The 57671-nt window shown below is 43.6% G+C and carries 53 protein-coding genes (2 of these 53 running past the window's edge); 24 read left to right on the forward strand and 29 right to left on the reverse strand.

Annotated features, from left to right (window positions below):
- The 4 genes from R7P72_RS14385 to R7P72_RS14400 form a co-directional block, all read right to left on the reverse strand.
- Window positions 1-576 carry the 5' end (the start) of an MATE family Na+-driven efflux transporter gene (locus R7P72_RS14385; protein ID WP_206953985.1) on the reverse strand. The gene continues 753 nt to the left of window position 1, outside the view, so 576 of the gene's 1329 nt are visible here — the first part of the coding sequence; its start codon is at window positions 574-576; its stop codon lies off the left edge, out of view.
- Between the two features lie 3 nt (window positions 577-579).
- Window positions 580-1866: a hypothetical protein gene (locus R7P72_RS14390; RefSeq protein ID WP_318110653.1), complete on the reverse strand. Its 1287-nt coding sequence runs from the start codon at window positions 1864-1866 to the stop codon at window positions 580-582.
- Window positions 1867-1922: 56 nt separating this feature from the next.
- The gene (gene hsdR, locus R7P72_RS14395; protein WP_318110655.1) at window positions 1923-4367 is read right to left on the reverse strand and encodes an EcoAI/FtnUII family type I restriction enzme subunit R; all 2445 of its coding nucleotides are present in this window, start codon (window positions 4365-4367) and stop codon (window positions 1923-1925) included.
- Window positions 4368-4558: 191 nt separating this feature from the next.
- Window positions 4559-4789: a helix-turn-helix domain-containing protein gene (locus R7P72_RS14400; protein ID WP_151514600.1), complete on the reverse strand. Its 231-nt coding sequence runs from the start codon at window positions 4787-4789 to the stop codon at window positions 4559-4561.
- A gap of 142 nt (window positions 4790-4931) precedes the next feature.
- On the opposite strand from R7P72_RS14400, the gene R7P72_RS14405 reads away from it, so the two are divergent.
- Window positions 4932-5456 carry a DNA repair protein gene (locus R7P72_RS14405; RefSeq protein ID WP_206953988.1) on the forward strand — a complete coding sequence of 175 codons (525 nt, stop codon included), beginning with the start codon at window positions 4932-4934 and terminating at the stop codon, window positions 5454-5456.
- Window positions 5457-5899: 443 nt separating this feature from the next.
- Here R7P72_RS14405 and R7P72_RS14410 read toward each other — a convergent pair whose 3' ends face one another.
- Window positions 5900-6697: a DNA repair protein gene (locus tag R7P72_RS14410; protein WP_206953989.1), complete on the reverse strand. Its 798-nt coding sequence runs from the start codon at window positions 6695-6697 to the stop codon at window positions 5900-5902.
- A 13-nt stretch (window positions 6698-6710) separates the two neighbouring features.
- Window positions 6711-6917, reverse strand: a complete 207-nt coding sequence (locus tag R7P72_RS14415; RefSeq protein WP_318110658.1) for a helix-turn-helix domain-containing protein — start codon at window positions 6915-6917, stop codon at window positions 6711-6713.
- Window positions 6918-7007: 90 nt separating this feature from the next.
- Between R7P72_RS14415 and R7P72_RS14420 the strand changes: the two genes are divergently transcribed.
- The 5 genes from R7P72_RS14420 (at window position 7008) to R7P72_RS14440 (ending at window position 11194) form a co-directional block, all read left to right on the forward strand.
- Window positions 7008-8192 carry a hypothetical protein gene (locus tag R7P72_RS14420; RefSeq protein ID WP_206953991.1) on the forward strand — a complete coding sequence of 395 codons (1185 nt, stop codon included), beginning with the start codon at window positions 7008-7010 and terminating at the stop codon, window positions 8190-8192.
- Window positions 8193-9211: 1019 nt separating this feature from the next.
- The gene (locus R7P72_RS14425) at window positions 9212-9796 is read left to right on the forward strand and encodes a hypothetical protein (protein WP_318110661.1); all 585 of its coding nucleotides are present in this window, start codon (window positions 9212-9214) and stop codon (window positions 9794-9796) included.
- The gene (locus tag R7P72_RS14430) at window positions 9771-9953 is read left to right on the forward strand and encodes a hypothetical protein (protein WP_318110663.1); all 183 of its coding nucleotides are present in this window, start codon (window positions 9771-9773) and stop codon (window positions 9951-9953) included. Before R7P72_RS14425 ends, R7P72_RS14430 begins: the two co-directional genes overlap by 26 nt.
- Window positions 9954-10115: 162 nt before the next feature.
- Complete coding sequence (locus tag R7P72_RS14435) at window positions 10116-10745, forward strand: hypothetical protein (protein ID WP_045589061.1); 630 nt, start codon at window positions 10116-10118, stop codon at window positions 10743-10745.
- 44 nt (window positions 10746-10789) lie between these two features.
- Window positions 10790-11194: a hypothetical protein gene (locus tag R7P72_RS14440; RefSeq protein ID WP_206953994.1), complete on the forward strand. Its 405-nt coding sequence runs from the start codon at window positions 10790-10792 to the stop codon at window positions 11192-11194.
- 1247 nt (window positions 11195-12441) lie between these two features.
- Here the strand turns inward: R7P72_RS14440 and R7P72_RS14445 are convergent.
- Window positions 12442-13755: a type II toxin-antitoxin system HipA family toxin gene (locus tag R7P72_RS14445; protein ID WP_206953995.1), complete on the reverse strand. Its 1314-nt coding sequence runs from the start codon at window positions 13753-13755 to the stop codon at window positions 12442-12444.
- Window positions 13755-14003: a type II toxin-antitoxin system antitoxin HipB gene (gene hipB, locus R7P72_RS14450; RefSeq protein ID WP_168936895.1), complete on the reverse strand. Its 249-nt coding sequence runs from the start codon at window positions 14001-14003 to the stop codon at window positions 13755-13757. Before hipB ends, R7P72_RS14445 begins: the two co-directional genes overlap by 1 nt.
- A 917-nt stretch (window positions 14004-14920) precedes the next feature.
- Between hipB and R7P72_RS14455 the strand changes: the two genes are divergently transcribed.
- Window positions 14921-15988, forward strand: a complete 1068-nt coding sequence (locus R7P72_RS14455; RefSeq protein ID WP_206953996.1) for a hypothetical protein — start codon at window positions 14921-14923, stop codon at window positions 15986-15988.
- A gap of 151 nt (window positions 15989-16139) precedes the next feature.
- Here the strand turns inward: R7P72_RS14455 and R7P72_RS14460 are convergent, their stop codons facing one another.
- The gene (locus R7P72_RS14460) at window positions 16140-17426 is read right to left on the reverse strand and encodes a tyrosine-type recombinase/integrase (protein WP_206953997.1); all 1287 of its coding nucleotides are present in this window, start codon (window positions 17424-17426) and stop codon (window positions 16140-16142) included.
- A gap of 397 nt (window positions 17427-17823) precedes the next feature.
- Here R7P72_RS14460 and R7P72_RS14465 point away from each other — a divergent pair, with 397 nt between their 5' ends.
- Complete coding sequence (locus R7P72_RS14465; protein WP_005382296.1) at window positions 17824-19515, forward strand: class I SAM-dependent methyltransferase; 1692 nt, start codon at window positions 17824-17826, stop codon at window positions 19513-19515.
- A gap of 94 nt (window positions 19516-19609) precedes the next feature.
- Here R7P72_RS14465 and R7P72_RS14470 read toward each other — a convergent pair whose 3' ends face one another.
- From R7P72_RS14470 to R7P72_RS14550, 17 genes are read right to left on the reverse strand one after another with little or no spacing between them, the layout of a single operon-like run.
- Window positions 19610-20833, reverse strand: a complete 1224-nt coding sequence (locus tag R7P72_RS14470; RefSeq protein WP_017819940.1) for a beta-ketoacyl-ACP synthase — start codon at window positions 20831-20833, stop codon at window positions 19610-19612.
- Window positions 20830-21555 (reverse strand): 3-oxoacyl-ACP reductase FabG, encoded by a 726-nt coding sequence (gene fabG / locus R7P72_RS14475; protein WP_005388326.1) that lies wholly within the window; start codon window positions 21553-21555, stop codon window positions 20830-20832. The genes R7P72_RS14470 and fabG overlap by 4 nt, the downstream gene beginning before the upstream one ends.
- A complete protein-coding gene (locus tag R7P72_RS14480) occupies window positions 21552-22016 on the reverse strand; it encodes a hotdog family protein (RefSeq protein WP_033906901.1) in 465 nt (154 codons plus the stop codon). The genes fabG and R7P72_RS14480 overlap by 4 nt, the downstream gene beginning before the upstream one ends.
- A complete protein-coding gene (locus R7P72_RS14485) occupies window positions 22009-23196 on the reverse strand; it encodes a beta-ketoacyl-[acyl-carrier-protein] synthase family protein (protein WP_053303284.1) in 1188 nt (395 codons plus the stop codon). The genes R7P72_RS14480 and R7P72_RS14485 overlap by 8 nt, the downstream gene beginning before the upstream one ends.
- A 20-nt stretch (window positions 23197-23216) precedes the next feature.
- Window positions 23217-23828: a DUF3261 domain-containing protein gene (locus R7P72_RS14490; protein ID WP_053303283.1), complete on the reverse strand. Its 612-nt coding sequence runs from the start codon at window positions 23826-23828 to the stop codon at window positions 23217-23219.
- Entirely contained in the window at window positions 23825-26167 is a 2343-nt protein-coding gene (locus R7P72_RS14495; protein WP_215810596.1) for an MMPL family transporter, read from the reverse strand. The genes R7P72_RS14490 and R7P72_RS14495 overlap by 4 nt, the downstream gene beginning before the upstream one ends.
- Entirely contained in the window at window positions 26139-26759 is a 621-nt protein-coding gene (locus R7P72_RS14500; protein ID WP_213907106.1) for a LolA family protein, read from the reverse strand. Before R7P72_RS14500 ends, R7P72_RS14495 begins: the two co-directional genes overlap by 29 nt.
- Complete coding sequence (locus R7P72_RS14505) at window positions 26759-27205, reverse strand: acyl-CoA thioesterase (RefSeq protein WP_005388315.1); 447 nt, start codon at window positions 27203-27205, stop codon at window positions 26759-26761. The genes R7P72_RS14500 and R7P72_RS14505 overlap by 1 nt, the downstream gene beginning before the upstream one ends.
- On the reverse strand, window positions 27205-28758 hold the full coding sequence (hutH, locus tag R7P72_RS14510; protein ID WP_170966928.1) for a histidine ammonia-lyase: 1554 nt from the start codon (window positions 28756-28758) through the stop codon (window positions 27205-27207). The genes R7P72_RS14505 and hutH overlap by 1 nt, the downstream gene beginning before the upstream one ends.
- Window positions 28742-30448 (reverse strand): glycosyltransferase family 2 protein, encoded by a 1707-nt coding sequence (locus R7P72_RS14515; protein ID WP_213907064.1) that lies wholly within the window; start codon window positions 30446-30448, stop codon window positions 28742-28744. Before R7P72_RS14515 ends, hutH begins: the two co-directional genes overlap by 17 nt.
- The gene (locus R7P72_RS14520) at window positions 30441-30809 is read right to left on the reverse strand and encodes a 3-hydroxyacyl-ACP dehydratase (RefSeq protein ID WP_017634794.1); all 369 of its coding nucleotides are present in this window, start codon (window positions 30807-30809) and stop codon (window positions 30441-30443) included. Before R7P72_RS14520 ends, R7P72_RS14515 begins: the two co-directional genes overlap by 8 nt.
- A 10-nt stretch (window positions 30810-30819) precedes the next feature.
- On the reverse strand, window positions 30820-32220 hold the full coding sequence (locus R7P72_RS14525; protein WP_053303278.1) for an AMP-binding protein: 1401 nt from the start codon (window positions 32218-32220) through the stop codon (window positions 30820-30822).
- Window positions 32221-32224: 4 nt separating this feature from the next.
- Window positions 32225-32785 carry a hypothetical protein gene (locus R7P72_RS14530; RefSeq protein ID WP_025766967.1) on the reverse strand — a complete coding sequence of 187 codons (561 nt, stop codon included), beginning with the start codon at window positions 32783-32785 and terminating at the stop codon, window positions 32225-32227.
- Window positions 32785-33042, reverse strand: a complete 258-nt coding sequence (locus R7P72_RS14535; RefSeq protein ID WP_053303277.1) for an acyl carrier protein — start codon at window positions 33040-33042, stop codon at window positions 32785-32787. The genes R7P72_RS14530 and R7P72_RS14535 overlap by 1 nt, the downstream gene beginning before the upstream one ends.
- A 15-nt stretch (window positions 33043-33057) precedes the next feature.
- On the reverse strand, window positions 33058-33318 hold the full coding sequence (locus R7P72_RS14540; protein WP_005382278.1) for a phosphopantetheine-binding protein: 261 nt from the start codon (window positions 33316-33318) through the stop codon (window positions 33058-33060).
- Between the two features lie 13 nt (window positions 33319-33331).
- Entirely contained in the window at window positions 33332-34099 is a 768-nt protein-coding gene (locus R7P72_RS14545) for a lysophospholipid acyltransferase family protein (RefSeq protein ID WP_213907107.1), read from the reverse strand.
- Entirely contained in the window at window positions 34096-34824 is a 729-nt protein-coding gene (locus tag R7P72_RS14550; RefSeq protein WP_053303275.1) for a beta-ketoacyl synthase chain length factor, read from the reverse strand. The genes R7P72_RS14545 and R7P72_RS14550 overlap by 4 nt, the downstream gene beginning before the upstream one ends.
- Before the next feature lie 76 nt (window positions 34825-34900).
- On the opposite strand from R7P72_RS14550, the gene R7P72_RS14555 reads away from it, so the two are divergent.
- The 13 genes from R7P72_RS14555 to R7P72_RS14615 all read left to right on the forward strand — a co-directional run bounded on the left by R7P72_RS14555 (window position 34901) and on the right by R7P72_RS14615 (window position 51479).
- A complete protein-coding gene (locus tag R7P72_RS14555; protein ID WP_005382272.1) occupies window positions 34901-35299 on the forward strand; it encodes a hypothetical protein in 399 nt (132 codons plus the stop codon).
- Between the two features lie 27 nt (window positions 35300-35326).
- Entirely contained in the window at window positions 35327-36394 is a 1068-nt protein-coding gene (locus R7P72_RS14560; RefSeq protein WP_053307501.1) for a class I SAM-dependent methyltransferase, read from the forward strand.
- Window positions 36395-36401: 7 nt separating this feature from the next.
- On the forward strand, window positions 36402-37646 hold the full coding sequence (locus tag R7P72_RS14565; RefSeq protein WP_065274276.1) for an NAD(P)/FAD-dependent oxidoreductase: 1245 nt from the start codon (window positions 36402-36404) through the stop codon (window positions 37644-37646).
- A 210-nt stretch (window positions 37647-37856) separates the two neighbouring features.
- Window positions 37857-38597 carry a transglycosylase SLT domain-containing protein gene (locus R7P72_RS14570; RefSeq protein ID WP_017634789.1) on the forward strand — a complete coding sequence of 247 codons (741 nt, stop codon included), beginning with the start codon at window positions 37857-37859 and terminating at the stop codon, window positions 38595-38597.
- Between the two features lie 99 nt (window positions 38598-38696).
- Entirely contained in the window at window positions 38697-39905 is a 1209-nt protein-coding gene (locus R7P72_RS14575) for a DEAD/DEAH box helicase (protein ID WP_005382264.1), read from the forward strand.
- A 250-nt stretch (window positions 39906-40155) separates the two neighbouring features.
- Complete coding sequence (locus R7P72_RS14580) at window positions 40156-40818, forward strand: potassium channel family protein (protein WP_005388291.1); 663 nt, start codon at window positions 40156-40158, stop codon at window positions 40816-40818.
- A complete protein-coding gene (locus R7P72_RS14585; RefSeq protein WP_005388288.1) occupies window positions 40815-42182 on the forward strand; it encodes a TrkH family potassium uptake protein in 1368 nt (455 codons plus the stop codon). The genes R7P72_RS14580 and R7P72_RS14585 overlap by 4 nt, the downstream gene beginning before the upstream one ends.
- Window positions 42183-42542: 360 nt before the next feature.
- The gene (locus R7P72_RS14590) at window positions 42543-45527 is read left to right on the forward strand and encodes a M6 family metalloprotease domain-containing protein (RefSeq protein WP_213907065.1); all 2985 of its coding nucleotides are present in this window, start codon (window positions 42543-42545) and stop codon (window positions 45525-45527) included.
- A gap of 172 nt (window positions 45528-45699) precedes the next feature.
- Window positions 45700-46512 (forward strand): hypothetical protein, encoded by an 813-nt coding sequence (locus tag R7P72_RS14595; protein ID WP_042524012.1) that lies wholly within the window; start codon window positions 45700-45702, stop codon window positions 46510-46512.
- Between the two features lie 176 nt (window positions 46513-46688).
- Complete coding sequence (locus R7P72_RS14600) at window positions 46689-48158, forward strand: protein adenylyltransferase SelO (protein ID WP_213907066.1); 1470 nt, start codon at window positions 46689-46691, stop codon at window positions 48156-48158.
- Between the two features lie 212 nt (window positions 48159-48370).
- Window positions 48371-49369 (forward strand): TRAP transporter substrate-binding protein, encoded by a 999-nt coding sequence (locus R7P72_RS14605; RefSeq protein WP_017634784.1) that lies wholly within the window; start codon window positions 48371-48373, stop codon window positions 49367-49369.
- A 70-nt stretch (window positions 49370-49439) separates the two neighbouring features.
- Window positions 49440-50114 carry a TRAP transporter small permease gene (locus R7P72_RS14610; protein WP_005382256.1) on the forward strand — a complete coding sequence of 225 codons (675 nt, stop codon included), beginning with the start codon at window positions 49440-49442 and terminating at the stop codon, window positions 50112-50114.
- A gap of 3 nt (window positions 50115-50117) precedes the next feature.
- Window positions 50118-51479 carry a TRAP transporter large permease gene (locus tag R7P72_RS14615; RefSeq protein WP_005382255.1) on the forward strand — a complete coding sequence of 454 codons (1362 nt, stop codon included), beginning with the start codon at window positions 50118-50120 and terminating at the stop codon, window positions 51477-51479.
- A gap of 33 nt (window positions 51480-51512) precedes the next feature.
- Here R7P72_RS14615 and R7P72_RS14620 read toward each other — a convergent pair whose 3' ends face one another.
- The 3 genes from R7P72_RS14620 to R7P72_RS14630 form a co-directional block, all read right to left on the reverse strand.
- Window positions 51513-51695 carry a hypothetical protein gene (locus tag R7P72_RS14620; protein ID WP_021034161.1) on the reverse strand — a complete coding sequence of 61 codons (183 nt, stop codon included), beginning with the start codon at window positions 51693-51695 and terminating at the stop codon, window positions 51513-51515.
- 78 nt (window positions 51696-51773) lie between these two features.
- A complete protein-coding gene (locus R7P72_RS14625) occupies window positions 51774-53111 on the reverse strand; it encodes a sigma-54-dependent transcriptional regulator (RefSeq protein WP_005382254.1) in 1338 nt (445 codons plus the stop codon).
- A 4-nt stretch (window positions 53112-53115) separates the two neighbouring features.
- On the reverse strand, window positions 53116-54921 hold the full coding sequence (locus R7P72_RS14630) for an ATP-binding protein (RefSeq protein ID WP_005382253.1): 1806 nt from the start codon (window positions 54919-54921) through the stop codon (window positions 53116-53118).
- A gap of 526 nt (window positions 54922-55447) precedes the next feature.
- Between R7P72_RS14630 and tig the strand changes: the two genes are divergently transcribed.
- The 3 genes from tig to clpX form a co-directional block, all read left to right on the forward strand.
- Entirely contained in the window at window positions 55448-56755 is a 1308-nt protein-coding gene (gene tig / locus R7P72_RS14635) for a trigger factor (protein ID WP_005382251.1), read from the forward strand.
- A 105-nt stretch (window positions 56756-56860) separates the two neighbouring features.
- Complete coding sequence (gene clpP, locus R7P72_RS14640; RefSeq protein ID WP_005382347.1) at window positions 56861-57487, forward strand: ATP-dependent Clp endopeptidase proteolytic subunit ClpP; 627 nt, start codon at window positions 56861-56863, stop codon at window positions 57485-57487.
- Window positions 57488-57557: 70 nt separating this feature from the next.
- On the forward strand, window positions 57558-57671 hold the 5' portion of the coding sequence (gene clpX / locus R7P72_RS14645; protein ID WP_005382345.1) for an ATP-dependent protease ATP-binding subunit ClpX. Its footprint extends 1167 nt past the window's final position; the window shows 114 of its 1281 coding nt (coding positions 1-114); the start codon lies at window positions 57558-57560; its stop codon lies off the right edge, out of view.

Consider the following 57671-nt stretch of genomic DNA (forward strand, 5'->3'; position numbering starts at 1 on the left):
AGCAATACCATTCACTCCTAACTGAAGGGAGTAAGGTAGTTGACTGACGAAGACGCTGTCACAAAGGACAGTCATGAGCATTTGTACTATTAGGAGACCATACAGCGCCTTTCGTTCATTTCTTAGGACTAGAACCAAAGACAAAAAAGCATAGAAGCTGGAAAGCAGAATAGCGGCAGATTCCAATCGAATGTATTGGATCGTTTGGGTCAATAATTCAGCCTGTTGCTGCATAGCATCTACAAAGTTCGGGGCTAGCCACAATACCATTAAGGTCACCACAAAGTAGCAAATTAAGGTAACCAAAAGAGATAAACTGGCTCGTTCGCGAAAAGCTTCATTACTATGAATAACTCTGCCTAGAATAAATGCTAGAGGGATAAGTAATGCTTCGCTGAGGACTTCATATCCTACATTTAGCCATGCAACTTGTGCTGCAATGCTAAAAGTCCATGGGCTAGGGATGCTGCCCAAGAAATGGATTCGTGTAGTTGAGTAGATTAATGGTATTAAGCTTGTCAGAATCAGCACCAGCCACAGTTGGTAGTTGATTGTTTTTATTTGATGATTTTTCAATTTTTAAGCCTTGTTATCTTCACTAGGGATCTCATGGAGAAAGCGATTCTCCACAGAGAAATAGCCATTACTTTTAATCAGTTGTTTCTTTCTAAGCCGTTCGAACAGTGTGATGAGGTACTGATAAAGTTCAGTATATTGCACTGTATTGATATGAGTTGCTGAGCAGTTAAATACTTGCCATGGGAAATCAATCAATGTTGTAGCAGCATGTTTGGGAAGGTAGTTGTGTTTAAACTCACTTAGCAATAAATGTTCTAGCTGAACACAATAGTGCTGGATGATAGAGCAGTGAAAGTGGTACTTGTAACTGTCGTTGTTAGCGATAAGGTTCGGTAAGGAGCAAAATAAAAAGTAAACCTGAGCAGCCAACTCTTTGGCTTGCTTTCGCTCGCTTGTATGTGTTTTGGTAACGGCGTCTAATTGTTCTGCAAGGCCAAGTTCACCCTTTAAAATAGTGAAGTGAACGTTGTAGATTTGTGACTCACGATAATAAAGAGAAATGTCAGACAGCGATTGGCCTACAACGATTTCTATAAGCAAACGGTCTTGTGTTCTAAGAGTGATTTTCGACCCCAAAATATCGGTATGAGCCAATTGTTCGCCGAACAATCTGAGGAGCCTTTCATACCAACCCTGAACCGAAATCGATGACTGAATAAATAAATCGAGATCAGAGCGCTTTGTTAACTGATTAGCCCCCAAGCTTCCGTAAAGTAGAGCTGTAGGTACGCTTGTATCTGTGTTTAATACTTTATTCAGCTTACTGACCCAAGTGTGTTGAGATAATGGGAAGGCCGCCCAGAAGGCATCAAAGTTATCAGAGAAGTCAAAACAGTAAGACTGCCAAATCTGTCTTTGCCAGTGAGCTTCTAGCTCTGTCGGTATGATTTTGTCTTTCAAAAATCTAATGGTTTCATCAACAGCTTGCAGTTTTTTGTTGGATGATGGGTAAGGGATTTCTGAGTATTTCTCGTCATCTATTGTATTGATGCTCTGCTCAATATCTCTAGTGCAACAGATTAATATGCCTGTTTTTCTATTTAATTGATTAGTAAGAAGGCTAGCCGTTTGACCGTATCCTGTAAATTCAACAATCGCATTTTCCTGTTGTTTAACCGCAGCAAGGAAATGCTCACAAGCAAGTTGCTCACCTTGCTCGGTTTCATCGCCAAAGCGAATTCGATACTCATCTAATGATAAATAAATGAACTCAGGCAAACGTCCTTGTATTTGTTTGCTTAACGTTGTTTTGCCTGAATTTAGATTACCAAAAATATAGATATGCATGATGACTTGAGGTCATTAACCAAGCTAAAGAAGCTCTAGCTTGGTTTAGATGGTGATTAGGCTGATTGATAAATCTCAGCTTCCAGTGCAGAAATCGCTTCTAAGTATTGCTCTTTTCCGCCAAAGCACTTTTTGACGATTTCAGCAGGGCGTCCCATCTCGTCAAAAGGCTTAACTTTGAGTACATGAATATTCTCAATCTCTTGAACGCCTTCGTCTGCGTACTTGTCCAGTAGGTTGTTCAACACCTGCTGAGCCGTTTCACCGTACTTAGTGAAGTAGTTGCGCTTTTTGACGTTGTCAGCGCGTTCTTTTCTGGTGAGTGCTGGTTGGTCATACACGACATGACAAATCATGTCGAATGGATCGAGATCTTTGCCTACTTCCAGCTCTAACGCTTCCCAGATGATGCCTTCCTCTGCCAGTTCATCAATGATTGCTTGCTTTTTATCGGCATCTTGCCAGCGCTTAACAAAGTCATCCATTGAGGTGAACTGTTTTGCCATCGTCTTGCGGGTATAGTCTTTGAACGATTCGGTTACGAGTTTACCGTCGGAATCGTAGTATTGAACACGTTCGGCAATGGCTTTCACCGTTACACCGTTGACATGGAACTTTCTAACTCGGTTTTCATCCTGCCAATCATCATCGGAATTGCTACCGTCAGAAGGAGATGAACCTGAGTCGTATGGAGCTTCTGATTCATGGATGCTTTCAGGGTCAATATCTTCCCCTTCAAATGGATTATCTTGTTCAAGTTCATCCTCACCATCGATGATCTCATCGAGTCCATCATCGGTTTCAAAGTCTTCTGGTTTTGTCTCTTTAACTCGCACAGGGTCACCATCAAAGCGCCCATCAGCGAACAGTTCAGTCGCCTTTTTGAAGTCGAGAATGGTAAACCATAGCTTTCCGTAACGATCATCAATACGAGTACCACGACCGATGATCTGCTTAAACTTGGTCATCGACTGAATGCCCTGGTCAAGAACTACCAGTTTGCAAGTTTTTGCATCGACACCTGTTGTCATGAGTTCTGAGGTGGTCGCGATAACAGGGTAATCCTTTTTGGGGTTGATGAAGTTATCAAGCTGAGCTTTACCGATTTCATCATCACCAGTAATTTTCATTACGTATTTTTCATTTTTAGCAACTTGCTCAGGGTTGCAGTTGATTAGTGCTCGGCGCATACGTTCTGCATGGTCAATGTCATTACAGAACACAATGGTTTTAGCCATCGGATCGGTGCGCTTTAGGTAGCTGGTGATGGTCTGTGCAACAAGTTCTGTGCGCTCATCAATGACCATAGTTCTGTCGAAGTCTTTCTGGTTATAGATCCTGTCTTCGATAACTTCACCATGTTTATCGATTTGCCCTTTGGTTGGTCGCCAACCTTGTAAATCTACATCGATATCGACACGCACAACTTTGTAAGGGGCTAAGAAACCGTCTTCAATACCTTGCTTTAGAGAGTAAGTATAAATGGCGTCGCCAAAGTACTCGATGTTAGACACGATATCGGTTTCTTTCGGTGTCGCGGTTAGCCCTATTTGAGTCGCAGAACCGAAATACTCAAGAATCTCGCGCCATGCGCTGTCTTCAGCGGCACTGCCACGATGGCACTCGTCAACGACAATAAGGTCAAAGAAATCAGGATCGACCTGTTTGTATGCTTTTTGATGCTCTTCTGGGCCAGTGAGAGCTTGATATAGAGCTAGGTGGATTTCGTAAGCGGGATCGACTGTTCGACCAGTGACTTTGGTCATAGCGGTGCCAAACGGCTGGAAGTCGTTGGTCTTAGTTTGATCGACCAGAATGTTTCTGTCCGCCAAAAACAGGATGCGTTTTTTGGCTCGGGACTTCCACAGTCGCCAAATAATCTGGAATGCAGTGTAAGTTTTGCCCGTACCCGTTGCCATAACCAACAGTACACGGTTTTGTCCTGCTGCGACCGCCTCCACAGTTTTGTTTATCGCCTGTAGCTGATAGTAGCGCGGAGACTTACCGCTACCATCATCATGGTAATCTTGAGTAATAACTGGAAGGTGCTCGGTTTTGTAGCCTTTCCAAACGCAGTACTTGTCCCATAGTTGCTGAGGTGTCGGGAAGTCTTCAAGTCGAATTTCAGTTTCGAGTTGAGCTGGGTTGGTTTTGTCGTGGAAGATAAAACCGTCGCCATTTGAGGCAAAGACAAAAGGGGCTTCAAGTAAGCTGGCGTAATCTAGACCTTGTTGCATACCTTTGCCGATTTCATGCTTATTCGCTTTTGCTTCGACAACGGCTAGAGGCATGCTCGGTTTATGGTAAAGGACGATGTCCGCAGACTTAACCTTTTTCCTCGCCGCTGCCTGACCACGAACAATGACCTTACCGTCACGCAGTTTAACTTCTTGACGGATTTGAGACATATCATCCCATCCTGCATCTTTGATAGCAGGAAGAATGAATTTCGTGATGATGTCGGTTTCAGATAGCTTTGATTTATTGATTGTCGATTCCATGCGATTAGCCAGCTCAGTACAAATGCATTTCATGACTATACCAAAGGATGCATAAAAGAAGAAAAGATACTGACTTATCAGTGAAGTGGATGGTGTTTTTCTAAAATAGGCAAAGAAACTACACAGGTAGAAATCTACACTGCGAGAGCAGTGTAGTTTTTCGTGAAAAAGCTTAAGGGCTTAAGCCTCATCTATTCTAACAAGTCTGGACGGTCTACTGGTAAAAGATCAGTTACCTCACAATCGAGAACTCGAGCTAGCTGATAAAGCTTTTCAACTGTGATTCGAACGCCACCTCTTTCTACCTTACCTAAATAACCGCGACTAAAGCCCGCCTTGATACTTGCATCGGAGCTGGATAGTCCGATTTTAGTTCGTTTATCAATGATATTTTGAGCTATTTCTTTCGCTAAATTATTCATATCGTTACATGACGAAGTTTTTTTTCAGTTTACATCAGTCATGGAATGGACTCCATGATAATCACTTGACTTTAATGTTGATGGGTAATATATTACCCATTGCGGACTGGGTAATATATTACTCATTTAATAAGGACAGTATATGAGAGTGGGTACTAAAGAGTTGTACAAGATTGGTTTGGAAACTCTTCAGCATTATGAACAAGAAGAATACTTCAGCCTGTTTAGTTACCGAAAACTACTGAGGCCTTTTCTTGAGGCGCATTACTGTATTGATGAACATATTGAGCGGTTTAATAATCAGTCTTATCGTATTTTGAAAATACTCGAACAAGAAAGAAAGGTTGTGCGATTAAGTCCCCCTCGAATAAATAACGCTCAATTTGTTGCAGTCGGAGGCACAAAAGTCACACAAGAAAAGCATAGAGTAGGCCAAGGGTATTTAGAGTCTGAGCTAGTTAGCGAAGAGCGACAATACCAAGATCAGTTGAACACTAAACTTGTTGAAATGTATGACCAAATAGTTGCGCATAAAGAACTGCTAGATCTATTTCCAGTTCATGGTGAACATTTGAACAACGAAATAGAAAAGCTAGAGCGTGAAGCATTACTTACTGAATATAAGAAAGAAATTATGGGGAAGATTATTAATCAAGAGAAACGCTAATCCTACATAAGGGTGTTTCTCGACCTGCGGTCCGCACTATAGGAACTAGCACCTGGTTCGGAATTGGACTCTCTTTGTAGTCATTCCCATGCGTGGGAATGAGCCAGCGGTTCGATAGTGATTTGTGAGATGTTATGGGATCTTGCTTTAGTGTGTGGGGTAAATTTCGCAACTTTCAATAAATAAGCTTTGTTCGGCCGCAAACTCTTCGAGAATTGAGTCGACGATTTCAATGTAATGGGAATAGCGGCAGAAAAACGAAACATGGGTCTTCTTGCTGTTAATGATAGCGCGAACATTGTTCATTCCATTGTCTACATAAAATTGACCTTTGCGATCGCACTGAACAGCATTCTGTGCAATAAATTTCGTGCTAGACAGGGTGTTCAGCACCTCCCTTATATCCATTCCCATGCGTGGGAATGGAGCATCGTGATGTAGAGTTAGCTTTTAACTTGAGTGTTTTCATTGGTAATTTTTGAAAACTCGCCGCGCTCTTCTAAGCGACCTTCTAAGTTAGCTTTCTTGATAAGCGTTTCTTGCAAGAGGGCAGCAGTTCGCTCAAGTTCTTTTCTCATATTCTGATTTTCAGATTTAAGCTTCGCATTGTTGTCTTCTAAAATCGCGTTTTCACGCTGTAAGGCAAATGAAGAGTCTGAACTGGCTTGCAAAGTTGAGGTTCTGTTTTCAAGTACGCTCACTTCGGTTTTTAAGCGCTCATTGTCGATCTTTAGTTCACTCAGTTGTCCTGGTAGTTCTTTCAGCTCATCAAGTTTGTCTTGAAGCTCTTCGACTAGCTCACTAGATTGTAATGCTTGTAGGCGTTTCTGTTCAGAACAGTGTTCAGCTATCTTTACTCGACTTTCTACAATACTAGCAATGTCACTCTCTACAGCTTGCCACAAAGCCGCTATGTCGAGTTTTAGTGCAGTTTCTAGCGGGCTGGAAAACCACTGGGGAACTTCTCGATTATATCGATTCGTATTAGGTTGAGCAGAATCGAGAATTTGAAATGCTATTTGAGCTTTTACATATCTCCCTCCAACGGCTGCTTGCAACTGTGCTGGGTTCTCAAAACATTTTCCTTCTGCTTTTGCAGCTTCGTAAGCGTCAAGCATTACGTCGAAGGTAATGCCTTTATCGGGATCTTTGTTCGCGTTATGCATCTCTTGAATAAATTGCTGCTTAAGCTTGGTACGTAAGTCTGTAATGTAAGTGCGTTCGTTAGTTTGTATGTTCATTCACTTACCCCCCTTAGTACGGTAGCTCTGTTGCTTGTTCTTCGAGCCATCGTTCAATAGTCTCTCGTTTCCAGCCCACAATTTTCGGGCTGATTGCACGAGCAGCAGGAAGGCGACCTTCTTTTCTCCAGCGCCAGACTGTTACTTTGCTTATGTTCAAGTACGTAGCCAACTCACTAACTCTTATAAAATTACTATCTATCATTTTTATTCTTCTCATTTTTGTTTTTATGTTTCTGTTTGATGTAATCGTATGAAAACAAACGCTAGTGTTGTAGATTGAAACAAAGACACAATTAGGTTGACACTAATGGATGTAATGGCTGCCCCCCTACTTGAAAAGCAATTAAATGAAAACCTGAAAAAACTTGAAGCACGATCTAGAAGTGAAAACAAAAAGCTTACTCAAAAGAAGAGTTCGAAAGGTATCTCAGTCGTGGATGCTTTTGATATTTCGTTAGAGCGAACAGTATCAAAGGTACTCATTCTGTACATTCCGTTTTTAAAAACGTTTACAGGTAAGGAGCCTGATACGATTAAAGAATTTGTACGTTTCTGCGGGGGGTTATCCAGCACAATAGATAAGCTCATCGACTTTAGAACTAAAAATATGAGTGATGAGAAAAAAACAACACTTCAAAATCAAGATATTTTAGTCATCGAATATGTCGATGTGATTGAGCAAATGTTGGTAAAAGCTAAGAGTAAAACACCTCAAAGGCCGTCATCTGACAATACTCAAAAAAAACACACTACTTTGGCTTTACCTTTCTGTGCGCTTTGCTACAAACGAGTGAATCAGTCTCCATACTATTGTCGCGATCATCATTCTTCTAGGAGTGCTTTAGCATATAAGAAAGCCACAAGAAGATTGATTTCTGCCATCTATCGCCATAGTGATGATGAAGATGCGCAAAGTAAGCTAGAAGACTATAAACAAGGTAAAGAACGCTTGGATGCAAGAACTCTTTATTCTTGGCTTAACTTATTCTCAGTAGAGCCGCGATTGGTGATGTCTGAGCTACTCAAACTGGATCGAGACAATGCTGGCTGGCAAAGCTATGCGAAAGCTATACTGGCATTTGCACGGGAGCATTACCCCCATGCTTACGAGCAAATTAATGATATCGACAACATTACTTCTTGCTACGACGATTGGATTGTAAACGTTGCAAGGGTGCTAGGAGGGGACGTTGAGGCAAACTTGTGGAAAATTAAGGATGCTCTGATCTGGTTAAAGAGTGCGAATAACATTCAAAAATCGTTGACACTCCTAAACTGTATACGCAGATATGAAGCGTTTATGATAGTTAATAATTTCCCCGTTTTAAGCGGAGCGAAACAAGGCACCAATCCTAACATAGCGAAGCGTGAACAGTTGAAACAGCTATTAAAAGAAAGAGATGATGACCCATCTCTTACGATGAATGAGATTGCGAGAATATTAGGTGTGTCACGAACTGCTGTATACAAATTGAAGAATAAAATTATTTAGCACTAGAGGGTCAGCTATAATAATTTGATTGCCAAATAGGTAAATAAATGTATTCATGCTGGCAAGCAGCATGATTTTTCGTGAAATAACGTCTTTATTAAATATCTTCAATTTTCTTGTTTAAATAATAATTGTTTTTATATTGTTGTTTTTATTTATTTAACTATTAATCCTTGGACCTAAATAAAACTACATTCCCTCAAAAAAATATGTTATAACTATTATGACTGTTATAACTATTATAACGGTTATAGCTTTAATATAAGGAGTAAGCCCGAATAATTAAAAATAAGTGAGCAAAACTTGCACTTGTTGATTTTTTTTCGTTGTCGCAGAGAACAATTGCTGTGTCGCAAAAGACAGTTTTAGTGCTTGGTGTGACACTTTTTTATTTGTTCGCACGTAGAGCAAACTTTCGTGCAGAGAGGTTTGTCTGCTTCGTCTGCAATGTGGTTTTTCGTGCATCAAAAAATTTCGCTTTGTAATTCAATAATTTTCTGGTTATCTGTAGCTGTTTTCTGCTTCTAGAAAGCCTTCATCCTGCCGATCGATTTGTATTGTTGTGGGGGATATAAAGGTTAAACTCAGGACTAAAATTTTCAGAACAGTGTTCAAACATAACTTATTTTTTTCAGATTAAAAAAACAAAAAAAAACAAAAAATTAATGGCGATTTTAGATATAAGTTTAAGAGAACAGTGTTATTGATAGACCTTATAATTCCTCACTGCTTTTTGGGATTATTTGAGTGCCTATTCTCCGCCAGTTTAATCAGATCTTATTATCAATGCCATGTACATATACATAGTTATCCCCTACAAAGCTTTGCTTTGTGCATCTTCTATCAAGAGTGAACACTGTTCTGCCTCGTTAGTCAGTCAATTGTTCTAAACGATGGAGTCAGATCTCCGATCCAGAAGTTTTGATAAAAATATATACATAGTTTTTAAAATGTTATATAGATAAATTTGCATGCAATTAGTCAGATACATTTTGAACTACCAAATACAACGAGAAAAAATGAGTAAAAACGTCGCACTTTTAGTTGCCGAGGCCCCTTGGTTTTCCTTTAAAACTAACCATGACCAAGCCAGTTGCATTCCGTTCTTTGAAGGAGTGAAAAAGCTGGTTAACGATAGCACTGACAAGCCACAACTGAATATCTACAACTGTAATTATTACGACAACAAATCGCTAGAGAAAGCGCTAGAACATCTCGTTGATACTCGTGAGGATATACAGATTCTGTATATCGGTGGGCATGGAGATGGCAAGCGTATTGCCGATGCTACCATCAACAAAACTACCGAGCTTATCCGTGAGCATGGAAAAAAAATTAAAGGACTAATCGTTAGTTCATGCATGGCTGGATTAACCGACAAACTAGCGATGGCTTCGGAGGGGGCATTTTCTTCCAGTGATCGGTCAATTAGTTGGGTGAATGGCCCCAATTGGATAATTTCTTATAAATATGCAGTCGATTGGTTTCCGTCTGCGTTGGTAGAAACCTCGATTGTGCGAGCTTTTACAGAGCATTATCACCAAGAAGGCAGACTCAAAAGCAGATATTCTTGGTTGTTTGAATCACGCATTAGCGCCATTTGATCTCCACCAAGAATTCGCATCAGATAAAAGTGACAGTCGCAAAAGCTTGGGAGACACCATTCGCATTTGGATTCGGGCGCAAGGCGCTAGCCAACCAACTGATGTGACTGAAGATCTTCTTGCACAACTTGGTTACTTAGAATTCGAGGCCGAGTGACCTGAATTGTCGTCAAAATGGTGAGACTATTTTTGGGGCTATTGGTATAACTGCCCCAAATTATCCCCCGATGAGTTATTAAACATCTCCCTAGATATTGGATGAGGTGTTTTGATATCAGCAAAACCAGCAAAACCAGCAAAACCAATAAGAGGAATTCTCATGGCGATTAATCGAAGATACACACCTCAAGATTCGCTGACGATGAAACAAGTAGCCAAGCTTGTTCTAGTTACCTATTGTAATTCGCCTGATTATAAGGACGCAGCAAGAGAACAGGTTGACCCTAAATTTAAATTGCAGGAGACCGTCGTGCAACAGATTTTAGGAATGCCATTATCTGATCAAGATAGAAAACAAATCGTGCGAGAGCTTAACTTACTTGGTTGGGAAGTAGCAATAAACTCATGCTACTGGCTGATTTTTACTATCAGGGACATCCACCTCTGGCATGATGCTGGAACGTTTGTAGATCAATCTCTATTGGATGCTCTCCTCTCGAACCCAGAACCTCATCCTCTAGGTCTAACTTGCGGAATGGATGTTACGGCAAATGAAGTAGCCAAATTTAATGGTTATAGCGAAACAGACATTATTAATGAACTGGCTCAGAACTGCTATCACAAGGCTTCTGATGAGCAAATCGATGAGTTTGAGGCTACGGGAGATGCATCGGTGCTCGGTATTGAAGACGATGATCAGTTGCCTCTTGATACATTTACCTTCTGGCAATACGTTGATTTCTATCTTGCAAAAAAAGGACTCAATCGATTCGCACCTCTAATCCGCTAATGTTGTTAACAACGCCCCATTTTTGGGGCTTTAAGGTTGACGGAATGAACTTGACCACGTTACACAGACCACGTCTTACATCACAGGTAAACCATCTCTATGACTTACTTGAAAGGCAAAAACAGAATTCCCTGAAACTAGAAGAACAAGTTACATTACTGGAGTTTCAGTTGGATTTGCTCAAGCTAAATCAGCAGATAAGCACGGTAGACCAGCTCGGATTAACCCCAGAAGCCCTACACTTAAACAAACACCTCCGCCGACGAATTTTTTTATTCAAAAAGCAGTTTAGTGATGTTACCACCACTGAGCTATTTCGCAATAAACTACCCAGCGAAAAGTTCGAACAAGTCTTGTTTCTACTTATTGAAACGCTAAACCAAAATATCGATACGTTAGAAATCAGTGGGTGCGTTTCTGTGAAAGAAAGCCGCTACGATACGCTTTGATGTGATGTATACCTCTTTATCATAGCCACTGTTCTTCCGACGATTTAAATTGGTATTGATCTTACTAGAAGCCCTTGAGCGCTTATTTCCCACCAGCTCAGTTTGATTTTAACAGTTACACCCATCTATTTATTCTATTGGCGCAGAGTTATCTAGACTACAGAGCTTTGCTCTGTAGTTTTCTAGTGCGCCGAGCATGGTGTCAACCTAGGAGGTGAAAGTCCTCTACGTGCCTTGTCGAGCAGGAAACGTTAGCCTATGCAAGGGTGTCCATCGTGAGGTGGAACCTGAAGGAAGCAAATGGCAAAACATAGCTTTGACGAACAGAAATCTGGTAGTAGGCATAGTCAACTTGGGTAACCTAGCTAGAGATAGAATAGCCCGAAGTCTCGAACAGAAGTGTGAATATGTAAACCAGGCAGAGCTATGGGAAAGGGTGGCATCTTACCTCGGGGCAAAGCGGTGAGTGGGGGGAGCAATTACTAAGGAAAACTAGTGAGTTGAAAAGCAACTGAGAAGAATTTCTTCCTAGTTGTCGTACGTAAAGGGGGAGCTTCGTGCTAGGCGAAGTCAATCTGGTACGTTGATGTCGAGTAGATGACGCTTGTTACTGAACGATTTAAGAGGATGCAAAGAACAGCTTCATTTATCGTTGATAATCACAACACAGTCAGGTTTCAGTTAGCTTTCCCCTCTAGGTACAGTCGAGTCCTAGCAAGTTTTGGGGTAGAGATAATGTATGAAATAAGCTGTTTTACAATCGGGCTTAATAGTTTTGGCAACAGTTAAACGACAACCAATGATTATTGTGTATTATCAATCGCTGTAATCAGTAAGGTTTATTGCGAGGCACACATGAAGTTCATTCCAGTAAGTGACCTACACCTAGATTCATATTGTTCGAACAGGGTTCGCCACTCTTGGTTAGTGCGTCGTTTAGCCATTTCAAATCTCCTTTGGGTTAGAGGTTTGATCTTATTATTCGGGCTAGACGATTAGAATGCGGGGTTTATGATGAGCTTACAGCGAGTTTGGTAGGTTTAGATACTTAACAAAATTTAGATTAATTACATTTAGGAAAACCCAAGCGCTACAAGGATATAAGAGCCCGAAAGTGAGGCATGAATGCAATACATACCTTCTACGTGGCCACGGATATCACGGTAGCTTATACCGAGTGAGAACATGGATAGGATCTTACGAGGCCATAAGTATTTTATGATTCTCTAGGCAAGCCTTGTTTAGTGTTAGCTACCTAGTTTTAGTTTAGCAACCATGTTAAGTGAGTTGTTGAAGATAGAGTCAGCGATTCGAGTCGGGAACTCTTTAGGCAATCGGGATTTTAAGCGTTCAATAGCTTTAGGCATTTCAATTTGCATTTCATCAAGAATCGATTGCATTTTTTCTTGGTCAAAACCTACATGCTTAGCTGTGTCAATAAAGTGACGAGGATAGACTTTACTTATCTCATACTTTTTACCCTTGGTCGCTTTTAACCCCATAGCAAGCTTTAACTTCCGAATGTTTAGGCCTCTTCCACCTAGCACTGGGTATGCAGATAAAATGTCGTAGAAAGGAGTGAGTCTGTAGTTTCCTCCCTTTTCTATAAAGATAGAAAAGTTTTTAGCATGTCCATCTGTTGCGCCAATAGCCCATTGAAAAACTTGGAATTTCATAAAGTTATATTGATCTTCGATTGCATTGTTAGACCCCATTAATAGAGCCATTATTTCTGCAATTCCAGGTCCACCTTGAGATTCATATTTGATAGATGAGGGCATCCCTTTTACCTGGCAAATATCTTCCTGTGGCAAGCGCAATAGTTTTGTTTTATCACGGTTCCAACGTCTATCAAAGCGCTCTACTGCTAATGCTTTAACTTCACTTGTTTGGATAATTTCAACGTTAGGTACTTCAAAACCAAGCTCCCGAGCTAACTCAATACATAAGAATTCATTTTCAACACTATCTGTTAAATCCAATGTTGCTTGAGCTTGCTGTATCTCACCGATGGGTAACTTTATAATGTGTGTTGTTGGTGTATTGCCTTTTGGTATACACCATTGTTCGTTGAAACGAAGTAGAGCTGTTTTTTCTTGGGCGCCTGCTACAGAAATTCTAAAATCATCTTCCTCTTCGAGCATTCCTAGTGGGATGTCCGACTTGTAGGCGAGAAGCACATTTTCAAGTTTGTTCTCGTCTAGTATTTCATAGCTAAGAGGCTCTTTTTTGTAAGGTTGATCTGGAAGCAATAATGAGATTGCTCCAACACTGTCTCTGCCTACTTCTTTGAGAAGATCAAATGGCTGTTTAGATGCTGCCTTGTATCTTGCTACAATTCTGTCTCTAACTTTTGGGTCGTCAGGCAAAAGGTTATCAAAGTAGTTGATGACAGCGTCTGACTTTATAGAATTTAGTTGTAGTTTTAATGATAGTGATAAAGGGCGGACTTTATCACTATCAATCCAGCTAGGGTCATACTTGAAAGAATGTGCTCCATTTGTTTGTTTGTGTAATCTACCAACAAGCTCTCCGTTCATATATGCGACTAATTCTTGCATCACCAATCCTCATCACTATTAGTATTGCTCTCTGGCTCATGATTTCTTTCATATACACTTATTGTCAGCTCCATCGATTGAAGCAGTTTGAAAAAGGTTGAAAGTGTTGTTCCACTGGGATTATTTTCAAAGTTAGAAATAGTCGATTGTTTTAAACCTACTTTTTTTGCTAGCTCACTTTGACTCCAGCGATTTTTTTGCCTTATGAGGAGCATTCTGTCTGCGAGTTGTTTTGGGCTATATATCATTTGTACTACCTCTAGTAGTCTGCTTATCTAGTGAGATCTGCATAACCTATCCGATCTATACTCAAAATTTGCTATAGATTTTTAGTGTTATTATACCTTACAGAGGATAATAACATAATTATCCCTTATAGGGGGTAGGTAATGAGTTATCCCTTCTAGAGGATATATCTCACCTTTGAGTCCTAAACAAGATCCCAAACAGGCTCATGAAAATTGGTTAGGGGTTTTGAGTCTGTTGTTTTTCTTTTATATAAATAAAAATCAAATACTTAGTGTTTTTTCTGTTTTTACATATCTAATCTAGTAGCAATTCCTGGATCAATGAATTATTGGTTGACTCGACATCAATACCCGACATTTGATTAAATCGAACAGAATGTTGTATTTCGCGCTCATTGCACTTTTAAATTACAATTCTGAAGTTTCCTAAGCAAGACTCCAAGCCGTGCCAGCTTGGTTAGTTAGGATGTATCACATCATTCAATTACTCCATACATTGAGAATGTGGTTATGACATAGAGTTGTTTAACCAATTAAATTTCAATATATGAAAGTCAGGCAACCATTCCCATGCGAGGGAATAGGGTATATAGATTCAGATCAGAGACATTCAAAGTTGCTAAATATGTTGATCATAGTTGATTTACTACAAGATTGAGGTGATAAATTTAATTGACTTTTAGATATTTTTTTAATTTAATAAAGCTTGAGTTTTGCATTTCAACATCGTGTAGAGTTCACAAGAGATAGCTTCTCTGCTACTTGTCGCAAGCTAACGCATATTTAGAAACACATGATTTGATGATCATCTTTTTGTTTAATCAGATTTGACACTAAACGTTATATTAATACCTACTGCGACAATAATAACACCCAAGCAACTTTCCGCTAGTGTCAAATGAAAGTGGATAAACAAAATGGCACGATCAACTTCCAAGAAATCATTGACTACTTCAACTGCAACATCAAAAGAAGGTGTTGCCTCAAAACTATCATCAATCATAACTGAGAATATCAACAAAGATGAGCTTAACTTATTTGTTGAGCACATTGCAGAGTGTTTGACTCGGTTCGGTCCCGTACCTAGACGACACAATGTTGAAAAATTTGTCGCAGATATTTTGAGTCAAGATAATTTTAATTCTTGTCAATATCGAGTATCAGATCAGTACAAATTATTTAATGGTGAGCTACTTAAGCGGTCTCTAAACGATGCAGACTGTTTTCGAAACCTAACGCTAGAGGGTTTTCATAAGAAGAAGCTAACATTCAGTTATCCTCTCGCTAGACTCACAGCAAAATTTTTAGAGACAGAAATCAAATTTTTGTTCATACATGAATTTTCTATAGCAACAAACGAAGTCTCAACAAAATTTTTTGTTCTTCCTTTCGATCTCTCAAATACGACAACGCTATTTGATAGTGACTTTAAAAATGAATTACACCGTAATATCTTGCACTCCCAGAGTGAAGAATTTTCTCTATACCTATTTCGAAATTTGAATATACGTAATGATATTTCGATCGAAGAAGTATTCCTGAAAGCAAAAGAGCTAATTGATCGATCAACACATAAGATGTTGGAAAATGCGAACAAGTTAGCTGTAGTCGAAAAATTTAAGCTTAATTCCAAAGGATTAAGCATTGAGAAAGAAGAATTTCTTGAGTATCTATCAGAGAGTTATATCCCATTCGAATACAAAACTATTGAAGTAAACAAAGAGTATAAATCCTTTGCGTTTAAAGACGAACCGACACCGATTTTTGAAGTGATTTCAGGTTTGGAAGGCTTACTTTTAACAGCATTAGACCTTGAAAACAAACTTATTTCATTTGCACATGATAATGAATGCTACAAAAAAGTTGGACTTAAAGAGTTGTCTGATCTAGAACCCGATTTATATTCTAGGAGAAGACTCAAGAAATATAAAGATATACGTAATTCTTATGAAGAATATGTAGATAAAATCGAAAAGTATATTTAAAATGATATTTTTTATTTGGGGTTAAAATAATAATCATTACGCTGGCAGCGTCATGATACGTATTATATGTACGCTGCCCATCTATACATGTCAAGAATCACTTCAGCTTGTTACTGTCGCTAGTATATAAAGTAGCTAGTTAAGCGAGAGGTTATACGCCATTTTCACACTTAAGCTTATCTAAACGCTTATTTAGTGCTTTTTCCCAAATCTCTAACCCTTTACGCTTCTCCTTAAGATACTCATACATATCGTAGTGCCTGCCAGACACGTCATTGATTGCATGCCCTTGGATTCGGTCTCGGTACTCTTTTGGGATTTCCACTTCTCCCCCAAGTGTTTTAACAGTTCTACGAATATCCCTGGTGATAAATGGTCGAACTTTAGTCGCTTTTTTATAAGTTATGATCGCTTGGGCAATTGTGTTTGTTGGCATATGCTCTGCTGAATTTGTCTTCTTATAGAAGACAAATTGGCTATTAGTGTCATTAGTGTTCTCTTTGAGATCCTTAAATATTTCAATGGCTGAATCAGTAAGAGGAACTAAATGATTTTTCTTTGTTTTATGAAATTCTTCACTTATCAGTACGGTTCTATTTTTGAAATCAACTTTGTTCCAAGCTATTGTTAAAACTTCATATGGACGTTGCCCGTACAGATGGAAGCAGAGTTTCAATGCTTGTCGGGTCAGATAAGCTAAGTTCAGGTCTTGGTAACGATACTCCATATCATACAAAAGCTGTATAACTTCTTCCCATGATAGGTAATGAGAACCAGTTTTCTCAGGCTGCTTCGGGATATTTGATATCGGATTGTTTTTGATAGCGAACTTTGTTCCTCTTTTACGATGTTTTGGATTGTTTTCATATCCCAATGCAAAATTAAACGCTGCATGTAGAATGGAGCGGATTTTATTGCTTTTATCATCGAATCCCTGCTCAATGGGGATTGCTAATATGTCTAAAAAATCTTCAGTTTCAAAATCTTTCGCTTTTCGATGTATGTCGAGATGAGGGAACACATTTTTCACTATGAGCTGATATTCGTCTTCGTGACTACGATTTCCATTATCTTGTTTGTTCTGCTTATGGAACTCAATAAGTTGCTCAAAGGTGCCTAATTGATCTTTTTCACGTTCTGCTGTTTTCTTCTCTTCAGACTGCCTTTCTAGCTCATTTTTTGGATCTAATCCTTTAGAGAGCATTTCACTGTACTCGTTAGCTAGATCACGTGCTTTAGATAAAGTTAGAGCAGGGAACTTACCCAAAGCGATGAAAACTTCTTTCTTCTCTTTATGGTATTTGAACTTGAAGATCTTAGAGCCAGCAGGAGTGACTTGGACCGTTAAGCGGCCTGTGCCTCGCTCACCTGTATTGTCTGGCTTGTAGTAAGCGGTTTTTTTGGCAGGAAGCGCTTTGATTTGATTTACAGTTAACATATGGATCACCTTGGCTGAACCGTTACTAGCTATATTTTGTAGTCGGCTATGTAGTCGGGTTACTGTTTAGTCCAGTGTAGCTAAATGTAACTATAAGTGATACAGTTATCTCATTGCTCATCGTTAAGTTGTTGATTTTACATGGTAATGTAACTTTAGGTAATTGAGTGTAACTATGTGACCATATCACTTCTAAGGATGTGGTCATTGGTTCGAATCCAATAGGGCGTGCCATTTATTCAAAAGCCTCGATAACTCTTTGAGTTGTCGGGGCTTTGTCGTTTTTAGGTTTTTGGCTGTAATTGCCACTCTATCTACAACTTTTGAATGGCATTCTAGCCATTGCAATTTCTAGCAATTAATATGGACGCATATTAATTACCTTTCGTTAACCTTTATGCCTGCCACTTCTAACTTTTATGACCGACACGCCGACTCTTTCGCGAAGCAATACACATCGATCCAGTTTGAGGATGTCCACGCGAGTTGGAGAGTCTTCTGGCCCCAGGCTGGAGATCGTGTGTTAGATGTTGGCGCGGGCTCTGGTCGAGACGCGAAATGGATGGCTGAGCATGGGTGTGAAGTTGTTGCGATTGAGCCTGCTCAAGCACTTCTAAGGCTTGGTAAGTCTTACTGTGGCGATTCCGTTACTTGGCTTGAAGATGCATTACCTAAGCTTGAGAAAACCATTAATCTTGGCTTTCGCTTCGATTTAATTCTTGTCAGTGCGGTATGGATGCATCTTGCGCCTACGCACCGTGAACGTGCATTTCGCAAACTTGCAAATTTGTTAGCGCCTAATGGTCGATTGGTGATTAGCCTTCGTCACGGTGACTTTTCTGACGGTCGTAAAGCTTATCCCGTATCGGTTGAAGAGCTCGAAAAGTTTGCAAAGAATAGCGCTTTAATGGTGAGAAACGTATCTCTCGATGACGATCAGTTAAAGCGAACGGGTGTATCTTGGCAAACTGTAGTGATGTCTTTGCCTGATGATGGTTCCGGTGATCTGAATAAGGTTCGCCACATTATCGTCAATGATTCCAAATCGGCTACCTATAAGCTCGCACTACTACGTACTTTACTACGTATTGCAGACGCTCATTCTGGTGCAGTGGTTGATCGCAGCGAAGGTAAAGTTGCAATCCCATTAGGATTAGTTGGCTTATATTGGATTCGTCAATTTAAGCGTTTAATCGATAAAGAGAACATCCAGCAAAGCTCGAACTCGTCTAAAGGGCTAGGTTTTATAAAGCCCGATGGCTGGGGCAGACTTTCCCATTTAAGTCCTGATGATCTTGCTATAGGCACGACATTTTTTGGTGAAGATGCAGTGGCGCTTGATAAAGCGATAAAAGACAGCTTAAAAACCATAAAAGATGGTCCCGTCACTTTTACCTATCAAGGTGATAAATCAAACCCTTACTTTGAAATGATTCGTTCAGCTAAGAAGCCAAAACGTTCAATTGTTGTGGATAGCGAGTTCCTCGAAGGTTATGGGCTGTTTGTGTTGGATGAAAGCCTTTGGGATTGTTTTCGATTGTATAACTCTTGGATTGAGCCGCTGGTGGTCAACCAATGGATTATGGAAATGCAACGATTTCGGTCTAATCAAGAGCGGGGTATTCCACTGCAAACGTATCATGATTGTTTGGTCTGGATTGATAAAGACCATGATACGCGAGTCGTGCGAAAGAGAATTGAACAGTTGAAGCTCAGCCATTGCGACATTGTCAGTGTATGGAGTGGAAGCAAATTACGAAATGAGTATCACGTTGATCACTGTTTGCCATTTGCTTATTGGCCCAACAATGATAAGTGGAACTTACTACCAACATCTAAGGTTGAAAACCTAAACAAGCGTGATCGTATTCCTGCTAGCTATCGATTAAACGCATCCAAGCCGCGAATTTTGGATTGGTGGCAGTTAGCTTGGGGAGAGACGGATAATTTGAGTCGGACGTTTTTTACCGAGGCTTCATTGTCGCTACCTAATGTGCCTGCATCTTGTCAAGATTTTGAGCATGTCTTTGAAGCGATGGGATTACAAATTCGTGGTGTTAAAAGTCGCCTTTGTATCGCGGAATGGTAATGTCTTGTTTGCCGTTACAGCGTGATATATGAACCTGATAGGCAACCAACAAAAAAGCGCTGGTTAACCAGCGCTTTTGCATTTACTAAGGGCATTACATCTTTTTAAAGATGATGGAGGTGTTGATGCCGCCAAAGGCGAAGTTGTTACTCATCAAATATTTCACGTCCAGCTCTCGGCCTTGTCCGGCGATGTAGTCTAAATCACCACATTGCTCGTCGAGGTTTTTTAGGTTGAGCGTTGGGTTGAACCAGCCTGTGTGCATCATTTCTAAACCTAGCCACGCTTCAATCGCGCCACAGGCGCCTAGTGTGTGGCCAAAGTAGCTCTTGAGTGAACTGATTGGCACTTTGCCCAGAGCATTCGCTGTTGCGTTGCTTTCTGCAATATCGCCGCGGTCGGTGGCAGTGCCGTGAGCAGATACATAGTCGATCTTCTCAGAAGGAATGCCCGCGTTTTGCAAAGCCATTTCCATACAGATTTGCATGGTTTCCATCTGTGGTTGAGTGACGTGTGCGGCATCGCAGTTGCTGGCAAAACCGATGATTTCTGCATAGATTTTCGCGCCACGAGCGACGGCGTGTTCGTACTCTTCCAGAACCAGTGTTCCCGCACCTTCACCAATCACCAAACCATCGCGATCGGAGTCATAAGGTCTTGGTGTGCTTTTCGGGTCTTCATTCTTCAGACTGGTGGCAAAAAGGGTATCGAAGACAGCAGATTCCGTTGGGCACAATTCTTCAGCGCCACCAGCAACCATGACCGTTTGGTAGCCGTGCTTGATCGCTTCGTAGGCGTAGCCTATTGCTTGGCTGCCAGAGGTACATGCACTGCTGGTTGGGATCACTCGGCCTTTCAAACCGAAAAATAGACCAACGTTCACTGCCGTGGTATGCGGCATCATTTGCACGTAAGTCGTTGCGGTGATCGCTTTAGTGGTTTTCTCATTCAGCATGACACCAAATGCGCCGATTGCGTCAGTACTGCCTGTTGATGAGCCGTATGCGATACCCGTTTGACCATTGGTGAGTACGTCGTTACCAATCAAACCTGCTTGGCTTAGTGCGTTTTCTGTTGCGACGGTCGCCAATTTGGAAACACGCCCCATGCCGCGTACTTGCTTGCGCTTGTAGTGCTTTGGCAGTTCAAAATCTAAAATTGGTGCCGCGAGCTTGGTGTTCAAACCATCATACTGTTCGTAAGAAGGCATGTATTGCGTCGCGTTCTGGCAGTCACGCAGTTTTGGTTCGACAGATTGCCAATCGTTACCAAACGCAGTCACGCCTGACATTCCGGTTACAACAACTCGACGGCTCATACTAGGCCTCCGTTTACCGAAATGACTTGGCGAGTTACATAGCCTGCGATGTCAGACATAAGGTAACTGACTAAACCAGCAACTTCTTCTGGCTCTCCCATGCGGCGCAAAGGAATTTGCGGCATCGCATGTTCTTTCACGTGTTCGTCTACCATGCCTGTGTCGATAAGCCCTGGAGCAACGCAGTTGACGGTGATTTTGCGTTTTGCCAGTTCAAGCGCGAGTGATTTTGTTGCACCAATTACGCCCGCTTTCGCTGCGCTGTAGTTAGTTTGACCACGATTCCCCATTAGGCCAGAGACTGATGCAAGCGTAACAATTCGGCCGCCTTTGCGCTTTTGCACCATTGGCATAACACAAGGGTGAAGAACGTTGTAGAAGCTGTCTAAGTTGGTATGAATCACACCATCCCATTCTTCTTCGGTCATCGCAGGGAAAGCGGTATCTTTTGTTATGCCAGCGTTGTTTACGACGCCATAGTAAGCGCCGTGTTCGGCGATATCGGCTTCTAGCTTCTCACGACAATCTGCACGGTCACTGATGTCGAATTGGATAAGACGACCGCTACCACCATGCTGTTCGATGGTGTTTAGGGTGTCTTGCGCGCCTTGTTGATCGCCCATGTAATGGACAATGACTTGGAAACCATCTTTGGCTAATTGAACGGCAATGGCTTTGCCGATGCCTTTGCTGGCACCTGTAACGAGGACTTGTCGGGTCATTGTTGACTCCTGATTTTCATTTCTTGTAATTTTTCTTCTGATGGAACGTAAACGTTCAATTGGCAAGTCGCTACAACAGTTCCTTGTAGCTCAATACGGGCTGAAAAAACCGCCATACCGTTATCTTCCATAACTTTTTCAGCATACACATCAAGCACCTGTCCGCGAGAAAACGTATCGCATTCAGACGTGTATCGACGGCTACCAAGTAAAAAGCCAATCGGTGGCGCTTGTTCTTTCATTAATGCGTGGTAACCAGACCACGCCGCGACAGATTGCGCCATAAACTCAATGCCAACGTAAGCTGGCACAGTTTGAGAGGCCGAGTCGAAGAACGGGTTGTGTTCTGCGATATCAACCTGGCAGTGAATCGTATCTTGTTGAACATCCAAAGCACGATCAACCAAGATCATTGGTTTGTCGTGTGGCAAAAGTTGTTCGATGGGAGGAAATTTAGTCATGAGCGTAACCAAAAATAAGACTAATATTATTGCCACCAAAAGCAAAAGAGTTGCTGAGAATCGCTTTGTTACCCAGTTTGGTTGGCGTCTCAACTAACGATATATGGATATCGTCTGCTTTGGTTTCGCAGTGTTGTATTGGCAAATCAAGGTTGTACTTGAGAATATGCCAAGCGATCGCGGCTTCCGTTGCACTTGCTGCGCCTAATGTGTGTCCGGTAAGTGGCTTTGTCGAGCTTACGGGAACGGAGTCACCAAAGCAGCGATGAATGGCTTTGCTTTCCATCGCATCGTTTAACGGCGTTGCTGTGCCATGCGCGTTGATGTAACCAATGTCTTGCGCTGTAAGTCCTGCATTGGCCAACGCTTTTTTCATCGCTTCTTCTGCGCCTAACCCTTCTGGATGTGGTGCGGAAATATGGTGTGCGTCTGAGCTGTCGCCAGCTCCGAGAAGAGCAACGGGCGCAGGTGTTTTGCTTAGCAACATTAATGCTGCGGCTTCGCCGATATTGATGCCGTTGCGATCTTGATCAAACGGCTTACAAAGGCTATCGGATAGAGCTTCTAGACCGTTAAAGCCGTTTAGTGTTAGGCGACAAATGGTATCTACACCACCCACAATAACCGCATCAACAATGCCAGAGCGAATCAGGCGTTGCGCGGTTAAAAAGACACGACCACTAGAAGAGCAGGCGGTTGAAACTGAGTAATGTGGGCCGCTCAAATCAAAGTAGGCGGCAATAAAATCGCTGCAGTTGCCAAGCTCTTGTTTGGTGTAATGGTAGTCGGCAGGAAAATTACCGTTTGCCAGCTTTTCGCCAAATGCGATTTCGCCATCTGAAATGCCAGATGTGCTGGTGCCGATCACGACTGCGATACGGTCACGACCATATTTAGCCATGGCGTCACGCACGTCGCTTTCGATTTGCTGCAAAGCCGAAAGTGCGAGGCGGTTGTTTCTTGTATCAAACTGGCTGAGTGCGGGTGGTAATTGCGGTAACGCCTGTGCGATTCGACCGATTACTGTTTGGCGGCCTGAATTTAAAATATCTTGGTCAACCACCATGTTGGATGGCTTCGCTCCCGATAAACACTGGTGGATGAGCGCGTCATCTTGCCCCATGGCAGAGTGAAAGCCACAGGCCTGAATATACAAAGGTTGAGAAGAGCGAATAGGCATATTGTTATTCTAAATTGTTCTTAGTTAATCTGATGTTGCAGTGTTTGAATAGAAATTGAAAACTGATGTTTGAGGTGATGAAAATCAATCTTACCCTCTAACTTGTTAGAAGAGCTGTATTGAATCTCAATGATCTTTTCACCGCCGCTATCAAAGATGGCGCGAGAATTATTTTTATCAATAATTCGCCACCTTACCTCATTTAACGATCCTTCCCAAGCGGAACTCGGCCAGAGCGTGATCATCAGGTTAAATAATACCTGTTCTGGCTGCGGTAGCGAACCTTGTAAACCGTTGAGCACTTCGGTTTGAATTTGTTCTCCATCGTAAGACAGTGAGAGTACTCTCGTCCCCCAGGATGAGAAGCCTGCCAGCACCACTTCGTTGTTGATCACTTGCAGTTGTACCGGAAGTTGCTCAGATTTGGTTTTACCATCTATTGCCCAAGAAGCCGTAATTAACTGACTGGCAGACAACTGATAGCCCAAGCTTGCGGGAGTGGGCAAGCCAACTTGGGTGTGCTCGGCAATGTCGACCAGAGGCGTCGATTGGTGAGGGACCAAGCTGCATGCACTTAAAAACAGGCTCAGTGCGAATAACGTCGCGCAGCGAAAGGCGTGATTGAAAATCATGACGTCGTTTCCTCTGTTTTAATTGCAATTGGAGAGAGCAGCCAAGCGACAAAAATACCACTTAACACCGTAATGCCAAAACTGTGAATCGCGTGAGTTTGGCTGAGTGACAGCAATCCAAATGACAACACAGTGGTCATTGCCGAAAGGGTGATCGCCAATAGTGTGCTCACACTGCGGGCTTTCTCGGCAAAGAACAGAGTGTAATCGATCCCTATACCAAGAATGAGCACCAAGCCAAGCAAGTTGAACAGGTTTAATGTTGTTCCCATCGCGACAGCAGTTGCAAGACCGCAGGCGCAAGCAATCAATGATGGCAGTAAAACTCGGCAACTGTGTTGCAGACCGTACCGCTTGATTAATACCAGAAAGATCACAGCACTGGCGGCTGCCAATAGCTCCATGATTTTGATTCGGTATTCACCAAATAGGGTGGATATTTCTTCAGCTTTGTTTAGGTAGACAACATCAGACTTTGATTTGGCAAATGCCTTAACAACAGCGGAGTCTTGCAATTGGTTTAACACCACTACCGTTGCCGATTTTCCTTTAATTTTACCCAAATGAAGAAAACGTACAGGCGCTGATACCGGGTTTTGCAAGTACTGTTCAACCGTAACAGGGATAAAGTCGGCGTCCATTTTGGGCTTTTTACTTAAGCCCAGCCCGGAAGTTAGTGGGCTGGATTGTGTCGCGTAAAGATCGCGAATCAATTGATAGTCTTGTTGCTGACGTTCCACTGAGCTCAAGTAGCGACTCAGACTCTGGTAGCTTTCGATGGTGCTGTCCGCTTTCCACGCTTCTAAAGTTGGCGTCAAAGACTCCAGCTTTTTCATTAGGTTTTCGTCATCGTCTGCGGTAATGACCAACATTTGCTGCGAAGATTGCATGCCACTAAGCGTCGTAATCAAGGTTTCTTGCTGCTTGAGATCGTTCGGCATCGTTTGCAGTAGACGAATGTCGTCATCGTAGTTCAATTGCAGCAAGAAAAAGCCACTCGCAACCACACATAACATCGGTAATCCGACTTTAATTCGAGGTTGATTCCAAAGCGTTAACCATTTCGCCAACAATGATTGTCCTGGTAAGTTCGAAATGGATTGCGATGGGTTACGAGCCAGTATCGGATACCAAGCCACCACGGTGATGTAAGCGGCAATTAGACCAATGGATGAAAACAGCGCAAGCTGCTGCAAACCAGGGAACGGTGCCACTAACATGCCCAAATAGCCGATCAAACTGGTGATTAAGCCCAGTGTGATCGCTATGAAAATATGCTTTAACCCTTGCTCGCTATCCCATTCATTTCCCGCCGCAAGACGTTCCGTTAGGTAGTGGAATGCGTAGTCGATAGACACGCCGATTAAACTTGCGCCAAACACTAAGCTGAACAGATGGACTTTTCCAAAAATCCACGTTGTCACTGACAACGCAACGAGCAAACCAATGGTGATGGAAAGCAGTGCGAGAGACAGTGGCACCACACTACGAAAGACCAATACGAACAATGCAATGATACCGAGCAGAGAGAACACACCGATGGTACTGATCTCCGATTTTGCACTTTGCGTACCAAAGTCGGCGTAAAATAGAACGCCAGTATGTGCGACTTCAGCGCCATATTTCTGCGCGACGCTTTGTTCTAGCGCTTGAATGTCAGGGACGGCAAGCTGCCCAGTTAGGCTATAAGGTGAGTCTTTTAGCTCGGCAGTAATAAGCAAGTATTGAGCACCGTCTTTCTCGACGGACAGATAGCCGTTATCCAATCGGAAAGAGGACGATTGCTGGGTAACTTGGCTTAAATAATCACGAAATAGCAAGAAAGGGTCATTTTGTAACTCTTGCCCGGTCACTCCAGAAAACGGGTTGTACAGTGACTGAATCACATGCTGAACTTGCTGTTCTGGATTTTGGCTTAAACGCTCTCGTTGTTCAGGCGTCAGCAATTGGAAGCGGTGCTTAAAGTAGTAACTCGCCCAAGCTTGCTGCTCTTGAGGTGAGATTTTTCCCACCACATCGCGAAAATGATTACTTTGGCGTAACCCCTTATCAAATTCAGCGGCCGCTGCAAAAAGGGCATTTTTGTCCGGCGCTGTGATCACGAAAATGACTTTGTCGCTCATACTTGCCGAGACCGACTCAAAGGCTTGCTCAGCCACCGGGTTTTGTTGGTTCTTCGGCAGCAGTTTTAAAATGTTGGTCTCAATCGGAGATTCTGCACTCCAAACCCATTGTTTGAGTAGCAACGCGCCCGCTAAAACAACGAGATTGAGCCAAACCAGAGCAAAGGTGTGAGTGCTGAGACTGAGTTTAGAAACGGAATTGAGCGTCTTCGGCATCCGTGAGTTCCTGAGGTAGAGAGGTCTGGTTCGTAAACGTGATTTCGGTCTTATCGCCACGCAGCTCTTGTAGGGTTAGGCGATCAATGTGCGTTTTACCGGAAAGAGTGATGGATTGAAACACCGCATTTAATGGCGACTGTTTTGGCACTAAAACGAGCTGCCATTGATTGTTCTCAACTGAAAAATCGAGTGTGAATTGTTCTTGCAGTGCAGAAGTATCCCCGTGGAACACGGATAAAAACACGTGGCTAAAGTAGAATGCCATTGGGCTTTCTTGTGCAGAGATCGTTTTCGGTGCTTGGTCGGCAAAAGTCTGACGAAGTTTGTTTTCCGTCAATACCAAATTGACTGCGAAAGGTTCTGTTTGTTGCCACAACAAGCCATGTGTTTTGCTCAGTGTGAACTGACCTTTAGAGGTTAGAGGTTGACTGAACATTTCCAGATGACGCTGCTGCGTAAAATCTCCGCGTACGATTTCATGCTGAGACAACTGCTGCTGAAGCGATGCCAAATCCGTTACGTTTGCAGTCGGTGTGGCCAGTGCTGGAACAGAAAATATCAACAAAAAAGAGAGTAACCACTTTTGCATTAGTTCAGGCTCCCATGGTTGTGCCATTGCTCTACTTTATCTAAAAAGACTGCTGGAGACACAAAGCACATCTCTTGCTTTTCAATGGATACGGCGACTTGCGTTGTATGCGCTTTGCACATACGTTGATTCGTTTCGGCGTCGTAAATCACGTAATCCACACGTAAGCGGTTTTCCCACTCAGTGAGTTGCGCGGTAATGCGAATGGTGTGATTAAACGGAATCGCCTTGACGTATTTAACGCGCGTGTCGATGATCGGCCACATGTACCCAGAGTCTTGCATATCGCGATAGCTGTATTGGATCTTCTCCATCAGCACACGACGCGCTTCTTCAAAATACCGAAAGAAGTTGCCGTGATATATCACGCCCATCGGGTCAGCATCTTGGAATGAGGTGACCATAGTCACCTCCGCTTCTAATGGGTAGAGAACCTGCTCTTGCATTATACCTCCGCGTAGAGTGGCCAATGACGTTGCTGAATGCGTTCAATGAAATGACGCAAATCTTGTTCTAACGGGCGATCTTCAATCACAAATTCAAACTCGCTCAGTACGGCGTCACGAATTACTCGCAAACTCTGACTCATGTGGTGTTCGTCCAATTCGTTATGACGGCGACGAATCTCAACCGCTTGAACGCTTGCTAGGAGTGAAGCCGCAGCAACTTGCTCTGTTAACTCAAGTACGCGTAGGCAATCACGAGCCGCAATGGTGCCCATGCTCACTTTGTCTTGGTTGTGACATTCGGTTGAGCGAGAAAAAACGCTCGCTGGCATGGTGTTTTTCAACGCTTCTGCCGTCCAAGCTGAGATACCAATCTGAACCGCTTTAAAGCCGTGGTTGATCGGTTTACGCTCGCCTTCTGCACCGGTTAAGTTAAACGGCAGGCCGTTATTGAACTTGTAATCCATCAGTTGCGCCATCTGACGGTCCAGCAAATCAGCTAAGTTGGCAATGTTCACTTTCAATGTGTCCATCGCCATTGCGATATGACCACCGTAGAAGTGACCGCCGTGCAGAACGCGCTCGTTGTCGCCATCGATAATTGGATTGTCATTGGCACTATTTAGTTCATTCTCAATCAATTGACGTAGCCAAGGCAGTGAGTCTTGAACCATGCCAATCACGTGTGGCGCACAACGCAGCGAGTAGCGATCTTGCAGTCGGTCGCTATTGCGTGGCGGACGTTCAGCATTGAGATCATCACGCAGCCAAGCCGCAACTTGCTGTTGACCAGGGTGAGGTTTTACCGCAAACAACGCTTCATCAAAGTGGAAGTCATTACCTTGCATACCCACAGAGACCATCGCGGTAATCTTGGTGCAAAGCTGCGCTAGGTATTCTGCTCGTTTGTAGGCAAGACAGGCGAGGGCAGTCATCACGGATGTACCGTTCATTAACGCCAAACCTTCTTTTGGTTTTAGGCGAATTGGTTCAATGCCCAGCTCTGCAAACACTTCTTGTGTTGGTCGCACATCGCCTTTGTAAAGCACTTCACGCTCGCCAATTAAGGTCGCCGCTAGGTAAGACAGAGGCGTTAAATCGCCACTTGCACCCACCGAGCCTTCTTGTGGAATACGCGGCGCAATGTCGTGGTTGATAAGCGCAACGATTTGGTTCAACAGATCGTGAGACACGCCAGATACGCCTTGCGACAATGAACATAAACGTGTCGCCAACACCGCACGAGCTTGCTCATGAGAAAGGATTTGACCTAAGCCACAGCCATGGAAGCGCGTAAGGTGCAACGGAAGTTCATCCACAAGAGCAGGTGGAATCGCCACAGTACATGAATCGCCGTAACCCGTAGTCACGCCGTAAATAACGCCTTCTTCTTTCAGTAATCGTTCCAGAAACGCCACGCCACGATCAATTTTCGCGGTAAATTCTGGCGAGGTGTTCATGTTTGCCTTTGCACCTTGAGCAATGGCAACGACATCTTCGATGGTTAAAGATTGGGCACCAAAAGTGATGTTGTGATTATTGTTGTTTGTCATGTGGCTGATTACTTAAAGTCCAGAAGTTAAAAAAGTTGTACCACTGTAACGGCGCTTGCAGTGTGTGGTGTTCTAATCTTTGTGCGTACTGTTGAACAACGTGTTCTAGTGCCTGCTGACGCTCCTTGCGCGGTAGCGTGATTTGGTCACTAAAGTGTTCAAAGTACACATTAAAATGCGGAGTGTTCGCTTCATCGTCGCGTAGGCCGAAGAGTAGGTAAACCGGCGCTTTTAATACCGAGGCCAGCATGAATGGGCCTTGCGGGAATGGTGCAGGTTTACCAAGAAAATCTGCCCAAACGACACGATTTTCTTTGCTGGTAGAAGTGCGATCGCCAACGATCACCACCCATTCGCCTTGCTCGATTTTTTGTTGAAGCAGAATCGCGGTGTCTGGTCCCATTGAGCTGACTTGAATCAAATTCAGTTCCGAGTTTGGGTTTACCGCCTTCATTACCGCATTAAATTGTTCAGCGTGTTGGGTAAATACCAAGGCATTGATTTTGACATGAGTGTGTCGACGACCAAGCGCGCGGCAGAGTTCGATATTGCCAAGGTGTGAGCCTAAAATGAGCACGCCTTGTTTTTTCTGCGCCATCTCTTCGAAATGATGTTGGCCGTGAATGGTTAGGTTGTCGACATTAAAGTCACCTTGCCATGCTGCTAGTTTGTCGAGCATGGTTCGCCCAAAAGAAAGCAGATGATGATAGCTGTCCAACTGTTTTGGCAGTGCGATGTTCTGCTGCGCTGCGTAGCGCTGCAAGTTTTGCAGGTAAATCTCAGACGCTTCGCGGGCTGATTTACCCGTGAAGTGGTAGTAGCGCATGACTAGCTTTAAAATCAGGTCAAACGCTTTTCTACCGAACAAGCGGTAAACCGCGAGCAAGGTTTTGATGCCTAAAATTGTGCCTTGTTCTTTTCGTTTCGACCAGTGGGCATTGCTGTCATCTGTGTGACGGCGCTTTTTGGCGAGTAGCGAAGGAATGCGCGGCAACATGCCAAAAAATAGGCGAGTGTGCATCCAGCTTATCTTGACGTTATCCCACAATGCGTCGAAGTGGGAAATGCCACCTTCAGGGTAGATCACGCGCGTTGGAACAAAATCAATATCGACGCCTTCCCAGTACATTCGCACCAGAATTTCGATATCAAAATCCATGCGTTTGCCGATGTTGTACTTGTTCAACACGGCGACCGTTTTCGCCACTGGGTAGGCGCGAAAACCGCACATACTGTCTTTGATAGATAGTGACAAGGTTTCTATCCATACCCAAACGTGCGTAGCGTAGCGACCATACAGACGGGCTTTAGGTACGCTCTCGTCGTATATCGGTTGGCCAGAAATCAGGTTATCTGGTTTTGTTTCGCTGGCGCTGAGCAATTTCGGCAATGCTTCTAGGTCGTGTTGACCGTCTGCGTCGATTTGAATGGCGTGCGTAAAACCAAGTTGGTGAGCTTGATGTAGGCCTGCCATCACAGCGCCACCTTTGCCTTGGTTTTCTCTCAAACTAATCAGTTTTATCAGTCCTTGCTTGCTCAAAGCAGAAAGCGCTTGTTTGGTGTCTTCATTGCTGCCGTCGTCAACGGCCAGCACTGGCAAAGCGAAAGAGGATAACGACGCAACCACGTCTGCAATTGTGCTGCCGTGGTTGTAGCAAGGAATTAAAAAGCAGGGGCGATAATCACTCACGTGACTCACCCAGTTTCATTTTTCCTGACGAGTGAGTCACCAAGGTTTCACCGTTTGTCGATGTGTACTTAAAGGTCAATTTCTCGCGCTCATTGTCCCAAGATAGTGAGAGGCAAACGTCGGCGTTTGGCAGAATCGGCTCTTGAAATTTGATGACTTCCATTCCTTTAAATACCTTGGGAGTATTCAAATATTGAACGGCGTAGAACAGCGCCCAATCAATTTGAGTGACGCCGGGTAAAAGAGGGAAGTGATTGAAATGACCTTGGAAATCTAAGATGTCAGCATCCACTCGCAGCGACAGCTCCGCGGTATGGTCACTCACTTCAATATTCTGAATAGTTGGTTTTCTTTTTTCCATGTTACTAGCTTTATTGGAATAGTTTTTCAATTTCAGCAACTTGGCGTTTGCCTTGGCTGTTCAATGGAATTTCGTCGACCACTCGGAATTTTCTCGGGATAGCGATCGGTTCTAGCCAATTGCGCAGTGCCTTGCGAAGCTCAAGCCAAAATTTGCCTTTACCAAGTTCATTAAGCACATCGCTGCCTTGATCGTTAAGTACGATGATCGAGACTAACGTGAGGCGACCAGATTCTTCCATTGGGATCACCACGCTTTCTTGAACCCACGGCAATTGCTCTAAACGTTTTTCCACTTCGACAAGGGAAATACGCTTTTCTTCGACTTTGACGATTCGGTCAGTGCGTCCACGCAATTCAAAAGAAATACTATCATGGAAATAGCATTCATCCGCAGTTTGGTACCAAGTGTTTTCATCAATGTGTGGCGAGCGGAGCTTTAAACAATTTTCATGGTTAAGCTCGGCTTCAATACCAGGGAATAACGTCCAGGGAGTACTGGCTTCGTGCTGCTGACGGTAAGCGATGCCGCCGGTTTCTGTGCTGCCAAAAACTTCAATAGGAAGTGACCCAAACAACAACTGGCTGTGCTGCGCGGCTTGGTTTGGCAAGGGACCACCAGAAGAAAATACGCACCGAATCGCAACCGGATTGTGCTCTTCACTGAGTCGTTTTAGTAACGCAGGGCTGCTTACTAGCGTGGTGTCAGCATCAGCGTGATGGACAATTTGCTCTGGGAACTCAAGGTCGTGTGCTGAAAATGGACGTGCGGAGCACAAAGGCCACAATACGCGGAACAGCAAGCCGTAAATGTGTTGATGAGAAACGGTGCTTTCAACGCGTGTGCTGGCAACCGTGTCGCCCCACAGGTTATCTAGAATAGCAACTTCGATATCGAGCTGTTTCAGCGTTTTTGCAATGGCTTTTGGTGTGCCGCTTGAACCCGAAGTAAATAGCGTTACTGGTATTTCTGCCAGGTTTAATTCACGCCAAAAATAAGGTTGTTTGGCCTCTGGCTCGCTAATCACGGTGGTTTCTAGCAATGATTGAGCTTCGATCAAAAGCGAGCTCACGAGTTCTGGAGCCGAGACATCGGCATCATGCAGCAACAAATCGTAGTGCTCACTGAGCTCTTTGAGTGCTTCTGGTTGGTAATTACCAGGTAATACAATGGATTTTCCTGCATAACAACAAGCAAAAAAGCCAACGGCAAACAGGTAGCTGTTGCCAAAACACAACGCAATGTTTTGCGTTGGTTGGGTTTCTAGCTGTTGAGTAAGTGTTGCGACGTGCTGTTGGAAATCACCCCACGTGATAACCGTATCGCGATCGTAAGAGACTGGGGATTGCTCAGACCTCTCCGCGATGAACAAGGTCGCTAGGGAGGTAAAGCTCGAATACGTTGTATTCATACGATTAGTGTTCCTTTCGAACAAATTGACGCACGATCCATTCTCCAGCGAACAAGCCACCAGCAAGTAAGTAGCTGATGAGGCCGTTATAAAGCGTCCATATTTTTACTGGTAGGAAACAGGTATAGAGTGCAACGGCAGCGTTGAGCGTAAAAAAGGCGCACCAAACCATCGTCACTTTGCGAGTGTAAGCCACGCCACTAGCCGGAAGGTCGGGTTCTTGCAAGCGAGCAAGCCTCTCTATGATCGATTGCGGCTGTTTTAAGCTCAGTCCAAATACACACAGCATACATACATTGACAACGACAGGGTAAAACTGAAGCCACCCATGTTGTTTAAACACCATGCCAAGCGTAATTAGAACAATGCCAACAGCGCCCGTAACGAGCGCCAAGAACTTAAACTCTTTTAGTGGGGTCTTATTTGCGACGAAAACACGCAAAAGTAACGCAGCAATTAACAAGCCCCCAACTAAGTTCAAGCCAAATTTATCTATACCGAAATAGACGGCGAAGGGGTAGGCAAACAGTACAATTGCAGACAGACCAGTCAGCAATTGGCGCATTAACTTTCCTTCAATAACTCAGTGACAGCGTTAACCACATCGTCAACGGTTCTTACTGCACTAAACTCTGCTGGCTTGATTTTTTTGCCAGTGACATTCTGTAGGTGTACGACCAAATCAACGGCGTCAATGCTATCAAGATCGAGATCTTGGTATAAGTGCGCATCTGATTGAATGTCGGCTGCATCAATTTCGAACAGCTCAACAAGCGCATCTTTAACTTGTTTAAATACTTGATCTTTATTTACATCAGTCATGAATATACCTACAACTTATTCATTAGTTTGAGAAGAAACGTATTTCGCTAGATTTGCTACAGACGCAAAGTGTTCGCGCGTATTTGAGTCGTCGGCATCAATAACGATGTTGTATTGTTTTTTTATTGCGAGTCCAAGCTCAAGCGCGTCGATAGAATCTAAGCCAAGTCCATCACCAAAAAGTGGTGCATCCGTTTCAATATCATCTACGGTTAAATCTTCAAGGTTTAAAGCATCAATAATAAGTTGCTTAATGTCGTTGTGTAACTGTTCCACTGGGACCTGCTTATTAATAAAAGTTTTCTGGAAAAATGTTTTCAGCTAGGTGCTGTTGTAAGCGTCGCGCCGCTATTGTCGGCGACGTAGTTTGCTTTATAAAGGGGGTAATCTCAACTTTATCCTTAACTTCAACCCTGAAAAAGGGCTTTGTTGCCGGTACTTGATACCATTTTTTCTCTTTTGTGAGGAAACTTGGCGTTACCGTAATATGGACCACCCTTAAATCTCGCTCTGTTCTTACCGCAATTTGTGCTGCACCGCGTTGTAATTTCGGTTCTACACCTGGCGTTGTTCTTGTTCCTTCAGGAAATATAAGCAACACGTTGTCTTTGTTAAAGCGTTCATCACAAAGTGCTAATAAATCATCCGGTGCTTCATTGGGAATATATCCGGCTGCTTTTACGATGTGCTTCATAAAAGGATTCGACCAAATTGCGGACTTTACTAAACAATCACAGCGATTTAATTGTGAGGCGATTAAAACGTAATCAATTAAACTCGGATGATTGGCAACAATTAAACAATTTCGATCTTGTTGAAGAAGGTCTGCGCCAATAATTTCATAATCAATCGCCCCGCTGAACTTCATTAATTTACAAAATGTGTTGAATGAATATCGAATCGCACCTTGAACTTTATATTCGCGTTCCGTTTGGTCTGAAACAAAAATACGAATGGTCGGAATAACAATGAAACTCAGTACTAAACCACCTAACCCAAATACTGAAAAACAAAAGCCTGTTGCTAGCACACGCCAATACTGATTTAAGCGAGTCATTTTTTGTGCCATTCCCAAGCTTGTTGCGGAGCGAAAATAGTCCACTGGCTTTTATCTAACAAGTATTGTTGCAAAAATACTAAACCTTGAGGAAGAGGATGACCGGAACGTTCTGCGTTTATGGAGCTTTGTATCGCGAAATTGTCTCCATGAGAAAGTATTAAGCCAAGTCCAAACCCTTGGTATTGTTGGTTTTCATATTCTAAATAAGAGTCAGGCATAGGCTCATCAAAATCAACAAGCAGTACTTTTTTGTCAGGATTGTCGGACAAAAACAGCCATGCTTCTAATATTGCGCTTTGGAATGTGTTTTCTGCAGCAGCGATAGAAGTTAGGGGAATGGGTTGTTTAGTTGCGATAGTGGCAAGCCCTGCGGCGGTATTGTGCACTGATTGAGAAAAAGCCATCGGAGACGCCTCTTCTCCATTAATTATATCTTCAACTAGTGCGACGCTGCGATGCAGTTCACCATGACGGCTTGAAAATACAAGGTAATCAACTTGATGTTGATTAAGCATTTCGATTGCAGTTTGTACCGCCAGTTTACTGAGTGGGCTCATTCTTCTGCGCATCATCGCAGGAATATTTGCAACATTGATTTTGCCATCTTCTGGCCACTTTATCTCTGTTGCCCATTGTTTCCATTCATTGGATTCGGATAAACCGAATGAATTCGCTGTCCACGCATCAATATTGAACGAAATGTTGATCTTCGAGTTTGGCATATTGGGTTAAATTGTTTATTTTACAGCTCGATACAAATTGGGGTTGACCCAAATTCACAATAAAAAGGAAATTATCATGTCGCGTTTTAAGCTGTATGTCTCGTTATTATTAACTTTGCTTCTTGTTGGTTGTGGACGAGTACAACCTGTAATGAATGTGGAGGATACTCCAGTTGCTTATGATCTTCAAAATAAACAAGTAAAAATGGCCATAGTGCAATCAGCAACTAACCGAGGCTGGACGATCGAAGAAGTAAGCCCTGGTGTTCTTATTGCAAAAATCCACGTTCGTAAACACTCTGCAGAAGTAAAAATCCCATACAATAATAAATATTACTCAATTATTTATCTCAACTCAGTAAATCTCAAAGCAAGTGATGGCAAAATCCACCGCAATTACAATCGTTGGGTAAACAACTTGAATGTTGATATTCAGCGAGCTATTGCATTGTTGGGCAATCAATCTCAACAATAAAACTATTAATTGCAGTTAGGTTTTTCCGTGTTAAATCAAAATAATGACCCTTTTAATGCTTTTGAAGCGAAGACAGAAGCTCAGAAGTTATCTTTTGCACCAATCGTGTTCCAGACCGCCAAAACGCTTCGAGATTTAGGTATTTTAGCTGCTTTAGACAGCGCTGGCGCTCAAGGCATGAGTGCCACAGATATTGCCGAGAAAACGGGAGTATCAGAATATGGTGTTAAAGTACTGTTGGATATGGCGATTAGTGCGCATATTGTTTTATGGGAACGACCTAACTATTCGCTTGCAAACCTTGGTTTTTACCTTCTTCATGATGGTATGACGAATGCAAACATGGATTTTACGGCAGATGTTTGTTACGCCGCGATGATGCATTTGACGGAAGCAATTCAAGAAGGTAAACCGTCTGGTTTGAAAGAGTTGGGCAATTGGGAGACCATCTATCAAGGTCTATCGACGTTACCAGAACAAGCCAAACAGAGCTGGTTTAAGTTCGATCATTTCTATTCGGATCGCTCGTTCCCACTTCTGCTTAAAGAGGTATTTGCAAGCAAGCCAAAGCATCTTGTGGATATTGGCGGAAATACGGGAAAATGGGCGATTCAGTGTTGTAAACATGACCCTGACGTTCAAGTGACGATTGTTGATTTACCGCAGCAATTAGAAGTAGCGATGAAGAATGTTTCAGAAAACCAGTTCGTCGAGCGTGTACGTCCATACCCTGCAAACATGCTTGATAAAGCACAAACATTGCCGGAGCATGCTGACGTTTGGTGGATGAGCCAGTTCTTGGATTGCTTTTCCCCAATTGAGATCCTCAATATCCTTAAAAAAGTTAAAGCCCAGTTAACGAAGGGAGATACTATTTACGTATTGGAGCTGTTTTGGGATGCTCAAAAATACGCGGGAGCTTCCTATAGCCTTAATGCCACTTCTCTTTATTTTACCTGTTTAGCTAACGGTAATAGTCGCTTTTATCGCAGTGATGATTTCTTAGAAATTGTCGAAGCGGCAGGTTTATCTGTCGTTGAAAGAACCGACAATATTGGCCTTGGTCATACCTTATTAAAACTACAAGCAAACTAAATTCAGAATGAAAACAGAGCTCAAGCAAGTTGTTGTCGTAGGAGCGGGGCCATCAGGTTCAACCGTTTCTGCGTTATTAAAATCGCGTGGCATAGATGTTGTTGTCTTAGAAAAAGCGACTTTTCCACGCTTTTCCATAGGAGAAAGCCTGCTCCCTGCATGTATGGAAGTTGTTGAACAAGCAGGAATGACCAATGCAGTAAAGCAGTTTGGCTTCCAGTATAAAGATGGTGCTGCATTTCGTCGTAATGGCGTATACACCCAGTTCGACTTTACAAACAAATACACGCCAGGACCGGGCACGACGTTTCAGGTTCAACGTGCCAACTTTGATAAAGTATTGGCAGATAGCGCTGAAGATCAAGGCGTAGAGATTCGCTATCAGCATGAGCTGCTCAACCTAGTGTTTGAAGGGAAAAAGTCTCGATTAGAAGTGCTCGACTCAAATAAGAAGGCTTATCAAATCGAAGCAGATTTTGTGTTGGATGCAAGTGGCTTTGGGCGTGTTTTGCCACGCTTGTTGGAGCTAGAAGAACCTTCTTGTCTTCCGCCTAGAAAAGCGATCTTTACCCATATCGAAGATCATATCTCTCCCCAAGAGCCGGAATACGATCGCAACAAAATTTTAATTTCAGTTCATCCTGAAAATCACGACGTATGGTACTGGCTAATCCCATTCTCTAATGGTACTTGTTCGTTTGGTGTGGTGGGTGAGCCAGAATTTTTCGAACAATACCCAGAAGATAAGATTGCAGCGTTGCAGCAGTTAGCCAATGAAGAGCCGGGTTTGGCTTCTTTGTTGCGAAATGCGAATTACCCGAATCCAGCAGGCGAGTTGGGTGGCTATTCTGCTAACGTCAAACGTTTAGCGACAGAGCACTACGCGTTGCTTGGTAATGCAGGTGAGTTTCTTGATCCTGTATTTTCATCGGGTGTCACTATCGCCATGAAATCGGCCGAGTTTGCAGCGGACTGCGTGGTTCGTCAGCTTAATGGTGAAAAGGTTGATTGGCAAGAAGAGTACTCGCAACGCTTAATGGTGGGAGTGAACACATTCCGCACTTATGTGGAAGGCTGGTACAACGGCACGTTGCAAGATGTGATTTTCTATCAAAACCCGAACCCACGTATTAAACAGATGATTAGTGCGATTTTGGCTGGATATGCTTGGGATACGAATAATCCTTACGTAAAACAAAGTGAGCAGCGTTTGTCGACGCTTGCAGAACTAGTTCGGGAAGCTGAACTGTAAGAATATACATTCGCTTATCCGAGAATCAGTAAACCTAGGTCTTACCAAAAAGTTGGTAAGACCTTTTTAATGCCTCTTTACTTTTACTTCTAGCGTGTTGGAGACACATTGACCACTTACATCGGTGTGTATCGAATTTGAGAATTTTTATGGTGACATTGATCACATCTAGAATTCCTGTTGCTGATATTTATATTAAATTTGTAGGAAATGGATTACATTCTGGGAGTGTTCCCTACATCCGGCTTCGTTGTGAAAACGGTTTATAAGCAACTGTATAAGTTAGTAAAGTTCCAAAAACTACATCAAAAAAAAGACAAGTTTCTTACCAAATCAATTCGCTTGGTGAGTTCGAGCCATCGACTACGCCAAACGCTTCCTCTACTTTCTAAAATTGTCGAAGAACATGACGCATCAACGGTCTCTTCGATTGCAGATCCCGAGAACGCGGTCGCGTGGGGAGGCAAAGTTTCTCCAGAGTTCAAATCTAAAGTCATCCGTATTAGTAAAGAGCTAAAGATCAATCCTAATCATCTTATGGCGTGCATGGCATTTGAAACTGCTGAAACTTTCAGTCCAAGCATCAAAAATGGTTCCGGAAGCGGGGCTACAGGGTTAATTCAATTTATGCCCTCTACCGCAGAGTCATTAGGAGTGAACACAAAGACTCTTGCGAGAATGAGCGCGCTTGAACAACTTGACTATGTGAAAGCGTACTATTGGCCCTATCGAAATAAAATTAATAGCTTAGAAGATGCTTACATGGCCATTCTCTACCCTGCTGCGATTGGTAAACCGCCGTCTTTCGTTTTGTTCAGACAAGGCTCAATTGCCTATCGACAGAATGCAGGTATCGACCGCCACAAAACGGGGAAAATCACGCTTAATGATGTTTCCTACAAAGTGAGGAAAAAATTAGAAAAAGGTTTGCAGCCCAATTTCCTGGGCTAAGATTGTGTCATGTTCCTAGTTTTTCGCGCATGAATCCTTCTGTTACTTCACGGGGATTCTGATACACTACGCGCCCATTTCCTCTGTTGAGACCTTTCTATGCCATTTTCTAAGCTTGGTTTAAGCGCATCGATTGCTGATGCAGTAAAAGCGCTAGGTTATGAAAAACCCACTTCTATCCAACAAAAAGCCATTCCAATCGTATTGCGTGGCCGCAATTTAATTGCAGCAGCGCAAACGGGCACAGGTAAAACGGCCAGTTTTGTTCTGCCAATCTTAGAAAAGCTTAGTCGAGGCGAAACGCAACGTAAAAAACGCGCTCGTGCGATTATCCTAACGCCAACACGCGAACTTGCGCTTCAGGTTCATCAAAGTATTGAAGCTTATGGTAAAAACTTACCATTACGCTCAATGGCGATGTTTGGTGGTGTGGATTATGCACCACAAAAACAAGCCTTGATCGAGGGTGTCGATATTGTGGTAAGCACGCCTGGGCGCTTGATTGATCTGTACGGTCAACGCGCGATTCACTTTGATGAAGTGGAAATGCTAGTGCTTGATGAAGCCGACAAAATGTTGGATATGGGATTCATCGATGCGATCGACAAAATCGTCGACTGTATGCCAGAACATGTGCAAAGTTTGCTGTTCTCAGCGACGTTATCTAACCCTGTTCGTGACTTGGCGAAAAATGCGATTATTGATCCTGAAGAGATCACGATTGCAAAGCACAGTGCCTCAAAATCAAATATTAAACAGTGGATCACGACCGTCGATAAAGACATGAAGTCGTCGCTGCTAAGTCACTTGCTTAAAGAAAATGACTGGTCGCAAGTATTGGTATTTATTGAAACTAAACACGGCGCAGCCAAACTGGTAAGCCAACTTGAGAAACGTGGCATTGTGGCAGAAGCATTCCACAGTGGCCGTAATCAGCGTGTTCGCCAGGAATTAATAGAAAAGTTTAAAGCGGGTGAAATCCAGTACTTAGTCGCAACCGGCGTTGCTGCGCGCGGTATTGATATTGATAATCTGCCAGTTGTCATCAACTACGATTTACCTTACCCAGCGGATGAGTATGTACATCGTATTGGTCGTACAGGTCGTGCTGGCGCGAAAGGTGAGGCGATATCACTGGTTTCAAAAGACGACTTTAAGAACCTCTGCATGATTGAAAGTCGTTTAGGGCACTTGCTAGAGCGAGTGGAAATTGAAGGTTTTGCGCCAAGAAAGCCAGTACCAATTTCAATTTTAAATTACGTGCCTAAGAATAAACGTAAACCGCACGATAAGCGCGAATCAAAATAGCCAGTTTATCCCATGATCTAAAAGCCGCATTCTTGCGGCTTTTTGCGTTTTAAGGCATCCGATTATGTAGCCATCGCGACGGTTTCTATTCGGTAATGAGGAAAAAAGTTAATCAGTGTCATACGCTTAACACGTAAAGTGAATCAAGGTGCGTTAAGCTTTTGTCAATTATCTGTCCGCAGGTTTGCACAAGGTAAGGAATGGGCGCAAACTTTTTTGCTTGCTAATGAATGCATAAGATGGGGCACAAATGAAAACAGGTGATAAGCAATTCGCCGTTATTGGTCTTGGCCGATTTGGTTTGGCAGTGTGTAAAGAGTTACAAGATTCAGGCGCTCAAGTTTTAGCCGTTGACATCAACGAAGACAGAGTTAAAGAAGCCGCCAGTTTTGTTAGTCAGGCGGTTGTGGCTAACTGTACTCACGAAGAGACGGTTGCTGAGCTCAAACTTGATGATTACGACATGGTGATGATTGCCATCGGAGCGGATGTCAATGCCAGTATTCTTGCGACATTGATTGCTAAAGAGGCGGGAGTAAAGTCAGTATGGGTTAAAGCCAACGATCGCTTCCAAGCTCGTGTTCTGCAAAAAATTGGCGCAGACCACATTATCATGCCTGAGCGTGACATGGGGATACGTGTCGCGCGTAAAATGCTCGATAAACGGGTTCTTGAGTTCCACCCATTAGGCAGTGGCTTAGCTATGACGGAGTTTGTGATTGGCTCTCGTTGGATGGGTAAGACACTAAGTGATTTGGCTCTGTGCAAAGTCGATGGCGTGCAAGTGCTAGGGTTTAAACGGGGCCCAGAAATTACCAAGGCACCTGACCTTAATACCACACTAGAAATTGGTGACCTAATTATTGTGGTCGGCCCTCAAGATGCGCTCGCAAATAAATTAAAATCGCTATGACGTATTTTCATCAGAAAGGTGTTTTTTACGCACCAGATGGTAAACAAGAGAAAGCGAAAGGCAACGAACCGCGAATTATATTGCTCAGTTTTCTCGGTGTTTTACTGCCTTCTGCGGTATTGCTAACCTTGCCAGTTTTTTCTGTTACGGGCCTGTCGATAACGGATGCTTTGTTTACCGCAACGTCCGCTATTAGTGTGACAGGGCTTGGTGTTGTCGATACTGGGCAACACTTTACGCTTGCGGGTAAAATCTTGCTGATGTTTTTAATGCAAATCGGTGGGTTGGGGCAGATGACGTTGTCGGCGGTCTTACTCTATATGTTCGGCGTGCGTTTGAGTTTGCGTCAACAAGCGCTGGCGAAAGAAGCATTAGGGCAAGATCGGCAAGTCAATCTAAACCGACTAGTAAAGCGGATTGTTGTTTTCGCGCTTGTTGCAGAAACGATCGGGTTTATTTTTCTCTCTATCCGCTGGGTCCCTGAAATGGGCTGGCAGACTGGTATGTTTTACGCCTTGTTTCATGCAATTTCTGCATTTAACAACGCTGGGTTCGCGCTGTTTTCTGACAGTATGATGAGCTTTGTGAATGATCCGTTGGTTATCTTTACACTGGCGGGGCTATTCATTTTTGGCGGGCTTGGTTTTACTGTTGTGGGTGACATCTGGCTAAACTGGCGCAAAGGTTTCCACTTTTTGCATCTTCACACCAAAATCATGCTGATTGCGACACCGATATTGCTCTTAGTCGGAACGATGATGTTTTGGTTACTTGAGCGAAGCAACCCAAACACAATGGCGTCTTTACCTGCAACAGGGCAATGGTTGGCGGCATTCTTTCAATCTGCGAGTGCTCGAACGGCAGGGTTTAATAGTGTTGACTTGGCGTTGTTTACCCAGCCAGCCTTACTGGTCATGATTGTTCTAATGTTAATTGGAGCGGGTTCCACCTCAACGGGGGGCGGTATTAAAGTTTCCACATTTGCTGTTGCGTTTATGGCTACGTGGACCTTTTTACGCCAAAAGAAACATGTGGTTATGTTTAAGCGAACCATAAATTGGCAAACTGTGACTAAGTCATTGGCAATTATCGTTGTGAGCGGAGCCATCCTGACAAGCGCAATGTTTTTATTGATGCTTACCGAGAAGGCCAGCTTTGATAAAGTTATGTTTGAAACTATTTCCGCATTTGCCACAGTGGGGCTCACCGCCGGTTTGACTGCGGAACTTTCTGAACCTGGTAAATACATTATGATCGTGGTGATGATCATTGGTCGTATTGGGCCGCTCACGCTTGCCTACATGTTGGCACGTCCTGAACCTACCTTGGTCAAATACCCAGAAGACGCCGTTCTTACAGGTTAATATAGCGTTAAACAATGGCCGCGCGACCATTACGAGCATTGATTAATAGCAGTGCTCGTACATTTATAGAATATGTGGAATGTTGCCCAGTTTTACCTACAAATTCGTAGAAGTTCATTTCTTCTTCCTTTCGTTTCGATACTATTCATTCACTCAATTTATATTCTCAGAAGCTACGCTCATAACAGCGTTTTGGAATCCGACGCTTTTGTAGTGTGACACCAAACTACGTCGTGTTATCTGAGCGAATTGATACCAGCCTTCGTCAATAGTCACTCAGTCTTACTCTATGCCCATAGGGTTACTTTGTGTTTGTTGTGCTCGGTATTAATTAACGAATCGAAAAGATGGAGTCGTACTTTGAAATTCAACACACTCGCCATGGCTATGCTAACTGCGCTTCTTGCAGGGAAGAGCATGGCAACTACTCCGCCATCACCGGTTTGGCATACTATTGCGTTGAGCGATGGTAGCTCCAGTGAGGCAATTCTACGTGGAACGGCAGATTTCCACTGGTTTGAAGATAAGCAGGGCAATGCCTTACTTCAGGAAGACGGCGTTTGGTTTTTCGCGCAGATTCAGCGCGAGTCAGACACGCCAATATTGATCTCGACAGGTGTGGTGAAAACGCAGTCGAGTGAGCCACCTGAGTCGGCGAGGTTTCGCCCGGATTTACAAGTTAAACCGCAATTATCTTCTCTAAAAACCATTGAACCGATGGCACGAAAAAACCTACTGCGTTCGGCGCAAGGTTACCAGGCGATGAGCAGTTCAACGGTGAAGCAGCAGCCCCTATTGGTTGTGCAAGTTTCGTTTGATGACCAAGCAATGGTGCACGATTTCGAGCAACGCGTATTTAATACCAATGGTCAAAGCGTTGTGGATTACTTTGATAAAAACTCTCAAGGTAAATTCAAAGTTGTTCCTGCACTTGAGAGTTACGGCACCGCCAATGACGGTGTGATAGATGTGACTGTGGCACAAAGCCACCCTAACTGTCACTCTAGTTCGACTGATAAGACATGCACCGCCAAGTTGAATGCGGTTTTCACCGAGGCTTATCAAAAACTGGATCCATACTTTAATCTTTCGGCCTACGACAGCAATCAAAATGGTACCGTAGAACCGTCAGAACTCTCTGTCATGTTTATTTTTGCGGGGGGAGATCGTTCAACAGGGGTTCTCAACCGTCCTGCTATTTGGCCGCACAAATTCTCTCACGATGATGTCACACTAGATGGTAAAAAGATCACAGACTATTGTGTGTTCGCTGACTATCAAGTTGATCATCAAGCGACCTTGGGCGTGATCGTACACGAGCTTGGCCACTTAATGCTTGGCTTACCGGATTTGTACGCAAGGAACAGTGATGCCTCGATCGGCTCTTGGGGCGTGATGGGTGGCGGTTCATGGGCGCAGAAACCGGGAGATTCATACGCTGGTGACACTCCGGTGAACATGAGTGCATGGAGCAAACACGCTGCTGGTTTTGTTGTACCAACGGTAACTCATGAAAGTCCAGCGCCTATTTCTGTGAACAACGACGATGTCAAGCTGGTGTATCTCGACCCGTACTTGAAAGAGTTTGGCCCACGTGTTTACTTGGAAAATCGCACCTTTAGCGGTTACGACCGAGCATTGGCGGCTGAAGGTATCCTAGCTACGTCGGTCAATGTCCAGAACCGCTTTAATGATGTTGGCGCGATGCAGGTTCAAATCATGCAGGCTGATGGTCTGAATGAGTTAGAAAATGATGGTAGGAGTGACGCTGACGATTTGTACCCTAATGGTGGCGATGTCATTTCAGATACATCGACCCCGGGTCTGAGAGCGATCACAGGGTTTGATACTGGGGTTCGTATTTCCAACATTGCCAGCAACACCAACGGCGGTAGCTTTTCTCTTGAGCATACAAACGAACCAAATAAATCAGCATGGCTGAACTCTCTTCACCAAGGTTATGTGTACGCGAGTGGGAGTAACACTCTGGCGGTGCCACTGGACTTGAATAGTGATACAGAGCTTGATGGTCTTCAACTTTACGCGCAAAGAGATAGCGCTCAAAGTGACATGACTTATCGAGTTTGGCGATTCCCATTTTCTGGAAACATTGGCTATCGATTAATATTGAATCAAAACAACGCTGAGCTTTTACAGCAAGGTAACTTCCAAAAGTCATCTCGAATTTTATTCCCCCAACCAAGCCAATTGAGTGCGGGTCAGCATTTATTGGTCGTTGAATTGGAAGGCGGTCAATTTGATGCAAACTTTGATTTCGGTCGCTTGCTAAAAACTGAAAAAGCCTCTCTACCTGTAATGTGGACTGGTGATTACAGCGAGATTGGCACGTTTGGTCTAGAAAAAGCCGGGTTCTCTTATATTCCGTTTGCAGCATTATTAAATGTGGATGCGAGCAACTTGGTTGAAGCGAAATCTGATTCGTTACAAACCAATAAAAATACGCCAATCAAACTGAACCTGATGGACAATGATTTCATGGCGGTAGGGTATCAGTTCAATGTGGACATTGTGCAGAAGCCTGAGCACGGCACCATCTCTGGCAACCAGTACCAACCTGAAGCTAACTTCGTTGGTCTGGACACTTTCCAATATCGTTTGTTGTCGGTTGATGGTGCGTACTCATCTTCAATCGTGAATGTGCAGGTGGAAGTGCTTGGCAGCAACGAAGCGCCAGTGGCCGTGATTGATGTTGATAATAAAGACATGACGGTTGGGCTGCGAGTCACGTTGTCTGCGTTAAATAGTGCGGATGCTGATGGCGATGTGTTGAGTTATAAATGGGAGCAGTTGGCTGGCACTTCAGTTTCTCTTGGCAATGCAACCAGTGTTAGCACAAGCTTTACGGTGCCTCAAGGTGCAAAAGCGGGTGAGGTTCTGACATTCCGTTTAACCGTGACTGACCCTAGTAATGAAACGTCCAGTGCTACCGTCGATTTAACCATGAAAAACGCAGCGCCAGTTACGCTTGCAGATACGGCGACCGTTGCCGTTGGTGAAAGTATTCTGATTGATGCAGCGAGCAATGATTCGGATGTGAACGGCGATAAACTGGTTGTAGAAAGCGTACAGAACGTAACGGGTGTGGGAAGTGCGAGTGTAGAGAATGGCAAAATCCGTTTTCAAGCACCGGATAGCCCTACTGACGGCATCAAGCTGCAATATACGGTTTCAGACGGTCATGGTGCCACTGCTACGGGTGAAGTTATCGTGACGGTTGTTGCTTCTTTGAAGACAACGACATTCAAGAACTCTGAAGGTAGCGGCAGTGTTTCTTATTGGGCTTTGATGTTACTTGCAACATTAGGCTGGCGACGTCGCGTCTAAAACGGTATTGAATTGCGGTATAAGCCACTCACATTGAGTGGCTTATTTTTTATCTGATTTATTTTGGTTTCGTTCTCATTATCTTATGAGATGTGTTTCTCATTATTTTTAAAGCGATTTTTCTACTCTGCGGTTACCCTAGGGGCCGATTTTTATGAACTAAGGATGTTATATGTCTACCGAGGGCTTTTCTGTTTCGGAAATATGCCGAGAAGCGGCAGTGATGGTCAGAAGGAATCTACTCGCAATTGTTATTGCTTGTATTCCGTTGATTATCGTGCACTCAATTTTTGCTTTTATGTATCCTGAAATGACGGGGCAAGATCAAGCGAACGTTCAAGAAGGCAATGTCTCAGGATTTTATTTCGTCACAATTATTTTGTACCCACTTGTTGCCGCTATGGCGGCTGTGCGTGTGCATCGAATTTATTTAGTCGGCGATTACATGCACTCGGCGTTGGATGTATGTCGTTTGTCAGCTCGAGAATTCCGTTTCATAGGCTGGTGGATACTGTTTGGACTGATGATGATGCTCGTTATTGGTATCCCGATCTTTGTGTTGTCGTTTATCTACATTGCAGAAAGTGGTGAAGCCGACTTTGTTGCTATGGCTATTATCACAACGATTGCAAGCATTCCTGGCTATTGGGTAATGGCGCGATGGTCATTTGTGTTGCCAGCGACAGCAATGGATCATCAGCCGCGAAGCTTGCTTCGTTCGTGGAACCAGAGCAGACCATACAACAAACAAGTATTCATTTTGATGGGACTAATTCCATTGGGTGCGGGCTTGCTCAGTCAGCTGATCTTTAGCCACTTTACGAATCTCTTTATGTTGAGCCTCGTCGGTGTGGCCTATGGTATTTTTGGCGCGTACCAGCTGGCATTGTTATCGTTGAGCTATAAAACGGTAGTGGATATCGAACGCGCTCGTTTTGATACGCCATCACAGCCACCAAAAACGGGTGAAGAATTTTCCGCTTAACCCTTTGATCGTTTTTACATGATACCTCCGTTTAGGAGATGGTCTGCGGCAGGTTGATACCTTCCTGCCGCCTTCGCGTTATTCACGCAAAATACCCATGTCCATTTCATGGCTGAATGACAGGGACATTCACACGTATACTCACAACAGTACTTCTTTTTATTAAGGAACCCTACATGTCCATTTGGCAACGGGTCAATTTCACCCATCGCTTTAGTCAATTACCGTCAGCGTTCTATACGCTGGTCGAGCCACAACCCTTGGACAACACTCGCTGGGCCGCTTGGAATGGTGAGTTTGCACAGCAGTTTGGTTTACCAGAAGAGCAAAACGATGAGTTATTGGCGGTTTTTTCTGGGCTAAGTGAATTCGAACAATTTCGTCCTCTTGCGATGAAATATGCAGGCCATCAGTTTGGCGTTTACAACCCAGATTTGGGCGATGGACGTGGATTACTGTTGGCAGAAATTGAGCATCAGGATGGTACTTGGTTTGATCTTCACCTCAAAGGTGCAGGGCTAACGCCTTACTCGCGAATGGGAGATGGGCGAGCTGTATTACGCTCGACTATCCGTGAGTACCTGTGCAGTGAAGCCATGGCAGGCCTTGGGGTTCCCACGACACGTGCTCTCGGTATGATGGTCAGTGATACACCTGTTTATCGAGAAAAAACGGAATCGGGCGCTTTGTTACTTCGAATGGCTGAAACCCATGTTCGATTCGGTCACTTTGAGCATTTCTTTTACACCAACCAGTTAGCAGAGCAGAAGCTGTTGGCGGATAAGGTGATTGAGTGGCACTTTGCTGATTGTGCATCGGCGGAGAAACCATATGCCGCGATGTTTGACGCCATCGTGACTAAAACAGCCGAGATGATCGCATATTGGCAAGCTTTTGGTTTTGCGCATGGTGTGATGAATACCGATAACATGTCAATTCTTGGGCAAACTTTTGATTATGGTCCGTTTGGCTTTCTTGATGATTATGAGCCGGGATACATTTGTAATCATTCAGACTACCAGGGTCGTTACGCATTTGATCAACAGCCTAGAATTGCGCTTTGGAACCTGTCAGCACTGGCGCATGCGCTATCGCCACTCGTTGAACGAGAAGATTTAGAATCGTCGTTGAGTCAATTTGAAGTTCATTTAAGCCAGCAGTTCAGCCGCCTCATGCGTGAGAAGTTGGGCTTAAAAACCAAGATAGCGGAAGACGGGCGTTTGTTTGAAGCTATGTTTGAGCTTCTTCACCAGAACAAAACGGACTACACTCGCTTCTTCAGAACACTTTCAAACCTTGATAATGCGCCTTCCCATGCCGTAATCGATTTATTTCTCGACCGAGAAGCAGCGCGAGCTTGGCTTGATCTGTATTTAGCTCGGTGTGAGCTAGAGGTTGATGAACTAGGGGGTCTGATTTCAACCGAACAGCGTTGCAAACAGATGCGTCAAGCCAATCCCAAATACATCTTGCGTAACTACTTGGCTCAGTTGGCGATTGATAAAGCGGAAGAAGGGGACTTTAGCGAATTACACCGATTGGCCGAACTGTTAAAACGCCCATTTGATGAGCAACCCGAGTTTGATGATTACGCGAAATTGCCACCGGAATGGGGGAAGAAAATGGAGATAAGCTGTTCTTCATAAATGGGTCATTTCCCACCCATTTGTATCTTTTTCTTGGGTCGAATTCACTCGTTACACTTCTGATTCATGTTAATGGGCTTTGTTAATTTATTGAAATGCATATAAATTTTAACATGGTCCATTAATTGCTCTTTGTTGAACATCCGTACCCATCGCCTAACACCTAGCTACTCATGGACGGGATGGGATGTGATTCAACAAGGAGAATAATAATGTTTAAGCCTCTAACTCTACTATCTGTCTCTGCACTTGCTGTTACCAGTTTTAATGCTGCCGCAAATTGTGACCCGGGTGAAACGGTCATCAAGTTTAGCCATGTAACGAACGCGGACAAACACCCTAAAGGCATCGCGGCTTCGTTACTTGAAAAGCGCGTCAACGAAGAGATGAACGGTAAAGTCTGTATGCAGGTGTTTCCTAACTCAACTCTTTATGATGATGACAAAGTGTTGGAAGCGCTACTGAATGGTGATGTTCAACTCGCTGCTCCTTCTCTTTCTAAGTTTGAGAAATTCACCAAGAAGTACCGCCTTTTCGATCTCCCTTTCTTGTTCGATGATGTCGACGCGGTTGACCGTTTCCAAAACTCGGAAGCGGGTGAAAAGCTGAAAAATTCAATGAAACGTCGTGGCCTACAAGGCATTGCGTTTTGGCATAACGGCATGAAGCAAATGTCAGCCAACAAGCCGCTCATTTCTCCAACTGATGCTGAAGGACTTAAGTTCCGTGTTCAAGCGTCTGATGTACTCGTTGCTCAGTTTGAGCAGCTAGGTGCTAACCCACAAAAAATGTCGTTCAAAGAAGTTTACGGCGGCTTGCAAACTAAGGTTATTGATGGTCAAGAAAATACTTGGTCAAACATTTACGGCAAAAAATTCTTCGAAGTTCAAGATGGCATTACGGAAACGAACCACGGAATTCTGGATTACTTAGTTGTGACGTCAAACGACTTCTGGAAAAACTTACCAGATGATCAGCGCGAGCAGTTAAACACCATTATTCAAGAGGTAACTGCGCAGCGTAATGCTGAGTCAACCAAAGTAAACCTTGCGAATAAGAACAATATCATCGAAGCCGGTGGTGTGGTTCGTACTCTAACGCCAGAACAGCGTCAAGAATGGGTCACTGCACTTCAACCAGTATGGAAGAAGTTCGAAAAAGACATTGGTTCTGACCTAATCGAAGCCGCTTTGGCGTCTAACCAAAAATAATAACACCTAACACATTTAGCCCTCTCAAACTAAGGGGGCTCTTTCCCTCTACAGACGACGTGATGTAATTATGGAACAGACTTTTTTTGCCAAGGCTGGACGAATCACCGATGCCATTGAAGAGACTTTGATTGCTTTCTTCTTGGGTGCCATGACCTTGCTGACCTTTGCCAATGTCATCTTTCGTTATGTCTTTAACGACAATATTCTTTGGGCGCTTGAGCTCACCGTTTTCATGTTCGCATGGATGGTGTTGGTTGGCGCATCTTATGGTGTGAAAAAACACTTTCATATTGGTGTCGATGTCATTATTAACATCGTTCCGGAAGGTAAACGAAAAGCCCTGGCGCTTTTTGCAGCAATGTGTTGCTTAGCCTTCTCTATTTTGCTGTTAATTGGCGCTTGGAACTACTGGTATCCGTTCGCTACTGACCGAGCGTGGTATGAAACGGACGATATTCCAATGCCTGAAATGCTCCAGTTCATGGCCGACTGGTTAAATGAGGGAGAGCGTTATGAAAAGCTGCCACGTTTTATTCCTTACTTCGCTTTGCCACTTGGAATGGCGCTACTAACGTTTAGATTTGTTCAAGTCACGTGGCAAATCGCTACTGGTAAGCTCGATCGCTTGATTGCAGGACATGAAGCGGAGGAAGAGCTCGAATCTCTTAAAGCTGAGATGAGTGACGCTGAAGACGTAATGGCTCCAAAGGCCTCGCAAGACGCTAAAAACAAGGAGCAATAAGCCATGGATATCTTATTTCTATTTTTGATGGTAATTGGCTTTATGCTGGTTGGCGTGCCAATTGCTATTTCGCTGGGCCTTTCCAGTGTTCTTTTCCTTTTAATGCATTCGGATGCCTCTTTAGCGTCAGTTGCTCAAACGCTGTTTAATGCATTCGCGGGCCACTACACGCTATTGGCTATTCCATTCTTTATATTGGCTTCAAGCTTTATGTCGACGGGTGGCGTAGCAAAGCGGATCATTCGTTTCGCCATTGCCATTGTAGGCTGGTTCCGCGGCGGTTTGGCGATGGCTTCGGTTGTCGCGTGTATGATGTTTGCCGCGTTGTCAGGTTCCTCACCTGCAACGGTTGTTGCCATAGGTAGTATTGTTATCGCAGGTATGATCAAAAACGGTTACTCAAAAGAGTTTGCCTCTGGGGTAATTTGTAACGCAGGTACGCTAGGGATTTTGATCCCACCTTCGATTGTGATGGTGGTGTATGCAGCCGCAACGGATGTGTCAGTTGGACGTATGTTCCTTGGTGGTGTGATTCCCGGTTTGCTGGCGGGTGTCATGTTGATGATCGCGATTTACATTGCCGCGAGAATCAAGAACCTTCCAAAACAACCTTTTGTCGGTTGGAAAGAAACCTTTGATGCCGCCAAGGATGCAAGCTGGGGCTTGTTGTTGGTCGTCATCATTCTTGGTGGTATCTATGGCGGTATCTTTACGCCGACAGAAGCCGCTGCGGTTGCTGCTGTGTACTCATTCTTTATTGCTAACTTTGTATACAAAGACATGGGGCCATTTGCAGACAAGAAAAACACTAAACCTGCGCTCGTTAAAATCTTCCAAACCTTTGTTCATAAAGACACGAAACACACCCTGTATGAAGCGGGCAAACTCACCATCATGCTGCTGTTCATCATTGCTAATGCCTTAATTTTGAAGCATGTTTTAACGGAAGAACGGATCCCGCAAATGATCACCGAGTCGATGCTCTCGGCTGGTCTCGGACCAATCACTTTTTTGATTGTGGTGAACGTCTTGTTGCTGATTGGTGGTCAGTTCATGGAGCCATCAGGCTTGTTGATCATTGTTGCGCCGCTCGTGTTCCCAATTGCGATTGCATTAGGTATAGACCCAATTCATTTGGGCATAATGATGGTGGTGAATATGGAGATAGGAATGATAACGCCGCCCGTGGGTCTTAACTTATTTGTGACCGCTGGTGTTGCCAAAATGTCGATGATGAACGTAGTGAAGGCAGCATTACCCTGGGTTGGAGTGATGTTCTTGTTCCTAATTATCGTCACATATGTACCATGGGTTTCGACTTGGTTGCCTACTACCTTGATGGGGCCGGAGATCATTACCAAGTAATGGAAGCCAGAAAGTAGAAAGAGGTGTGAGAATTCACACCTCTTCGTCTATTGACTTGTAACAAGTTTTGCGCGGGTCTGAATTAATTCGACGTTCATAGTGTCGCCACCTCTTTTTATTTTTACGACGCTCTTCACCGAATCTTCTCTCTTCTTGATAGCAACCGTCTACGAGCACGGTATCTGTAACAATCGGTATTCTCACTTTTTCGTTCATATCTGTAACAACCATGATAAACCTGTTGTTAAAAATTATGATTCAAGTTGAATATAATGCCAGTTATCTGAACGTGTTTTATTTGTAAAGGTCTTTATTTATTTGGTAGCGCTGCATCTTGTCGTAAAGGGTTTTTCTTGGCACATTCAATTGGCACATTGTCTGTTTAATACTACCGTTGTTTTCTAATAAAGCGCCTTCAATGGCTGCTCTCTCAAACTCCGCTACTTGCTCTGCAAGGCTTGAGGAAGACTTAGCGACTGGGTTTGATTCTCCCAACTGAATTAACTTACCCAATAGCACAAAACGCTCTGCAGCATTTCTGAGTTCTCGAACATTGCCAGGCCAGTCATGGCTCATCAGTTGCGCTAGATCTTGGGGTGACAAGCTAGGTGAGCTTTTGCCATAACGTGAAGCTGCTACCAACAGAAAGTGGTGAAAGAGGGCTGGAATGTCTTCTTTTCGTTCGCGTAGTGGCGGGAGATCCAAGGTCACGACATTGAGCCGATAATAGAGGTCCTGACGGAAAGTACCTTCTTCAGCTGCGTGTTTTAAATCGACCTTTGTTGCGGCAATCACTCGAATATCTAAAGGCAATAATTCATTTGAACCGACACGCTCAATCACGCGCTCTTGTAATACCCTCAATAAACGAATTTGGGCTTGGATAGGCATCGACTCGATCTCATCCAAGAAAAGTGTGCCGCCTTGTGCAAACTCAAATTTACCGATACGACGGCTTTCGGCGCCAGTGAATGCGCCTTTTTCATGGCCGTAGAGTTCACTCTCAATTAAGTTCTCTGGAACCGCTCCACAATTTACGGCGACAAAGTTTTGGTTTCGGCGAGAGCTTTGCTCATGTAAAGAACGAGCGATTAACTCTTTCCCTGTACCGGTTTCACCAAACAATAAAATATCGGCGTCGGTATCGGCGATTTGGGTGATGGTCTCTCGTAATATTTGGATGCTAGAGGTTTCACCAATAACTCGTGGGCCAAGGGTTTTACTGGCTTTAAGTGACAGGCGCAGTTTTTCATTTTCATTGGTTAGTTTGCGCTTCTCAATCGCCCGCTTAACCGTTTCAACCAAATGCTCTGGCGCAAAAGGTTTCTCAATAAAGTCGTAAGCGCCTTGATGAAGGGCTTGCACAGCCATGGAAATATCACCGTGTCCAGTGATCATGATGACGGGTAAGTTTGCATCGCGTTGAGTCAAAGTTGTCAGCATATCCATACCAGAAATGCCCGGCAAACAGATATCAGTGACCACGACGCCAGCTTCTTCTCCTTGCTGCATCGCTATTAAAGCCGATTCTGCATCCACAAAAAACTTGGCGTCGATATCCGCCAGTTCAAAGGTCTGTTCTATAGCGATTCTGAGATCGGCCTCATCATCAATAAAAAACACCTGACACATGATCTTATCCTTTTGATGGTTCAGTGTTGTAAGAAGTGATAGGTAAACACAATGAGAATCGAGCGCCGCCTTGTTCTCGATTATGGGCACATAATTTTCCATTCATACTGGCTAAGATTTGTTGCGAGATAGAGAGACCCAAACCTAAACCGTTCAGTTTAGTAGTTAGAAACGGTTCACATAAATCAGAAAGTGAGAAAGAGCCAAGCCCTGGGCCATTATCATCAACATGAATCCAAACCAAATCAGTGTGCTCATCGTGTTCTACAGATAATTCTACCTGTTTGTCTTGTTGTTCTTTGAGTGCTTCTATCGCATTAGTCAGTAAATTGACCAACACTTGCTCCAGTTGAATAATATTGATCTGCACTTCAACATCATGCTTTGGCAAATTTGTTTCTAACGTGACGCGCCCTGATTTAAATGCGGGCTTCATCAGTTCTTTTACAGAGGCAATCACAGGGAACAATCGAGATTGAGCCAACTCGTCACCACTGGTTTTTTTGGCGAAAGAGCGAAGTTGCTGACTGATATTTGCCATACGGTCAGTGAGAGCAGAAATGCGAGTGAGATTATCTTCCACTCGCTCATATTTTTCTTTTTTTAGAAACAGCTTGCCGTTCTCCGCAAAGCTACGAATTGCCGCAAGTGGATTATTCAGTTCATGGCTGATACTGGCTGACATTTGTCCTAACACCGCGAGTTTCGCTGCTTGCACCAATTCATCTTGAGTAACGCGTAAAGTTTGCTCGGTATCGATACGCTGTGCGATCTCAGCTTGCAACTCGGCAGTCCGTGCCATGACTTGATATTCCAACTTTTGATTGGCTTCTTGTTGAATTCGTTCAATTTGCAAGTGACGCTGTTGACGGTGATAGATAAGCTGACCAATTAAAAACAAAACCATGAATGCTAGAGTGAGTACAAAGATGTAACCCATGGTGAACCAAACGATCGACTGTTTAGGAGACAGCACACGAATTGTCAGTTTGAGTTCGGGAAGGGGCAGCGAAGAGACCACCAAGGTTCCTTTATTGTATGGGTAACCCTGTTTAAGCTCAGAATGCACCTCGTCCAAACTACCTACTAATCCAAGCGTTTCAATTGGCGCATCAAGATATTGTTGGCTTGCCCAAACTTGCTTTTTCTCTTTTTTTGTCAGTGGTTGTAAGCTTTTGAGTAGCCATTCACTTCGGCTACTCATGAAAACAATTCCGTATGGGTCGCTGGCGACAAAAACACTGTTAGGTTGCTGCCAGTTGTCCTCTATCTTACTTAGGTCCATCTTCACCACGACGACACCAAGTACACCGCCAGCGTATACGATGGGATAAGAATAGTAGTAGCCACGTTTACCAGATGTTGAGCCCAGTGCGTAGTATTGGCTTCTTTTGCCTACAATGGCTTGTTTGAAATAAGGGCGAAATGCAAAATTTCGCCCGATAAAGGAGCGCTCTTTACGCCAGTTGCTGGCCGCGATCGTTGTACCCCATTGATCGATTAAGTACGTATCCGCTGCTTCAATCACGCCATTAACGGATTCTAAATACCGATTAGTGATTTCCAGTTGCGCACTGTTGTTGGGGTGCTGAAGCGCTTGATAAAGAGGATCATCTTTAGCGAGAAGATTTGGGATATGGGCGTACTTATCGAGTTTATTTTTTATATGGCCAGAAAATTGCTCCAGCTGTGATTGGTGTTTATCAAGTAGAGATTGATAACTGGTCTGCCAAACCCAATGGCCACCGATAATTGCGGACAGGAAATAGAAAGCAAAAAATGTCAGCAGAATCCGTTTTTTTTGCGACATCCTTACACTCCTTACAACTTCCTTTGGTCACGTAAGAAAATGTTAATAGTTTGTAGGAAGGATTAGGGATTTAGTTTTCAACTCTGTGGAGTAAAACAAGAGCAAGATCTCTTTTTAGGCTTTTCGATAAAAAAACCGGTCGATTCTCTTGAAAAAGTCGCTATTGTCCCCATTCTAGATATGCTGGCGATGCTTAGACGGTGTCTGAATCGCATTTTTGAAGAAAAAATGGGTCAGCATTCGAGAATTTAGCGCAGACAATGTCCACATAGTGGCTATTGGCTCGACAGGGTTGCGACAGATCGCTAGAATGTCGCGTCTAAAAATTCTGTCCTGAGGCTAATAGGAGATACCTTTGGTTATTTTATCGAAGATATCACTGATTAGTCCGGTACTGACAACCAGTATCGATACTCGATTTTAAATTAGGTGTTCGGACAGAACACTACACAAGGATGAAGCGTAAGCTCCTCTGAGTTTCGCTCATACGCTCGGAAAACCGAGCCACTTTAGAGGTTTATATATAATGCAAGTTACTGTTGAAACGCTAGAGGGCCTAGAGCGCCGTCTAAACATTACTGTTCCAGCTGCAAACATCGAAGACGCTGTAACAGCTGAACTACGCAACATCGCTAAAAACCGTCGTTTCGATGGTTTCCGTAAGGGTAAAGTGCCTCTAAAAATGGTTGCTAAGATGTACGGCAAAGCAGTACGTCAAGACGTTCTTGGTGAAGTAATGCAACGCCACTTCATCGAAGCTATCGTTAAAGAGAAAATCAACCCAGCTGGCGCTCCAACTTTTGCTCCTGTAGAGAACAAAGAAGGTTCAGACCTAGTTTTCACTGCAACTTTTGAAGTTTACCCAGAAGTTGAGCTTAAAGGCCTAGAGAGCATCACTGTTGAAAAACCACTAACAGAAGTTAAAGATGCAGACGTAGAAGAGATGATCGATACTCTACGTAAGCAACAAGCAACTTGGGTTGAAGTTGAAGAAGCAGCAGAAGATGGCAAACGCGTAAGCATCGACTTCGTTGGTTCTATCGACGGTGAAGAGTTCGAAGGCGGTAAAGCTGAGAACTTCCCTCTAGAAATGGGTGCTGGTCGCATGATCCCTGGTTTCGAAGACGGTATCGCAGGTAAAACTGCTGGTATGGAATTCGACATCGACGTGACTTTCCCAGAAGATTACCACGCTGAAAACCTAAAAGGTAAAGCAGCTAAGTTCGCAATCAAAGTGAACAAAGTTGAAGCTCGTGAACTTCCAGAACTAAACGACGAGTTCGTTGCTAAGTTCGGTGTTGTTGAAGGTGGTGTTGAAGCACTTAAAGCTGAAGTTCGTAAGAACATGGAACGCGAACTTAAGCAAGCTGTTAAGAACCGCATCAAAGAGCAAGCGATTGACGGTCTAGTTGAGCAAAACGACATCAACGTACCATCAGCGCTTATCGAGCAAGAAATCCAAGTTCTACGTCAACAAGCTGCACAACGCTTCGGTGGTAACCCAGAAGCTGCTGCTCAGCTTCCACGTGAACTGTTCGAAGAACAAGCTAAACGTCGCGTAGTTGTTGGTCTTCTACTAGGTGAAGTAATCAAATCTGAAGAGCTAAAAGCGGACGACGAGAAAGTTAAAGCTCTAATCGAAGAAATGGCTACTGCATACGAAGATCCATCAGAAGTTATTGCTTACTACGAGCAAAACGAAGAAATGATGAACAACATGCGCAACGTAGCTCTAGAAGAGCAAGCAATCGACGCGATCATCGCTAAAGCACAGGTTTCTGAGAAAGAAGTAGGCTTCAACGAGCTACTTAACCAACAACAACCTGCTGCTTAATAAGCAATATCTTGCGTAGAAGGTTGACTTAACGTTAACTATTCTGCTAACAATGGTCCGTATGATAGTCATCATCCGGGCCATTTATTTTAGGGACATAAGAATATGAGCTACCAAGAAAAAAATGCAATGTCGCCAATTATGGACGCGCTAGTACCAATGGTGGTTGAACAAACTTCCCGAGGCGAACGCTCTTACGACATCTACTCACGTCTGCTTAAAGAGCGCGTGATTTTTTTAACGGGTCAAGTGGAAGACCACATGGCAAACCTTGTCGTGGCTCAGCTACTTTTCCTAGAATCTGAAAATCCAGATAAAGATATTTTCTTATACATCAACTCTCCAGGCGGTAGCGTAACAGCAGGTATGTCTATTTACGATACCATGCAGTTCATTAAGCCAAATGTGAGCACAGTATGTATGGGTCAAGCATGTTCAATGGGTGCCTTCCTGCTTGCAGGTGGTGCGCCAGGTAAGCGTTATGTACTGCCTAACTCACGTGTAATGATCCACCAACCATTGGGTGGTTTCCAGGGTCAAGCTTCTGATATCCAAATCCATGCTCAGGAAATCCTGACGATTAAACAGAAGCTAAACAAGTTGTTAGCAGAACATACAGGCCAACCTCTTGAAGTCATTGAGCGCGATACTGATCGTGATAACTTCATGTCATCAGAGCAGGCTGTGGAATACGGTATCGTGGATGCAGTGTTAAGCCACCGTGGCGAGTAATTTGCCAGCGCATTTTGGCAAAAATTGATATACACTCATTCATGAAGAGTAAAGGCTAAGAGGTTAGCGAATGACAGATAAAAGCAAAGAAAGTGGCAGCGGTAAATTGCTGTACTGTTCTTTCTGCGGCAAAAGTCAGCACGAAGTTCGCAAGCTAATCGCAGGTCCGTCAGTGTACATTTGC

The organism is Vibrio sp. Vb0888 (genome assembly GCF_033338835.1).
GTDB lineage: Bacteria > Pseudomonadota > Gammaproteobacteria > Enterobacterales > Vibrionaceae > Vibrio > Vibrio alginolyticus.

Excerpts from the sequence above, each read along its gene's own strand:
- R7P72_RS14390 (WP_318110653.1), bottom strand. The coding sequence starts at position 1,866 with ATGCATATCTATATTTTTGGTAATCTAAATTCAGGCAAAACAACGTTA.
- hsdR (WP_318110655.1), bottom strand. The coding sequence starts at position 4,367 with ATGGAATCGACAATCAATAAATCAAAGCTATCTGAAACCGACATCATC.
- R7P72_RS14400 (WP_151514600.1), bottom strand. The coding sequence starts at position 4,789 with ATGAATAATTTAGCGAAAGAAATAGCTCAAAATATCATTGATAAACGA.
- R7P72_RS14405 (WP_206953988.1), top strand. The coding sequence starts at position 4,932 with ATGAGAGTGGGTACTAAAGAGTTGTACAAGATTGGTTTGGAAACTCTT.
- R7P72_RS14410 (WP_206953989.1), bottom strand. The coding sequence starts at position 6,697 with ATGAACATACAAACTAACGAACGCACTTACATTACAGACTTACGTACC.
- R7P72_RS14415 (WP_318110658.1), bottom strand. The coding sequence starts at position 6,917 with ATGAGAAGAATAAAAATGATAGATAGTAATTTTATAAGAGTTAGTGAG.
- R7P72_RS14420 (WP_206953991.1), top strand. The coding sequence starts at position 7,008 with ATGGATGTAATGGCTGCCCCCCTACTTGAAAAGCAATTAAATGAAAAC.
- R7P72_RS14425 (WP_318110661.1), top strand. The coding sequence starts at position 9,212 with ATGAGTAAAAACGTCGCACTTTTAGTTGCCGAGGCCCCTTGGTTTTCC.
- R7P72_RS14435 (WP_045589061.1), top strand. The coding sequence starts at position 10,116 with ATGGCGATTAATCGAAGATACACACCTCAAGATTCGCTGACGATGAAA.
- R7P72_RS14440 (WP_206953994.1), top strand. The coding sequence starts at position 10,790 with ATGAACTTGACCACGTTACACAGACCACGTCTTACATCACAGGTAAAC.
- R7P72_RS14445 (WP_206953995.1), bottom strand. The coding sequence starts at position 13,755 with ATGCAAGAATTAGTCGCATATATGAACGGAGAGCTTGTTGGTAGATTA.
- hipB (WP_168936895.1), bottom strand. The coding sequence starts at position 14,003 with ATGATATATAGCCCAAAACAACTCGCAGACAGAATGCTCCTCATAAGG.
- R7P72_RS14455 (WP_206953996.1), top strand. The coding sequence starts at position 14,921 with ATGGCACGATCAACTTCCAAGAAATCATTGACTACTTCAACTGCAACA.
- R7P72_RS14460 (WP_206953997.1), bottom strand. The coding sequence starts at position 17,426 with ATGTTAACTGTAAATCAAATCAAAGCGCTTCCTGCCAAAAAAACCGCT.
- R7P72_RS14465 (WP_005382296.1), top strand. The coding sequence starts at position 17,824 with ATGCCTGCCACTTCTAACTTTTATGACCGACACGCCGACTCTTTCGCG.
- R7P72_RS14470 (WP_017819940.1), bottom strand. The coding sequence starts at position 20,833 with ATGAGCCGTCGAGTTGTTGTAACCGGAATGTCAGGCGTGACTGCGTTT.
- fabG (WP_005388326.1), bottom strand. The coding sequence starts at position 21,555 with ATGACCCGACAAGTCCTCGTTACAGGTGCCAGCAAAGGCATCGGCAAA.
- R7P72_RS14480 (WP_033906901.1), bottom strand. The coding sequence starts at position 22,016 with ATGACTAAATTTCCTCCCATCGAACAACTTTTGCCACACGACAAACCA.
- R7P72_RS14485 (WP_053303284.1), bottom strand. The coding sequence starts at position 23,196 with ATGCCTATTCGCTCTTCTCAACCTTTGTATATTCAGGCCTGTGGCTTT.
- R7P72_RS14490 (WP_053303283.1), bottom strand. The coding sequence starts at position 23,828 with ATGATTTTCAATCACGCCTTTCGCTGCGCGACGTTATTCGCACTGAGC.
- R7P72_RS14495 (WP_215810596.1), bottom strand. The coding sequence starts at position 26,167 with ATGCCGAAGACGCTCAATTCCGTTTCTAAACTCAGTCTCAGCACTCAC.
- R7P72_RS14500 (WP_213907106.1), bottom strand. The coding sequence starts at position 26,759 with ATGCAAAAGTGGTTACTCTCTTTTTTGTTGATATTTTCTGTTCCAGCA.
- R7P72_RS14505 (WP_005388315.1), bottom strand. The coding sequence starts at position 27,205 with ATGCAAGAGCAGGTTCTCTACCCATTAGAAGCGGAGGTGACTATGGTC.
- hutH (WP_170966928.1), bottom strand. The coding sequence starts at position 28,758 with ATGACAAACAACAATAATCACAACATCACTTTTGGTGCCCAATCTTTA.
- R7P72_RS14520 (WP_017634794.1), bottom strand. The coding sequence starts at position 30,809 with ATGGAAAAAAGAAAACCAACTATTCAGAATATTGAAGTGAGTGACCAT.
- R7P72_RS14525 (WP_053303278.1), bottom strand. The coding sequence starts at position 32,220 with ATGAATACAACGTATTCGAGCTTTACCTCCCTAGCGACCTTGTTCATC.
- R7P72_RS14530 (WP_025766967.1), bottom strand. The coding sequence starts at position 32,785 with ATGCGCCAATTGCTGACTGGTCTGTCTGCAATTGTACTGTTTGCCTAC.
- R7P72_RS14535 (WP_053303277.1), bottom strand. The coding sequence starts at position 33,042 with ATGACTGATGTAAATAAAGATCAAGTATTTAAACAAGTTAAAGATGCG.
- R7P72_RS14545 (WP_213907107.1), bottom strand. The coding sequence starts at position 34,099 with ATGACTCGCTTAAATCAGTATTGGCGTGTGCTAGCAACAGGCTTTTGT.
- R7P72_RS14550 (WP_053303275.1), bottom strand. The coding sequence starts at position 34,824 with ATGCCAAACTCGAAGATCAACATTTCGTTCAATATTGATGCGTGGACA.
- R7P72_RS14555 (WP_005382272.1), top strand. The coding sequence starts at position 34,901 with ATGTCGCGTTTTAAGCTGTATGTCTCGTTATTATTAACTTTGCTTCTT.
- R7P72_RS14565 (WP_065274276.1), top strand. The coding sequence starts at position 36,402 with ATGAAAACAGAGCTCAAGCAAGTTGTTGTCGTAGGAGCGGGGCCATCA.
- R7P72_RS14570 (WP_017634789.1), top strand. The coding sequence starts at position 37,857 with ATGGATTACATTCTGGGAGTGTTCCCTACATCCGGCTTCGTTGTGAAA.
- R7P72_RS14575 (WP_005382264.1), top strand. The coding sequence starts at position 38,697 with ATGCCATTTTCTAAGCTTGGTTTAAGCGCATCGATTGCTGATGCAGTA.
- R7P72_RS14580 (WP_005388291.1), top strand. The coding sequence starts at position 40,156 with ATGAAAACAGGTGATAAGCAATTCGCCGTTATTGGTCTTGGCCGATTT.
- R7P72_RS14585 (WP_005388288.1), top strand. The coding sequence starts at position 40,815 with ATGACGTATTTTCATCAGAAAGGTGTTTTTTACGCACCAGATGGTAAA.
- R7P72_RS14595 (WP_042524012.1), top strand. The coding sequence starts at position 45,700 with ATGTCTACCGAGGGCTTTTCTGTTTCGGAAATATGCCGAGAAGCGGCA.
- R7P72_RS14600 (WP_213907066.1), top strand. The coding sequence starts at position 46,689 with ATGTCCATTTGGCAACGGGTCAATTTCACCCATCGCTTTAGTCAATTA.
- R7P72_RS14605 (WP_017634784.1), top strand. The coding sequence starts at position 48,371 with ATGTTTAAGCCTCTAACTCTACTATCTGTCTCTGCACTTGCTGTTACC.
- R7P72_RS14610 (WP_005382256.1), top strand. The coding sequence starts at position 49,440 with ATGGAACAGACTTTTTTTGCCAAGGCTGGACGAATCACCGATGCCATT.
- R7P72_RS14615 (WP_005382255.1), top strand. The coding sequence starts at position 50,118 with ATGGATATCTTATTTCTATTTTTGATGGTAATTGGCTTTATGCTGGTT.
- R7P72_RS14620 (WP_021034161.1), bottom strand. The coding sequence starts at position 51,695 with ATGAACGAAAAAGTGAGAATACCGATTGTTACAGATACCGTGCTCGTA.
- R7P72_RS14625 (WP_005382254.1), bottom strand. The coding sequence starts at position 53,111 with ATGTGTCAGGTGTTTTTTATTGATGATGAGGCCGATCTCAGAATCGCT.
- R7P72_RS14630 (WP_005382253.1), bottom strand. The coding sequence starts at position 54,921 with ATGTCGCAAAAAAAACGGATTCTGCTGACATTTTTTGCTTTCTATTTC.
- tig (WP_005382251.1), top strand. The coding sequence starts at position 55,448 with ATGCAAGTTACTGTTGAAACGCTAGAGGGCCTAGAGCGCCGTCTAAAC.
- clpP (WP_005382347.1), top strand. The coding sequence starts at position 56,861 with ATGAGCTACCAAGAAAAAAATGCAATGTCGCCAATTATGGACGCGCTA.